The sequence below is a fragment of the Candidatus Hikarchaeum yamanae genome (genome assembly GCF_009889665.1).
Taxonomy (GTDB): Archaea; Halobacteriota; Halobacteria; order Halobacteriales; family Hikarchaeaceae; genus Hikarchaeum; species Hikarchaeum yamanae.
Genome location: NZ_WTZR01000007.1, coordinates 1 through 55,249, shown reverse-complemented (window position 1 = coordinate 55,249; position 55,249 = coordinate 1). Strand labels below are relative to the sequence as shown.

The window sequence follows — 55,249 nt, the reverse complement described above, 5'->3', positions numbered from 1 at the left end:
TGTGCTGATGCAAAAAATGATTTGTTCCAACACGCTTCGCAGATTCTTGAAGTTCCACCAGAAGACCTAGATACAAGTCACGGTAGAGTTCATCCGAAAGGAGATCCCGATGCAGGAATTGAAATAACAGACGTGTTCACTGCAGCTATTTATGAATCTGGATACTTCCTAAAACGGGGTGGAGAAATCATTGGAAAAGATACCTGGGTTATGGAGGCTGGAGACCCTAAACCCGGTAAACCAGGTCGTGTGAACTCGTTCTACTCTGAAGGGGCGATTGCGATACAATTGATGATTAATGAATTGACGGGGGAGGTAGTTATTTCAGACATGATAGCTATTTTTGATGTTGGAAAAGCGATTAACCCAAAACTGGTAAACGAACAGATTATTGGGGCAATTAGTATGGGGATTGCGGGAGCGCTGTATGAAAAAGTAATTTACGACGAAAAATCAGGAAGAACCATCAATGCAAATTATTCGGATTATAAAATCCCAACGATTCATGAACATCCACTGAACATTGAAGTAATAGTGTTAGAAGAGCCCGTGAAGGATGGGCCATATGGGGCAAAAGGTATCGGAGAAGTTCCCATAGTAGCAATTGCCCCAGCAATTGCAAATGCTATTCATGACGCGATAGGTAATAGGATTAGAACTATCCCAATGACACCAGAAGATATATGGAAATCTATGAGATCAAATGGGCAATAAAGAGATGATAAAAAATGAAACCACTTGAAAATATCCGAGTTATAAGTTTAGGACAATACATGAGTGCCCCATATTGCACCATGCTGCTAGCAGATATGGGAGCAGAAGTGATTAAAGTTGAAAGGCCAGGGAAAGGAGATCCAAGAAGGGGAATAGCCCCATATCCGGATACTGAAAAAGAGAATCCAATGGGCGGGGGGTTCATGGCATATAATCGGAATAAGAAAAGTATAGTGATTGATCTTCGAGCCGAAGAAGGAAAGGAGATATACAGAAGTCTCGTTGAGAAATCAGACGTGGTAGTAGAGAATATGCGACCGGGGGCAACGGATCGTCTTGGGATAGGATATGAGGATCTCAAACAAATTAATCCAGCTGTGGTTTATTCAGCCATATCAGGATTTGGTCAATTAGAAGGATATAGGGGGCCTAACACAGAGCGACCAACGTTTGACATAGTAGTAGAAGCCATGAGTGGAATAATGGCACAGGTGGGATTTGAAGATAGGGCCCCTCAGTGGACAGTATATGGATTGGCAGATTTATATTCGGGTTTGGTAGCAGCATATAGTATCATGTTGGCTTTGTTCATGCGAGAAAAAACAGGAGAGGGACAATTTGTGGATACTGCGATGTATGACTGCATGCTATCATTAAATGAGCGAATGGTCATGTTGCATTCATTCACAGGGGAAATGCAACCGAGAGGAAAGTTAAGACATCAAGGGCCAAGGGCAGCATTTCAAACATCTGATGGGTATGTCGCAGTGAATGTTCCCGACAATATCATATGGGGAAGATTATGCAAAGTTATAGGAAGGGAAGATTTGATCGAGGATGACAGGACGATAAATGGCCCACAAAGAGCCAAAAATGACTCACTAGTTCGGGAAGCTATGGAAACGTGGTTATCAGATAAAGAGCGAGATTCGGTGGTTAATTTGTTGAATGAAAGTGGAGTTCCTGCAGGTCCCGTTCAGAGGGCTTCAGATATATTTGAAGACCCACAGGTCGAGGCCAGAAAAATGTTGGTAGACATAGTTGACCCAGACTACGGCACCTATACGTTTGCTCGAACGCCAATGCGACTTTCTGGAGTTGATGAGATTGATAAAAATCCCGCTCCCAGACTAGGAGAGCATACAGTGGAATTGCTTCGGGAGATAGTGGGGATGGAAGAAGGAAAGATAGAGAAGTTAATAGAAGATGGAGTAATAGGTGGATAATATGGCACGAGTGGATCTTAAAAATCAAAAGGATTTACCAGAAGAATACCAGTATCTAATGGGAAAAGACGCATTGGGAGAACGAAATATATTTCGTGCAATGGGGAACAATCCTCCAATTCTAAAATCATATATGTTGTATGGAACTACACTATGGAAAGAATGTGGATTGTCGCCAAAGGATAGAGAATTGGTAATACTTGCAATAGCACGGGAACTGAATTCAGAATATGAGTGGCAGCAACATTATGATATTGGTCAAAAGGCAGGGGTGAGTATTGAAGAAATGAGAATTATTGGAGAAAATAAGTTGGAATTACTAGATGAAAAAATTAGTGTGGCATTGGAATATGCACAAGCGTTTGTTAAAGGAAAGGTAACAGGTGAAATTCACCAGAAATTGAGAGAGAACTATGATGATAGAGAGATAGTTGGGATTGCTATGTTATCAAGTCATTATTTGGCTACCGCCGAGATATTATTTGGACTGGAAGTACCATTAGAAGACGAATTTGTAGGATGGAATCCAGAGTAGAAAAGCTCGACTACCCCATTCCAGGCCAAGCGACAATTCTGCAGGGGCTAGACTCTACATCAATCATGCGCCATGGGAAACATCCAAGTAAAACACGTTGGTTCAATAACTGTTCAATATCCCCACCTATATTTTCGGCGTGGATCATGCCAGATGGGAATAGTTTGTTGTGCATGATGTGATAGGTTTCTTCAGGAAACAAGGCATCCAAATCACCTAGTTTCTTTTCTGCCAATCGTGCGATATCGGGACGGTGTTTTCTGATTGCCCCGTTCATGGGGTGGTCCATACTTCCATTATCAATTGCCAACCACTTGAATTCCATTTCGAGACACCAATCTGCAAACTCTAAATCGGGTCCAGGATGTTTGAGGAAGTATCGTTCTTCATCTCCATCGGGTTGGTTATATGCGAACTTATGATAACCAGTGTGTACAACTAGTGCATCTCCTTTTTTTATCTCTACGTCCTGTGCTAGTAGATCGTCTTTAGTATATACGGAAAAATCTTCAACTCGGTCGGATATATCAACAATCACTCCTTTAGTTACCAATTTATCTAGAGGTTCATCTCCTATTGCGATTCCATTGGTTACAAAATGTCTTTGTCCATCAAGATGGGTTCCACAGTGGTTAGGTATTTCTAACATCTGCGCGTTTACCTTATGGTCTTTGAGTCGTTTGATATAGTACGTTTTTGCATTAGGATATCCAGGCCAAGAGGGACAGTTGTCGTCCCAGGGTTGGGTGAGGTCATAAATCTGCATGATGATAGTGAATAAGTGATAAAGAACAGAGATAAACTCTGTGAAACGGCATAGGTGATTTTTTATATAGTGGGAAAAGTAAAAAACACGAGGGGTCGTGGCCTAGCCCGGAAAGGCGGCTGACTCCAGAGGAATACAATACCCAGTGACGAGAACCAGTGGACATTCTGAGTAGAAAATTGATCGTTTTCTATGATGACGACCCTCTGGAGAACTGAGGTAGTACCGGAGATATCAGCCGATCGGGGGTTCAAATCCCTCCGACCCCATAGCTAATTATCAGAAGAAGTGATTGCACTAGAAACAGCAGATATAATTTTTTCATACCCGGTGCATCGGCAAACATTTCCTTTAATTGCGGTTTTAATTTCGTCCCGGACAGGAGGGTTGGAAGGGGAAGAATCGAGATAATCTACAGTTGCCATAATAAACCCGGGCGTGCAATAACCACATTGCAAAGCGAAATTATCTTTGAATGCTTGCTGCACTGGGTGGAGTTCTCCATTACTGGCTAGTCCTTCAATTGTGACGATGGAACGTCCATTTACTTTAGGTGCCATGAGCAAGCAAGATTTCACTGCGCTGCCATCAAGAAGAACAGAACAAACACCGCACCGACCAGAGTGACAACCAACTTTTACGCCTGTTAAATCAAATTGAGATCTAAGGATATCTCGAAGGGGTTGGTGTGGTGAAACTTCTGCCGAAACGGATTTTCCATTTAGTTCAAAATCGATATTCATAGAGATCCTCCTGCACGGTTGATGGATTTAATCAAAACCCGTTGACATAAAACACCTGCGAGATGTGTTTTATATTCCGCAGATCCAGACAAATCATCAAGTGGATCGATATCCTGAGAGACTGCCTCAGAGGCTTCGGAGATAGAATCCATAGAGATATCAGAATCAACTAGGGATTGTTCTACACTGGGTGATCGAACCGCCGTATCTCCAACAGCTGCCAAAGCTAATCTAACATCAGAAATAATACCGAGATTATCATCGAGAACGACCTGTGCGGCTACGCCAACAGTTGGCCAACCACCTTCTACATTTGCTACTTTTTCATATGCCCCTCCATAAGGACCAACGGGTTGGTTAAAAGTGACCGAATGGATGAGTTCGTCGTGTGACAAATCTGACGTCATATACTCTTTATGGAAATCGGATAGGGGGACCGACCGGGTTGCATTGAGAGACTTCAGGACTACATTTGCATCTAGACAAAGGAGAGGAGGAACTATGTCTAGAGAAGGGTCTGCATGTCCAAGTGCACCTCCTATTGTTCCTAGATTTCTAATTTGAGGATCCGCAATAACATGTAGAGAATCGGTTAATACAGGATAATGTTGAATCTCGGGAGAAGTCTCAAGTGAGGAATAGGTAGTTGCTGCTCCGACATGTACTACGTCATCTGTAGTAGATATGGTAGAAAGCTCAGAGATGCAGCTAATATCTACAAATGTTTCAGAGGATAAGAATCCCTGGCGTAAGAGTAACATGATCGATTGCCCCCCTGCAACTATTTTTGCAGAGTCCCCATGTTTGGCTAGTAGAGTTAGTGCAGAGGTCAGATCCAGAGGTAGGTGATAAGAAGGGGGAGAGGAAGAATTCATGGAGAACCTCCTTTATTTTTTAGAAGTGCCATTGCGATGTGTTCTGATTCAACAGGTGCTTTGCTGAATCTGATTCCGGTTGCATCTCGAATGGCGTTGATGATAGCGGGTGCGATGGGTGGCATCGCAGGAGTCCCAATTCCTTTTGCCCCATATGGCCCGGACTCTTCGTTTGATTCGACAATTTCACAAATGAGATTTTTGGGCATTTCCCAAGGGGAAATGACAGAATAATCGGCTAAGTTTGGGTTTAAAGGGATTCCACGATCGAGTTTAACCTCAGATCGAAGGGCAAATTCAATTCCTTGGGAGATTGCACCTTCTAATTGGCCTTCTACCATTTTGGGGTTAATCGCAAATCCAACATCTTGGGCGGCTACATACGAGAGTATGTCTACGTGTCCCGTTAATGCATCAACTTCGACTTCGGCAAAATGTGCCCCATACGCAGGTGGATTGAGTTCCGATTCGGCGAATCCAGTAGAAATTAAAGATTCTTCGAAGAGATCCGAAAGGGGAATGTTATCAGATCCAAATGATACACAACTGTCAGCGATAGAAATTTCTGAATGCTGTTTTGGGTCATAGGGAGAAGGAAGAATGTCCGCGATAGCTGTAAGTAAATTTCTCCCTGCCTCCTGAACAGCTAAGCCAGTAATATAGGTACTTCGGGATGCGACAGAACCTAGATATGCATCTGCAGAATCAGTGTCTGCATAGTGACGTACGAGAATATTAGAAATATCAATTCCAGTTTCTTCACTTGCTATCTGCGTCATTACAGTATCAGTTCCCTGCCCGTGGTCTAATACCTCGACTTCAACTGTGAGAGATCCAGTGGGGGAGAGAATAAATTTAACTTCAGAAGAATCCATATCCACAGCCCCAAGTCCAGTGGTATGAGTTCCAGCTGCCATCCCCCATCCTCGTAATTTTTCAGGATCTTCGGAAGGACCGCTTTGGATTTTTTTGAAAGTTTCCAATCCCCGTTCTACGCACTCTACCAAACCACAGCTTTCAATTGGTCTTCCAGTATTTGGGCGAGCATATCCCTCTTCAACAAAGTTGAGGAGGCGGAAGGCAATTGGGTCTATGTTTGCCCTGCGTGCCATCTCATCCATGTGAGATTCGAGTGCATATCCTAATTGAGTAGAGCCAATACCGCGGAATTCTCCTGCTATGAGATTATTGGTAAAAGCAGATACCCCTTCAAATTCGTAGTGGGGTATTTTGTAGATTTCAAGGGGGCGACTGAGACCGTTTGACAAGACTATGTGTCCAACTCCATTTGGGTATGCACCAGTATCGGCAACTAGGTCTATTTTAGCAGCAGTGATGATGCCTTCGGAAGTTATCCCCATTTTGATATTGTAAAAAGTTTGATGGCGATGGTCAGTTGCTGTGAACTCTTCTTCCCTGTCGAACCATAATTTTACAGGGACCCCACCAGCTTCACGGGAGAGTGTCGCTGCGACGGGTTCGAATGATAATTGGGGGACGGATCGGGCTCCAAAGCTAGAACTGATCACAGGGGGCATTACAACTCGAACCTGTTCATGGGGGATGCCCATTAAATCTGCAATTTCGTCTCGAGATCTACTGGGAGCACCAAGAGTTTCTGTGAAAACGACGGTGTCACCATCCCATTCCGCAATGGTGCAATGTGTATCTAGGTTGCAAGGATTTACTCTTGGAGAAATATATTCATGTTCAAAAATGAAATCTGCTTCGAGGAACCCTTCTTCTACATCCCCGATACAAACGTAGTGATAGTCATCTATGTTTTGAACATACTCACTGTTTTCAACTACGAATTCATGTCGGCCATGCTGACCAAAATTGGGATTATTAACGTCGTGGACTTTAGGAGACCCAGATTGAATTGCTCTTTTTGGATCATGAATAGAGGGGAGAGGCTCCAGAGTGGAGGTGATAGATTCTGCAGCTTTTATAGCCACTTCGTGGGTGGTTGCGGCTACTGCTGCAATGACATCTCCGTAATAGCGGACTCGATTGTCAAATTGGCCCAATAGCTGATCTCGAGTTACTATTGCCCTTACACCTTCCATTGATTCTGCAGCAGAGATATCTACCGACTGAATAATTGCGTGGGCATGTCGGGACCGGACTACAGCGGCATGGAGAATACCATCGGGCTGAATATCAGATCCATATTTTGCTTTTCCAGTTATTTTATCGTCCATATCAACTTTGACGACATTATGGCCGACCGATTCTAGAGAAGATCTCTTTTGTTTGTTAAGATCAGTGGAGGAAACAGTTTTTGTAGACATTATTTTTTTGAAAAATCCATAGGAGGGGGCCTGAATTAATGGTTTGATGCTAAGATTTAGAAGAAATTAAACCCGTTGGTTGAAAGCAATTACTTCAATTTCAATTTTAGCACCAGGTGCTATTTCATTTATCCCAACAGCGCTCCTGGCAGGATAAGGTGTAGAAAAAATTTCCCGGTATGCTTCATCGAAAGACGGTTTGTCTTGTAGATCTGTGAAAAAGACAGTATTTCGAACTACGTCGTTGAGGGTGCATCCTGCGGCATTAAGAACGTTTGAAACGTTTTTAAAAATTTGTCTAGTTTGTTCACCGACATCTTCACTTACTATTTCACGGGTTTTGGGATCCCTTCCAGTTTGGCCTGAAATGAAAATAAAATTCCCGGCCCTTATGGCTTGAGAGATGGGAGCAGAAGGTGTCACACCTTTCTGCGTGCTGATCTGTTCAATCATATAACACAAAAGGGAAACTGAAAATAAAGATCCTCCTATATAAGATCTGAAGAAAAAAAGAAGAGATTAGTTAGACGCGTCGAACGTGAACCTAGATTGAACTGCGACAACAAGTAATAGGAATGCCATGATGATCAAAGATCCTGCTGCAATCATCGGTAATGCACTAGGTGCGTTGTTGTATAGGAACAATAACACAGTCATTAAAACGGAATTCCCCGCGGTGATAAGAAGTACAACTGCACTGACTTCTTTTACAGCATCTATGAACACAAATAAAAATGCATTCAAGATACCTCCTTTTAGTAGAGGGGTTACTATGCCACGGAATGTGGTAAACCAAGATGCACCACTGATTCTAGACGCTTCCTCTAACTCATCTGAGATAGTTATCAACGCAGAAGATATCATTCGAGTTCCATGGGGGATTTTGAGCAAAATCAGGGAAAGAATCATTGGCCACAAAGTACCATAAAGGTGTTTGAATGGGCCAATTAGGATGAGCCAGAAAATAGCTACACCATAAACAATTGGGGGTAATCCAAGAGGAATTGTAGCTATGTAATCTGCAGCCTGGTTCACTTTTTTTCCTCGGATGATAATATCCGATTTAAGTGCCGTGTAAGATATGAAAATACCAAGAAGAACGACACCAATTCCATCAGCAAAGGAAATTAAAAATGTGTTCCATGTTGCTTCAGCAATGCCGGCAGTGTTAATGAACTGGGTGAAGTTCCTAGTCGTCATCATATCAGGTTCGAACAACTCTGCAAGGTTTGGTGCGAATGCAAGAGCAAGTACACCGATCAAAGGTAGAATGAAAGCAGTGAATGCGAAGAAGAAACAAATGAAAGTTCCAAAGAATCGGAATTTTCCAAGGTCATGTTTTGTATGACGCTCGGACTTTCCGGTGACGGTTTGGAATCTGAAACTATCCTTCGTCAAACGGTGGTACAGCCAGATCATAAAGATAGCAATACCAGCGTATACAATCGAGTATATCGTTGCTAGGTCATATCTAGGGAAAATGTTGAAGAACACTGTTTTAAAGATAATAGTAGCGAATGTGTCGATTCCACCTTTTGAAGATCCGAATACGAAAGGATACTCAAAATTACCAAAGGAGTAGATGGAAGAAAGTAAGAAAACGGACATCATACCAGGGATTAACAGTGGTAAAGTGACTGTTAAAAACGTCGTTAGAATACTTGATCCAGTTGATCTTGCTGCCTCTTCTAAGCTAGAAGAAACAGATTGAATGGCAGGTTCCATTAAAAGATAGGAGAGTGAGAGGGAAGAGATCCCCATAACGAACACACAACCTTCCAAAGTATAGAGATCGAAAATTGGAGTGGTCCTTCCAAGGAGCTCCACTCCCATGACATTAAATATACCAATAGAGGGACTTAGAATTGCCACCCACCCTATGGATTTGACGAGCGCAGGCATAGTGAGCGGAATAATTGCCAAGATACGGAGGAGTTTCTTTCCAGGAGCGTTGGTTCGAACGAGAATCCACGCATATATGGTTCCAATGAAGGTCCCCATTGCTCCGGCGCCTATACCAATGACTAGGGTATTGTAAAATATAGTGACTCCCGCAAGTCCCCACAATATGTCTATGATCTTTTTAAAAGTAATTGCTTCATCCCTAGTAGGGGCGAAGTACGTACTTCCAAAAAACATCACTACAACAAGTGAAGTGAACATTATGAGAATCAGAATTGTCACGATCGCAGGAAGCCATTCCATGTTGAATCGTGATAACAAATTTTTCGAATTACCTGATTTCTTTAGGTTTGCAATAGATTTGCTAATCGCTGACATCTGATAACATTGATCTGTCTGCTCCATTAAAGGTATCGAATATCAACTCCAGTAGAAATGGAGGCATATAAGTCAAGATTTAAGACGAATAATGGTGAAATGACATCATGAAATCTGTAAGATTTAGAGATGATGGTGGTTATGCCAGAGAAGGAACGTGGGAGAATGGAACAATCAAATTTTGTGGTAAATCGTACGATGCGGATGGGGTAGAAATCCTTCCACCTTCAAATCCTAGTAAAATAATAGCCACAGGTTTTAACTATCAAGATTTAATCGATCGATTGGGTGTGAAGACTCCCAATCGTCCACGTTTGTTTTTTAAAACTCCGAACACAATCACGAGCCATAATAAAATTGCAGAGGTTCCTGCGGGATTATCTGCAGTTTATGAGGGAGAAATTGGAGTTATAATAGGAAAACAATGTAGAAATGTAAAGGTGGGAGAAGAGAGAGAATATATAGCAGGTTTCACTTGTGTGGATGATATATCAATTGCAGAAGAATTAGAGGACGATCCGGGTGCGGTTCGAAAAAGTGGATTTGATACGGCGACGCCGATTGGTCCAGTGATGGCTTCTATGGATTTAGTACCAGAATGTCCAGATATGGAGATTAGAATCAATGGGAAAGTGGAAAGATCTACAAATTTTTCAGGGCAATTATTTTCGATGGGGGAGATATTGGCAGAGATAACCAAATACATAACTTTAGAACCAGGAGACATATTCACAACGGGGACGCCGATAGAGCCAGGGTTGGTTTCTGATGGCGATATTGTGGAAATATACATAGAAGGAATCGAAACGCTACGCCATGGTATTCGATTGGCGAAGTAGAAAATATAGAACGTAGACAATCGATAAAGTAATACTCAAGAAGCAGATGCTTCACAATATGGGAAACGAAAAGAGATATAGAAAGGAAAGAAAAATAAGAGAAGTTGATGTAAAAGACCAAGAATGGGGATCTGATTTTATTGCCGATTTGGTCAAAGCGTACGGATTTGATTTTGTAACATTTAATCCAGGAGCTTCTTTTAGAGGGGTTGAAGAATCAATAGTCAACTATAATGATAACATTCCGAAAGTGATTACCACACCAAATGAGTCTCTGTCAGTTTCCATCGCTCATGGGTATGCCAAAGCAACAGGTGAACCCGCACTTTGTATTTTGCACAATGTAGTGGGAACATTAAATGGATCGATGGGGATTTATAATGCGTTTGCAGATAGAGTTCCAATTGTAATCCTTTCGGGGACAGGTCCTATGCGTAAATCGAAGCGAAGACCGTGGATAGATTGGATCCATACTGCTCAATGGCAAGGAAATTTGGTTCGAGGGTATACTAAATGGGATGACCAACCGGTTCACATAGATGGTGTTGCAGATTCAATAACACGTGCATATAGGATCGCAAATACACCTCCAAAGGGGCCAGTGTATGTAGTATTAGATCATGAAGTTCAAGAATGCAGTCTAGAGAGTCCCATAGAAATACCAAATTTAGACAAATTGATGGCGCCGTCTCGAATGGGGGCAGATCCCGATGCAATAGAAAGGGCGGCAGAGATCTTGGTGGATGCAGAATTACCAGTCATATTTGTTGATCAGGTGGGAGACTCAAGAGCTGCAGTTAATTCCCTCATAGAACTAGCGGAAACACTAGGCGCTCCGGTAGTAGATAAGCGAATGCGCCGTTATAATTTTCCAAATACACATCCTCTTGATCTATCAGGGACTGATGTTTACAAAAATGCTGATGTACTCCTCGCTATTGATGTGTGGGACGTCGACTATTGTACTAAGAAAGAGATTGGGATAACCCATACAATGACAGACCAAATTGAGGGAGAATATAAGATAATAACAATTGGAACTGATGATTTAGAATCATCTAGTTTGATTCCAGAGTATTATGCAATTAGAGAAACTGAAGTATCTATTCTAGCAGATAGTGAATTGGCAATTCCTGCGTTAAAAAATTCAATTGTAGATCGGATTGGAGATAGTAAAAGTATCAAGGAAAAAATACAGAAACGGGCGCAAAAAATGGGTAAAATTCATTCGAAACAAAGAGAGGAATGGAGTTTGTCTATTAAAGAAACATGGGATGAGAAGCCAATAGCACCTTCACGTTTAGCACAAGAAATCTGGGAAGTGGTACGAGATGATGATTGGATACTTGTAAATGGTAGATTGGCATATGGTGGTTGGCCGCATAAGCTCTGGGAGATCAACGAATTTGACCAATACTTTGGAGGAGATTCGGGTGGAGGGGGCGTAGGGTATGGAATTGGAGGTGCAATAGGAGGGGCTCTAGCTTATCTTGATAGTGGAAAATTGCCGATAAATCTTCAACAAGATGGGAGCTTACTGCAATTTCCAAGTGCACTGTGGATAATAGGACACTATAAGATACCCATATTCACAGTGGTGCATAACAATCATGCCCTCTTTAACTCTACAAATCATCGGATGAAATTGGCAGAAGTAAGAGGGAGAGATTCGAGCAGGGAGAGGGCACTTATTGGGACTGGTTTGGACGACCCAATAACTGATTTTGCAAAACTTGCCGAATCAATGGGAGTTTCAGGATATGGGCCAGTTACGGATCCAGAGGAACTAAAACCCACCCTTCAAAAGGCATGGGATGAAATGAAAACTGGAAAACCAGTTCTTGTGGACGTTATCTCACAAGATAGATGAAGATAAAATATCACCAATCGTTCAAATTGAACTTGTCAACCATTTCTTGTTTTAAAGAATTATCTACAGAGTTTGTTTGGGGGAACTGATCCTTCCAATGGTATGGTTTGCAGGCGTTGATTAACATAGTTGAAGTGGTCCTCACACCTTGCTTTTTGAGATCGGGAGGTATTCTTGGGTCGAGATGTGAATTTGGCATCCCCCTGACTATATCAATATCCTCATAAGGGTCACATCTAGTGGAAAATGCGAATAGAACGTCCTCCCAATCGGAGGGATCAATATCCTCATCCACGACAATAACTGCGCGACTTAAAGTTCCATTTGCCAAAGAACCAGCAATTGAAGTTGCAGTTTGTTTAGCGTGTCCATCGTATGTTTGTTTAATAGATACTGCAGTGATATGGGCACCTTGTTGGCATTGTTGGTATATTGCATACACACCTTGGATGTTTGGAATTTCATTTTCAATTGCATCCCACATTCGAGAACTGGTGAGTATTTCAGCCCCTAGTGCGTGTCGCATTGCGGACCCATGCATGGTTGGATTTCCCTGAAGAATTGGATTGTTTCGGTGCCATATTTCAGTTACATTTACCACAGGGTGGAGTCCACCGTGTGTGAAATACCCGGTACATTCCCCAAAAGGACCTTCATCTTCGGAATCTTCGTCCAAAGGAGGTACAAATCCAATGACAGCTATTTCTGCAGTTGCAGGAATGGGAAGTCCAGTTTCTTTGTGCGTAATTACTTCAATTGGTTTTCCCATTAATCCCCCTGCATATTCCAATTCGGGATATCCTGCAGGAAGGGGGGTACATGCGCCTGCATAGGTGTACGGATCTTGTCCGGCGACCATGACAATGGGGGCATGTTCTCCAGCTTCCCAGAAGGATTTGAGATGTTGTTTTCCATGGTGAGTTTCTGCAATTTCTATTGTCATTCTTTTGGGACCAAAAAGTTGAGCTCTATACGGGGCAGCATTCACCCATCCGCCCTCTGTATCAGTTGTGAAAGTTACATCACCAGTTCCGATATACCTTCCACCGTCAGGAGCACGCCATTGAGGAGCTGGAAATGAAAATAAATCAATATCGTCCCCTGTTAGAACATTTTCACGTATGGGACCATCATTGACTTCAAGAGGAGGAAGACGCTCTAATTTAGAAGTCCGAGATCGCCAATCTTTGACTAAGTCGACTCCGCTGACTCCAAGGGGCATTCCCAAAGCTAGCGCTTGGAGGTCACGTGAGACATGTAAATTGGTAGCCACCCTGAATCCAGGATTGTAATCTACGATTGAATCAAAAAGAAGAGCACGGGGTTTTCCAGAAAAGGCGACCTGTTCAGTTATTGCACCTATTTCTAAATCCCAGTGTGCGTTGTTGATGTGTTGTAACAGACCTGCAGATTCGATTGCATCTATGTGGTCTCTAAGGCTAGTGAAAGGTTCGGGCGGCATTATAAGGGTCTTTAAGCCATGCTAAGGGTTGACTCTTTTTAATTCGGCAATTATAAAAATAAAATAGAAAAAAAGAAATTAAGATTCTGCCCTATCTCGAATGTTGTCAAAGAATAGACCGATATCTGAATTTATTTTCCGTTTTACAATTCGAGCACCTAAGGTTGCAAGTCTACCTGTGAATTCGACATCGACATAGTATGTCAGAGTTGTGGACCCATCTCCGTTATCTTCCATGGTCATCTCTGCGGTTGCATCCATTCTACTGTTAGTTTTAGGGTCTTGTCCCTCTACTAATGCGACTAGATTTTCAGGGGGGTTTAGTTCAGTCATTTCGACCTCACCAACGAGGTTGATAGAAACCCCCGCAATCCCCCGTTCGATAACTCCACGATACTTGGTTTCGGAGAGTTGTTCTATTTCTTTTGCCCCAGGAACGCATGAGGCTAGAGCTTCAGGATCAGAAACTAGATCCCATAATTCTTCTCTCGGTAGTTGAATCTGTATTTCATCTTCAAATTCCATGGCTAATGTAATTCTTAAAGGAATAATGAGGTTTCGATATCGTTTTCTCAGAACGTGGCGATACAATCGAGTATGGCGGAAACCGGGAATAAGGTTCGAAGGTATGATCTTGATTGGCTCAGAGTTCTGGTATTTGGGTTGTTGATCATATTCCACATTGCTATTGGGTTTGATGAAGTGGGAATCGCAGTGTATGGGTACGGAAACAATCAGCTGGGTGGTACGTGGTTAAGCCTATTCATATTATTCACTCACGGGTGGAGATTGCCATTGTTATTTTTAATAGCAGGGATGGGGACGTGCTTTGCATTTGGGAATAGAACGACGGGGGAATTCTTAAATGAGCGTTCGTTTCGATTATTGATTCCACTAGTATTTGCAATGATATTTATTCTCATTTTTCCAAGATATGTTCAATTTTTGAGTAGTTCGGGAATGGAAATATCATTCATAGAATATGTCAAAGGGTGGTTTGGAAAATTAGGCTTTATTTCCCATCCACAACATCTGTGGTTTCTCGTGAATCTGTTCATATATTCTTTAGTTTGTGCACCGATATTTGCTAGTATTCGAAAGAATCCAAAGAGTAGGATTGGTGGCCTATTTAAATGGTGTTTCAAGATCCAAAACGGAATTGGATTATTACTATTAATACCATTACCATTGGTAGTTGTTGAATTTGTAATTAGACCAGTTTTACCAGGAGAGGTCGGACTTGGGTATGAATTTTTCTGGTACTTAATATTATATATTACGGGATATTTGTGCATAATAGCCAGAGAACAATTCTGGGAATCTCTTGAAAAAATACGAGTGAGTTCAATAGTACTAGGATGTGCACTTATGCTATCGTATATTGTTATTCTTGTGACAGTGGGGATTGAGGGCTCCGGCGATATATGGGGAAGGGAGGCAATCCGTTCACGGTATATTTTTGAAGGAGGTTGGATGTTAGCAGGTTTTGGATTTTGGGAAGTGCCGATGGGACATCTTGTTAGTATCATTCATTCATTGAATGCGTGGGTGTGGTGTATGGTGTGTTTTTCATGGGGGGCAAAATATCTTAATAAGCCTAGTAAACTTCTCACATATCTCAATCGAGGGGTGTATCCATTCTACATCGTCCACCTTCCTTTCACACTTGTTTCACTTTACTATCTAAAAGATGTGGAACTATATTGGGTATTCAAATTTATAATCATCACAGGAATAACAGGCATAGGGTGTTGGTTGGTATTTGAGATTGCTAAAAGAAATAAAATTCTTCGGATGGTATTTGGGATAAAATAGGACCTACTCGCAATAAGATCCATCGGGTAGTTCGGTGGGAAGGCCCCATTGAGGATCGGTTAGTAAATTATACAGCCCAGGGTCACGTTCTTGAACGAGCTCTTTTGTGTGTAATTTCCACTCGTGTTCGATTTCATCGGATCGATTTTCTTGTGCCCCAAGAATGGACGTTAAACCCCAGTAGATGTACTCAGTTATCATGCATTCGTAAGTGCATGTTTCATCGTCATAAGTATACCAAGCTCCTGCAGGGTATCTTGAAGGAACTGCACTGTTTCCAAGCCAAGGTAAATCTTCATTATAGGTTAAAGATTCTTCGAAATGCCCCCCTCTGGCATTGTCCATTAAATTGGCTAGAGTAGATCCAGAATGTTCCCCAAAGACGTTGGGGTAGGCATTATCATACCCAGCATCAGTGATAACGTGGAGTGTCTCTTCTAATGCCGCGTCGAATGCCCGACTAGGGTTGGTTTCATCTAGAAATTGTTCTTGAAATTGATCAGGAGATCCATATCCAATGTCATGATCCCATCGATCGAATACGCGCTCGGACTCATCGTCATTTACTGTCAAGATCATTCCTACATTTTTCTCCACTATCACTTTGGCCACGGTGGGATTGTCAGGAGTTCCGTCCTCATCGTTATCAATATATTTTGCAAGGACATTTGCGACGTGTTTTGTTTTTGGCTCAGTGAATCTTTTGGTTGCAAGTACAGGAATGCCAAAGACATCTACTTTTTTATCTATTGAGGGAGAGGGAGAATCGGAGATGTATTCAATTTCTAATGCAGTGCAAAATGTTGGTTCAGGTGGGTAGGGGAGTGGTTGAGGAGATGGTTTACTAGATGACTCCATAATAGGAGAGGGTGTGGTTCCATTATTTTTGGCTAGAGTTTGAGGTGTTGGTTCTTCATGGTGCAGAATATCTTCAGAGAGGAGTTGGGGTGAGGGAGTTGAAATTTCAGAGGAAGAAATGGGTTGAGAACACCCAGCTGTAGTAAGCATCAATATTAGAAGTAGTACAAGAAGTGAGTTATTCATTGGAATAGAGATCGAGAAGGGATTTCGCTACGTCGTCCCACGTCGTTGGTTGTGTGTAAGAGGGAGTGAGTGAAAAACACTCTTGAATGAGGTTTGATAGTATTTTTGGTTCTGTTTCATCAGTGCTGAGACAGCCTTGATGTCCAGCCCAATCGCCTAGAGCTCCACTTTTTCTGACAAGACACGGAGTTCCAGATAATAGAGATTCCCCGATAGTTAGGCCATATGATTCATGCGTGGAAAGTGCAACGTGGGCGGTTGCACCAGAATACATTTGTGCGAGTTTGGAAATGGAAAGGTTATTCATAAAAATGACCTGGTTTTGAACACCGGATCGGGTTGCCATATCAACGAGAGAAGACATATAGTTTCCAGAACCAACAATAACGAGATCGTGGTCAGGTAGGAATTGCATCGCTCGAATAACATGTTGAAATCCTTTGTAAGGTTCTAGTCGTCCAACACACAGGATGTAAGGACGGCCCTCATGCTCAAATGGTGGTTGTTGGAAGGGGGATGGATCTATTCCGTTGGGAATTAAAGTGGGTTGGATTTTAAATTCGTTTGAGAGAAGGTTTTTCTCCCAATCACTCACTGCAATTACAGATTTTGCTCGGGATAGACACCAGGATCCAAATGGTTTGTAAAGAGAGAGTAAAATATTTGTATATGTTGTAGAACCTACACCATGGTAATGAGAGGTTACAAAAAGGCGTTTATCCCCCTTAGAGATGGCAGAGAGAAGGGGGACGAGGGAATGGTAATTGTGGGCGTGGAGGATATCACTGGGTGTTTGGAGAATGGCATAGAGGAATTTGGGCAAATGGGAGTAGGAAAATCTACGAATTTCCACCCCGTTTTCGCGAGAGATTGCAGGTGTATTTTTGCGTTTGTCCAGTGTGAATATAGTTACTTCATGTCCTAGATTCACCATACGCTCACTGATAGATGCAACGTGGTGTTCGACGCCCCCAATATTGGGGGGAAATCGAGGTGAAACTTGAATTATTTTCATTGCATCATCTCTCGTAAGTTTGAGTCCACGTCCCACATTCCATCGGTATTCTTCTTGCTTAAAAGTAGTAAGTGGCTACGTAGGAGGGACACTTGTGTGTCAAACAATGAATAAAAAATTTGTAAAGGGCCAAGTGAATCTTTTTGGCCAAGCCACATAGTGGTCAAGAAGATTAATAGTGCCATCACAGCCATAGGAGGCGAAAATGAAAAAATGGCCATGATTGCAGATAATAGGCTCAAAAGGACAAACCAAGGAGATAGTATTAAAAACCACCAATTGAATGGCAACACAAATGAACCATACAGTCCATAATTATAGAGGAGATTTTTGTTCTGTAATAGAACTTTTACGAGACCCACTGCACGGCGATCTTTTTGCAATCTCCGTTTCCAAAAGGCAGAGTGTGCCGCTTCTTTAAATTTTATGTTTGGGTCAAACAATGCTTTGAAATTTTGTTTCCGGATATTCAGGGCAAGTTCTGTATCATCTGCTAAGGAATCTTCAGTTACAGGGACTATGCAATTTTTACGGAAAGCTGAGAATGGGCCGTGGAAAATAAAGGTCGAATCAAAATGAGATTCTAGGAGTTGTATGTAAGATTGTACGTTGCGGTAACCAGATTCGACCTTGCTCCCCCCTATGACTTCTGCATTTGTTCCGGTCACTGCCCCTACAGTTTCATCGGAGAAATGGGAAACTGCTTTTTTTAAACAAGAAGGGTCTAGTAGAGAATCGCAGTCGGTTTTAATTACAATATCGTGAGTGGCTGCAGAATATGCTTCATTTAGAGCAACCGCAAGCCCTCTCCTCTCCGATTCTTGGATTAAAGTCAACTGGATTGTTTTGATGTCTCTAAAGAAAGAAGATATGATAGCGGGGGTGTCGTCTGTGCTGGAATCGATCACAACCAATTCTAGTTTATCAAGAGGGTAGTCTAAAGAAAATAAATCATTGAGCTTCTTTTCTATGATGGAAGATTCATTGAAAGTGGGCAGAACGATACTTACAGAAGGCAAGGATTTTGGGGTATTCAGAGAGGGGGGATTGGGTTGAATTAGAAGATAAAGTAAAACATAGAATAGATAGGGAAAAAGAGTGGCCAGTAAGAATATCAAACTTAGAGTTACCAGCACGTTCATGGATACTGTAGGGGAATCGTTTATAAAATCTTTCTAGATTTTGTCACAGAGGTGATTTGAAGAGAATGGTGCGATGGTGCGGACTGCTACTAAATACATTTTTGCGGCAGATGTGGGAAGGTTTTTGCAGATTGCGAAATGAATGTTTGTAGATGGAAATCCAAGAAAAGACATGTGTGTTAATCCCCACATTGAATGAGATAGAAACAATTGAGATGGTCATCGATGGTTTTTATCAAAATGGGTTTACCAACATACTTGTTATTGACGGGGGTTCGGTAGATGGGACGCGAGAGAAAGCAAAAGAAAGGGGGGCAAAGGTAATAATCCAGTCAGGAGAGGGGAAAGGAAATGCAGTTAGGGAGGCCTTTCAGATGATTGAATCGGAAATAATTCTCATGATAGATGGTGATGGGACATATTTACCAAAAGATGGGTTGAACATGGTTAAACCATTAGAAAATGGGAAAAACCACACGATTGGGGATCGATTTCATGATATGAGCCCAGATGCGATGACCCTACTAAATCGAGTTGGGAATAAGCTAATCAACACATTGTTTTTTAAGATTTATAGGGAAAATTTCAAAGATGTACTAAGTGGGTATCATGCATTTAAGAGGGACTCAGTAGAAGATTTATTTTTGACGTCGGGGGGATTTGGAATAGAAGTTGAATTGGGAATACGATGCGCAAGTGAAGATATTTCCACGGAGGTAGTCCCAATTAGTTATAGGTCAAGAACGGGAGATTCGGTTGCTAAATTGAACCCCATCAGAGATGGCATAGTGATAGTAAAGACACTATACAAACTAGCTCAAACGAGTAATCCTTTATTTTATTTTGGGTCGGTTGGCCTAATTGGGCTGATAATAGGAGGCATCTTGGGTGGATATGCGATTTTTGAATGGTTGTCTCAGGGTAAAATCCACCAGGTGATCATAATTGGGGGGGTGTTTTTCCTACTGTTTGGTGCACAAATTATGATGCTGGGATTGTTCTCAGAAACTATTCTAGAATTGCATAGGGAAAAGAAGAATTCAATTAGAAATGGGTGAATTTAAGAGAGCCGGGTGTTGTCGACGGAAATGGTAGGTGGAGTGATGATTAGAAATCCTCTAAAATGGACTATTGAGCCTCCATTTTCTTTGATATAGGGGGCGATTTCCTGGATTAGGTCTTCCAGTTCTCCTTTTATTTGTAAAACTAGGATATTTTCAAGTTCTAATTCAATTATCCATTCAGATTCGGGAACAGAACCGTCGAGAAAACCTAAAACGATTTTTTGATCAGAGGGGAAATCTAATGCTTCTTCTACAGACTCTAGGTCGAGTTCATACGGATCCATATGCCTAATTGTACGGGGGAAAACAAAAAGACTCCATTTCCGACAGTTATATTAACTGGCCCAATCTTCGATTATTCACGATGAACTCAAATAAGGATATCTCTGCGCCAACGCAGGGCGATCGACTTCTTCCAGGGAACGTTAGCAGTTAAAGAACCAGAATTTACCGAAGTTCGAATTTTTGATACAACGTTGAGGGATGGAGAGCAATCTCCGCATGTTTCGTTTTCGTATAATGATAAAATAGAGATTGCCACATTACTTGACGAAATGGGAACTCATGTGATCGAAGCGGGTTTTCCTGTAAATTCGAAAGCAGAATTCGAAGCTGTGAGAGATATTTCAGAGGGGACCGAAACTACAGTTGCAGGTCTTGCCCGAGTAATAGAAGGGGATATTTTAGCTGCAATTGATTCGGGTGTTAATATGGTGCATGTTTTTGCGAGTACTTCTGATGTTCAAATAGAAGATTCAATGCATTCGACGAGGGAAGAAGTTGTAGAAAAGTCAATAGACTCTGTGAAACTTGTAAAAGATGCAGGGGTGGAATGTATGTTTTCTCCAATGGATGCTACGAGGACTGACTTGACATTCTTAGGAGAAGTCGTTGAAGCGGTGACAGAGGTTGGTGCGGATTGGATTAACATCCCAGATACATGCGGTGTTGCTACTCCAACGAGGTTTGGTGATTTAATTCGTTTTGTGAAAGAGCATACGGAGGCATACATAGATGTCCATACTCATGATGATTTTGGATTGGCAACTGCTAATGCATTGGCAGGATTTGAAGCGGGAGCACATCAAGCCCAGGTATCGGTGAATGGTATTGGAGAAAGGGCGGGGAATGCAGCATATGAAGAAGTGGTTATGGCAGCGATTGCGGTCTATAATGCAAATTTGGGAATAGACACGAGTAGGATTATGGAACTTTCATCGATAGTTGAAGATATAAGTGGAATAGCCAAACCTCCGAATAAGGCGATTGTAGGGGACAATGCATTTAGTCACGAGAGTGGAATTCATGCCGCAGGTGTCATAGAGAATTCGGATACTTTTGAGCCGGGTGTTATGACTCCAGAAATGGTGGGTGCTAGGCGCCAATTTGTCCTGGGGAAACATACAGGAACCCATGCGGTTAGAATGTATTTACGAGAGGCAGGATTCGATCCGACTGAAACTCAAGTTAGAGACATAACCCGCAGAGTGAAAGATTATGGAGCGGAAAAAAAGCGAGTGACAAAAAGAGAATTGATGAGATTTGCACGAGAGGGGAATGTATTTAGAGAGAAGGTTAAAGAATAGTAACGATATCGAAGATGCAAAAGGGTTATAAAGATCAAAAACAAGACGTAGCATAGATGAAAGCCGTTGTTCGAACTAAAGAAGAATTGTTCGTTAGCTGTGCGGCTGTACAAGTTTTTGTAGGGGCGTAACTCGCCATACTAACAACACAATTAATCAGAGTAAGTTCGAAACGCCTATGAGCAATAAGCTAGAAGCAAACAAAAACCGGTATAAAAAAAATAACCAATATGAGTAAATCAACGAACGCAGATCAAGAAAACACAGCAGAAAAATCCAATCCAAAAACGGGTGCACAAGCAGTTGTCGCTTCCCTTGAGGAGGCAGGAGTAAGGGTGATTTTTGGGGTCCAAGGAGGGGCCATAATGCCAGTGTATGATGCATTATACGATTCAAAATTAGAACATATTACGATGGGGCATGAACAGGGAGCGGCTCACGCCGCTGATGCATATGGAATAGTTTCGGGACAGCCTGGTGTGTGTATAGCCACCTCTGGTCCCGGTGCGACCAATCTTGTTACGGGTTTGGCTGATGCAAATATGGACTCAGTTCCTGTATTGGCTTTAACAGGGCAAGTCCCAACTAACTTTGTAGGAAATGATGCATTCCAAGAATGCGATACGATAGGAGTATCGAATCCAGTTACAAAGGCCAATTTCTTTGCAACGGAATCAGAAACAGTGGGTGATCTTGTTTCTCTGGCGTTTTTATTGGCTAGAGAAGGGAGGCAAGGTCCGACTTTAGTGGATTTACCAAAGGATGTCACTCTAGGAGAAGTTTCTAACTGGAAATACAAACCACCGAAATTGCCAGGCCATGTTGAGATTCCAGAGGGGGCAGATGTAAAAGTGATCGAATTGGCAGCAACTGCCCTTATTGATGCTAAAAAACCTGTAATCCTTGCGGGAGGAGGTGTCATTAAGGGGAGTGCTTGTGAGCAACTTTATAAATTCGCTACAGAATTTGAAATACCAGTGGTTACGACAATGCCAGGTATCGGGGCATTCCCAGAAGATCATGAACTATCCCTCAAACCAGCGGGGATGCACGGTACAGGATATGCCAATATGGCGCTGACTCATTGTGATGTTATGCTTGCAGTAGGAACCAGATTTGATGATCGTTTGACAGGCGGTGTAGATACGTTCGCCCCGACCGCAGAGATTATTCACATAGATATAGATCCTGCAGAAATATCAAAAAACATCCATGCAGATTACGAGTTAGTTGGGGATGCCGCAACCGTGCTTGGCCAATTGCATAAAGTGATGCAGGTAAAACCGGGTGCAGAGGGATGGTTGGAACAAATTAAAACTTGGAAACAAGAATATTCCATAGAATATGGAGAACGTGAGAGTAATGGAAAGCCACGGCCCCAGTATATAATAGAGCAACTTTGTGAAGCAACTGAAAGTAATACTATTGTCACAACTGGTGTTGGACAGCATCAGATGTGGGCAATGTTATATTGGACGTATAAAGAGCCGAGAACATGGGTTTCTTCCCATGGTTTGGGTACGATGGGGTACGGACTTCCAGCAGCGATAGGCGCACGTTTTGCTGCGAGTGACGACCAAAAGGTTGTGTGCATAGATGGGGACGGGTCGTTCCTAATGACATTACAGGAACTTTCTGTTGCTGTTCGAGAGGAATTGGACATTACAGTGGTAGTTCTAAATAACGCCGGGATAGGGATGGTGAGACAATGGCAAGATGCATTTTACGGCCATAGAAGAATGGCTTCGGAATATCCATGGGTCCCAGATTTCTCAAAAATTGCAGATGCGTTCGGGGCGAAAGGATTCCTTTTGGAAAATGTAGAGGACGTAGAATCAATTATAAGAGAGGCAATAGAATACAAGGGGCCTTCGGTTATTGACGCTAGGATAGATCCTGCAGAAAATGTATTCCCCATGGTCCCTAGCGGTGGGGCGAATGGTTTGTTTGCACTGACAGAAGAGCATTTGGAGGAACTATAAAATGGGTGAAAAATCAAAAGGTCTCAAGGGGCCAGGTCCTAGTGATAGGCCACATCCAAATGAGCGGAGGAATCCACAGGGGATACGAATTGATCCTGGCAGTTCGGGGGAGCTTCAGAATAGACTAGCAACATTTTCAGCGTTAGTTAAGCACGAGCCTGGAGTTCTAGCTAAAGTTTCGGGGTTGTTTTCACGTCGTCAATTTAATATTGAAAGCCTAACAGTAGGGCCTACAGAGGATGAAAATAGTGCTAGGATTACACTAGTGGTTGATGAAAATGATACCGGCATAATTCAAGTGAAAAGGCAATTGGCAAAGTTACTTCCAGTTATTTCGGTGAAAGAATTATCAGAAGATGCGATAGAAAGGGAGCTTTGTTTGATAAAGATTAGAAACCACTTTGAACAAGGAAGTTCACTTGAAGAACTTAAGAAACAGACAGATAAGGAGGGAGTAGAGATCTTGGATATTAGCGAAGGTATGGTGACAATTGAAGTTAGAGGGGGCCAAATGGATATTGACGGCATGATCGAAATGTTTGATGAGTTCGGGATCGAAGAGGTTGCACGTACAGGAACAGTAGCACTAGAAAAAGGTTCTAAGAAAACAACATGACTAACAAAAAATTCACTACAAACGTATACTACGAAAAAGACGCGGACAGAGCACATATAGATGATAAAACTGTGGCAGTAATAGGATATGGGAGCCAAGGGCATGCACATGCACGTAATCTTCATGATAGTGGTGTGAAGGTGATAGTGGGCCTGAGAGAAAGTTCGTCTTCATGGGAAACAGTTAAAAATGATGGATTAAACGTTGCAACCCCCATTGAGGCTACGAAAGAAGCAGACATAATTATGATGCTAGTTCCGGATACTGCTGCTTCGTCAGTTTATAAAGAAATAGAGTCAGCAATAGAAGAGGGGAATACGTTGATGTTCGCCCATGGGTTTAATATTCATTATAGTCAGGTGGAACCTCCAAGTAATATTGATGTGTCGATGATTGCACCCAAGAGTCCAGGTAATCTTGTTAGGAGGAATTACGTGAAAGATCAAGGTACTCCTGCACTTTTGGCAATATATCAAGATTATACAGGGGAGGCAAAAGAAGTAGCTTTAGCGTATGCAGAAGGTATTGGATGTGCCAGGGCGGGAGTGGTTGAAACGTCGTTCCAAGAAGAAGTGGAATCGGATTTATTTGGAGAGCAAGTTATATTATGCGGAGGGGTGACTAGTCTTATGAGGATGAGTTTTGAGACACTAGTAGAAAATGGATATTCCCCCGAGATGGCATATTTTGAATGTCTTAATGAGTTAAAATTAATTGTAGATTTGATATATGAAGGTGGTTTGATGAAGATGTGGACTGATGTTTCGGACACGGCAGAATATGGTGGTTTAACAAGAGGGCCTAGAGTTGTTGACGAGCGTGTGAAAGAGAATATGGCAGTAGTACTAAAAGAAATTCAAGATGGAACATTTGCCAAAGAGTGGATTGCAGAAGATAAAGCAGGAAGGCCGAAATACAACCAGATTAGGTTAGAAGAACAAAATCATCAAATAGAGGAGGTGGGAGTGAATCTACGCTCGCTCTTTTCGTGGTCAGAAGAAAATGAGTGAAGGTACATTATACGATAAAGTGTGGGATGGCCACAAAGTGAGAGAATTGCCTAATGGGCAGGATCAACTATTTGTGGGATTGCACCTGATACACGAAGTTACTAGTCCACAGGCATTTGGCATGATAAGGGAGAAGAGAATGGAAGTTGCATACCCTGAACTAACACATGCGACAGTGGACCACATAATACCTACAAAGGATCAATCGAGACCATTTAAAGATGATCAGGCAGAACGGATGATGGCGGAATTGGAATCTAATACGCTAGAGGCAAATATTAAATTTGCAGGTCCAGATAGTGGGGATCAGGGTATTGTCCATGTCGTTGGACCAGAGCGGGGATTAACCCAACCAGGGATGACTATTGTATGTGGGGACTCCCATACTTCTACTCATGGGGCTTTTGGATCCCTTGCTTTTGGGATTGGGACAACTCAGATTAGAGATGTACTAGCCACACAAACAATGGCTCTAGGTCGTCAGAAGGTTCGAAAAATAGAGGTCAAAGGAGAATTGGGAGAATACGTCACTGCCAAGGATATAATCCTAACAATAATTCGGCATTTGGGCACAGATGGTGGAGTAGGTCACGTGTATGAATATGGAGGCCCTGCGGTGTCAAAATTAAGTATGGAAGGTAGAATGTCAATATGCAATATGTCAATTGAAGGGGGCGCAAGGGCAGGGTATATAAATCCGGACGAGACCACATATGAGTGGCTTAAGAACACAGATACATTTGAAAAGGATCCAGACAAATTTGAAGAGTTATTACCATACTGGGAATCTATCAAGTCAGAGGAAGATGCAAAATATGATGATGTTTTTGAAATTGATTGTAACAAAATAGAACCAATGGTGACATGGGGAACCACTCCCGGCCAAGGTATTGGTATATCAGAAAAAATCCCAGATCCAAAGTCACTGGAAGAATCAAAACGTGAGAGTGCTACTAGGGCTCAAAATCATATGCGTGTTACACCAGGGGATAAAATGGAAGGATATAAAATTGACGTTGCTTTTATTGGATCTTGTACCAACTCTAGACTGTCAGATCTTCGAGAAGCATGTAAAATCGTCGAAGGGAAAACCGTAGCTTCGAATGTTCGGGCTTTGGTAGTTCCAGGGAGTCAACGAGTGAAGTTAGCAGCGGAAGAGGAAGGACTAGATAAAATTTTTGTAGAATCTGGTTTTGACTGGAGATTGGCAGGATGTTCTATGTGCTTGGCCATGAATGAAGATCAATTGATTGAAGATGAGGCCTGTGCATCTTCTTCGAATAGGAACTTCATTGGCAGGCAGGGATCGAAAGATGGTCGAACTATATTGATGAGTCCTGCAATGGTTGCTGCTGCGGCTATAAAGGGTGAAGTTACAGATGTGAGGAGGATATAAGAATGGGCGCTCCTGCAATAAAATCTGCCAGTGGGAAAGGAATATCCATAAGAGGTAGTGATATTGATACAGATCAGATTATTCCAGCTAGATACCTCAAGGCAATAACATTTGACGGGTTGGGGGAATTTTCATTTAGAGATTTAAGGTTCGATGGAGAGGGCCGAGAACTGGAACATCCATTTAATGACAAGGAGTATCAAGATGCATCCATATTAGTGGTCAATTCTAACTTTGGGTGTGGTTCATCTAGAGAGCATGCACCTCAGGCTTTAATGAGATGGGGAATTGAAGCAATAATTGGACATAGTTTTGCCGAGATTTTCGCAGGAAATTGCTTAGCTTTGGGAATACCAGTAGTTGAGATGGAAGCTGCACAGATAGAGATACTGCAAGAATGGGTAGAATCCAATCCAGGTACAGAAATTCATATAGATATTGTGGCACAAGAAATAAGATATAATGAACAAGATATACAAGTCAGTATCCCAAAATCGCATAGGAAAGCTCTTGTGGATGGGATATGGGATACAACGGCACTGTTGAAATCAAATCCAGAAGAAGTTAAACAGATATCAAGACGAATACCCTATATAAAATGAAAAAAATCTTAGTAATACCAGGAGATGGGATAGGATTGGAAGTAATTCCAGCTACGGTTAGTGTGATAGAGTCACTAGGATTAAAAATTGAGTTTATTAATTCAAATGCAGGGGATGAGATAAAAAAACAAACTGGAAATGCACTACCAGTAGAAGTACTTGAACTTGTGGAAGAAGTAGACTCCATACTGTTTGGAGCAGCGGGTGAATCTGCAGCAGATGTGATACTTCCACTTAGAAGGGAAATAGACTCATTTGTGAATGTGAGACCCGCAAAGGCATATCCAGGTGTAAACGCACTTCAGCCAAAGACAGATTTGGTAATACTTCGAGAGAATTCAGAAGGCGTTTACACAGGGATTGAATCCAGGGTATCAGAAGAAATGGCAACTCTAACGAGAGTGGTAACCAAAACCGCTTCTACTAGGTTGGCAGAATATTCTTGTGAATATGTGAAAGCACAAGGGTTGGATAAATTTACTATTGCCCACAAAGATAATGTGATGAGAATTACAGATGGACTCTTTAGAGAAACTGTAGAGTCAGTTGCGTCTAAAAGGGGTGTGAAAACAGAATCTGCAATAATGGATGCTCTTGCTATGTTGATGGTGATGCACCCAGAAAATTATCAGGTGATTGTTTGCCCTAATTTGGCAGGAGATATATTATCAGATTTGGCCGCAGGATTGGTAGGGGGCCTTGGTCTTCTACCTAGTTCGAACATTGGTCCTAAATGTGCTCTATTCGAACCGGTTCATGGGACGGCTCCAGACATAGCAGGGAGGGGGATCTCCAATCCAATAGCGTCTATACTGTCAGCATGTATGATGCTTGAATACATAGGATACGAGGAGGAAGCAAGACAAATTCGTTTGGCTGCAGAGCAAACTTTGATTGATGGTAAAACTACTCCAGATCTTGGTGGGAAGAAGAAAACAGTAGATGTCGCAGAAGAAATAATATCTAAGTTATAAACGGCGGTTATTGTAGAGATTGTAAATTTTTTGTTAGATCGAAGGGGACGTCTGCTTCTAAGATTACTGCTTGTGCATCCCCACCTATGGAGAGTACTTCCTCAGCGAAGACGGATGGATCTTGCTGTATAGGAGGGAATGTATCATAATGCATTGGGAATGCGAATTTAACACCCAACCAATTTGCAGCTATTGCGGCTTGAAATGGGCCCATAGTATAGTGGTCACCAATGGGCAACGCTGCTGCGTCTGGTTTTAAATAATGGCCAATTACATCCCTCATGTCGACAGACAATCCAGTATCCCCTGCATGGTAGAAAGATTCTCCATTTCCCATTGCTGCGTCTCGTGGAGGAGAGTCGCTGAGGAGGTATCCTGATGGCATATCACCTCCAGCAGAGTATGTGTTTGAATACCCATTTGTATGGTCTGCCCTTTGCATTGTGACGTAGCCAGATCCTACTTGGATGGTGCCACCAATGTTCATCGCAATTGTGGAATCGATCCCATAATCATCAGAGATATAACGAGTTAGTTCAGGAGTAGCCACGATGGTACTATCAGTGAAGGAACCAACATCGCCTATATGATCAGCATGACCATGAGTTAGTAAAACGTAGTCTGGAGGATCTATATCAGTAGGCTTCAGAGAAGTCTTCGGGTTAGTGAAAAAGGGATCTATTAAGAAAGTGGTGTCTTTGATACGCACGTACCAAGTGGAGTGTCCATGCCAAGTAAGTTGCATTGTGTGAATGTGTAGAACTCCACAGATATTTAAGGATCTTAGCTGGAAAATGCAGGTTGAGTGAGGTCGGAATACATATCAAGTAATAAAATCAAGTGAGAATCATGCAATACGTTAGATTTAGAGATCCAGCGGGCTCGATAAGGAATGGAATATTAGAAGGTAATTTGGTTAAATTTTCTAATGTTAGTTATCAACTAGACGAGATAGACCTACTAGCTCCAGTTGAACCAAGTAAAATAATTTGTGTGGGTAAAAATTATGCAGATCATGCAGCCGAAATGGATTCTGAAGTTCCGGACAGTTTGATGTTATTTATAAAAACCCCAAATACGATAGCAGATCCCAATACTACAGTTACAGTCTTAGGGGGGAAAGAGAGAATAGACCACGAAGGTGAATTGGCAATCGTGATAGGCCAACAGTGTAGGTTTGTATCTGAAGAAAATGCTATGGATGTAGTGGCAGGGTATACTGCTGCAAATGACCTATCCAATCGAGATGATCAATTTCAAGAGCAAAATTGGGTCCGGGGGAAAGCGTTCGATAGCTCCCTGCCTCTCGGTCCAGCAATGGTTGACAAAGAAGATGTTCCAGAAAATGCATCAGTGGTGGTCAGGGTTAATGGAGAGATTCGCCAAGAAGGATCGATCGATCAATTAATATATTCAATTCCAGTGATTATTGCAGAAATTACAGAATACATAACGCTTGAACAGGGAGATGTTATTATTACAGGGACTCCTGCAGGAGTAGGCCCACTTAACGATGGCGATGTGGTGGAAGTGGACATTGAAGGCATACCCACTCTAAAAAATACCATTCGAATTCCAGAATGAGCTAGGAGGGTGGGCTTAAGCCTATTCCTTGCATAACCTAATTTATGAAAACGCGCGACCTTTCAGAGCACAGGGAATATGCCCCAGGCAAAAGTACCGGGGAGGTTGCAATAGAAATTGGGAGGGATGAATCAGAGATCATCAATTTATCATCTAATGAAAATCCACTAGGGCCTAGTTTAAATGTGATAAAGACATTGAAGGAAAAATCAGAGGGAGTAAATAGATATCCGAAAGAAGCATCCAAGGACCTGATAAATAAAATAGCACAGAAATGGGGTATTGGGGAAAGCCAAGTTTGGCTTGCTAATGGAGCAGATGGTGCGATAGATTACATATCGAGGGCGATGATAGAACCTGGAGATCGAGTACTTGTTCCAAATCCAGGTTTTGCATATTATGGCATGAGTTCTAGGTTCCATCACGGTGGGGTAGAAGAATATGATATTGGAAAAAAAGAAGGATTTGAACTTTCTGCAGAAAATGTATTTAGAGGATACAAGGGGCAAAAAATAGTATATTTGACTAATCCGAACAACCCAACTGGAGGAATATTCCCCACCAAGGAGATTGAAAAAATAATAGAAGGTGTAGGGGAGGACTCACTGGTAGTTGTTGATGAGGCGTATGGAGAATATTCAGGAAAAAGAAGTTCAATTGAGTTATGTAAAAAATACCAGAATATAGCAGTGATTCGTACTTTTTCAAAGGCATATGGATTGGCTGGTTGTAGAATAGGATATGCAATAGTGCCAGAGGAAGGGTCAAAAGAATACTCCAGGGTCAATACCCCATTTGCAGCTGGTGAACTATCGTGTTATGCGGCTAGTGCGGCGTTGAGAGATGAAAAACACCTGGGTAAATCTATTGAGATGGCGAGATGGTCTAGAGAATACATGGAGAAAAATCTAGATATGAATGTTATGAAAAGTTATGCAAATTTTGTCCTAGTGGAGATAGGAAATGCTACGGAAAGTTTTGAACAATTGAAAAATAAAGGGATCATTGTTAGAGATTGTACTTCGTTCGGAATGCCAGAATACATCAGAGTAACGTGTGGGAATCAAGAACAGACAGAGAAGGTAGTAAAAGAAATAAACAACCTGCAAGAATGAGAATAGCAATTACAGGCACTCCGGGGACTGGGAAAACAACGTGTTCCAAAAATATAACACAGGGGTGTGAAATTTTACATCTGAATGACATAATAAAAGAAAAAAAATTATACCAAGGCTTTGATGAGAATCGTCAAACATTGATTGCAGATATTAAAGCAATAGAGAAGCACTTGGAGGGAAAAGATAACATAGTAATTGATTCCCATATTTCACATTTGTTAGAGGTAGACAAAGTGATAGTTCTACGGTGTCACCCTATAGAACTCAAGAAGAGATTGGAAGGGAGAGAATACAATGAAGAAATTGACATCGAAAAGTCAATTGAGGAGAATGTAAAGGCAGAGTCTCTTGATGTGATACTAGTGGAATCGGTGGAAATCCACGGAGAAAGTAGAGTATATGAGATAGATGGAACTGGAAAGGAACCAAGAGTAATTGTTCAAGAAATAGAAGCGGCGATAGCAGGAGATAGAGACCCAGAGGTAGGTTTGGTTTCTTTTATTGAATATATGTTTGAGGAAAGCGGATAGATTCATTAAAATAATGAAGAGTAGAAATGAAAGTAATAGATGACATTTCAACGATTGCGTCCTTGGAGTAAAAAGGTAATTTCACCACTAGTAGATATTCTAGAAAATAGTTTAATAACGCCTAACCAAATTAGTTTTTTGGGATTAATCATAGCATTTTTGGCAGGTTTTTCTTTTTATACAGGAGAAAGTGGATATGTAGCAGGGGTGGTTTTGATAGCAGTTAGTGGGATCTTAGATCTGCTTGATGGGGAATTGGCCCGAAGGAGGGGTGAGGATTCAAATAAGGGGGATCTTATAGATCATGTATTTGACCGATATGCAGATATAGTGATAATTGGGGGACTTGCAGCGGGAGTGGGGCAATATTTGATTGGTTTTATAGCAGTGACAGGAGTACTGATGACATCCTATGTGGGAACTCAGATCCAGGCGGTTGGTTTTTCAAGAGATTATACAGGTTTAATAGTGCGCGCGGATCGATTTGTGTTGATCATTTTAGCTGTTTTGATAGATATTTCAATAAAAGTCACAATAGGGCCTTTTGATGCAATAACATGGCTATTGATATTAGTCGCAGTGGGTGGCCACATGACTGCTATACAACGTTTCGGTAAAGCGTGGAGAGAAATGGAAAATTGAAGAATAATTGAAGAATTGATGAACGCTTCAGTTTTTATACAAAGAATGCGGAGAAATAGTAGTCATGGTTCAATGTGAAATGTGTGGGAAAGGAGTTGTTTCACCAAAAAGCATGAAAATAGAAGGGGCGATACTACAGGTTTGTCAGGCTTGCTCTAGATTTGGCGTTGAAATTGGGAATACAAAAAGTCAAAGTACAGGGTCAAAATATAAGATTGAACCACGGAAAGCAACTAATAGAAGAGGGGGATTGAAGAAACAGAAAGGACAAGGGTACCATCACATGAAAGAGGTAGACTTAGAATTTAACGAAAAAATTAGGCAGGGGAGAGAAGAGAAAGGGTTATCGCAGGTTGAACTTGCTAAAAATCTCAATGAGAGAGCTAGTTTGATCAAGAAATTGGAGAGGGGAGAAGTACTACCGACCGAAAAGGTTCGGAAGAAATTAGAAAAGCATCTAAAAATTAACTTATTGGAAGATGCAGAATGAAGCGCAAAGAATAACTGGTTAGGGGGTTGAATTGAGCCATGTTCATTCTTATCAATCTGAAAACGTACGTGTGTGATCCGATTGAAATTGCAAAGGCCGCAAATTCTATCTCAAATGAATTGGACGTTAGAATTGCAGTTGCACCTCAGGTGATTCACTTAAAGGAAGTGGTAGAAACAGGAGTAGAGACTTGGGCGCAACATATGGATAAAGAGGGGGAGAAAGTTAGAACAGGAACAGTTACCTCAGCGGGATTATCTGAGGCAGGAGTGAGGGGTAGTTTGTTGAATCATTCAGAACATAGGTTATTACTTGCAGAAATTGATGAAAGCATAAAGGAAGCGTCTGAAGCTAAATTAGAAACAGTTGTGTGTGCAAATAATCCATCCCAAATTGCTGCTGCAACGTCGTTGGATCCAACATTTGTTGCAGTGGAACCCCCAGAGTTAATCGGAAGTGGAATTCCAGTAAGCAAAGCTGCCCCGGATATTGTCAGGGATGCGGTCGAGTCTGCAGGAAAAGTTAACCCAAAAATTCCAGTTCTATGTGGAGCAGGCATATCGAATGGGGAGGATGTTTCTGCAGCGATAGAATTGGGTGCTGAGGGCATATTATTAGCTAGTGGTATAGCGAAATCGAAAAATCCACAGAAATCAATAGAAGATCTATTAAGTGGGATATAGAATAGAAGAATTGGTGTTTAGTCCCACTGATTTATTTTAGTTTGTTCCACCCCATGGAAACTTAAATTGGAAACCTTTACTCCCATTTTCCTAACTGAAATTTCATGGAAATCTTTGAGGAGATCCATGGCAGAAGTGGATATTAAATTTGGGTCGTTTGTGGCAGTTCCAAAAGAAATTTCACGGGTGTGGATTTTATAAGGGGGTTCTATTACTTTAATTCCAACTGTTCGAAAAAGGGCATTATTGGAAGTTGCAATTGAGCCAACATCTTGGGAAAGCTTTTCAATTAAAGCTTTTTTTTCATCGGAATTAACGGTGATGTGTTTAAATGAAGATTCTCTGGAAATACTCTTTTTAGGACCCATGGGAATTACTTTTTTAGAATCCTCTCCGCGGGAAAGTATAGAAAGTGAAATCCCCTTATTACCGTATTTATTTTTAAGATCCCCAGTGGGAATGGTAGCCAACTCCCCTATGAGTTTTATCCCATCGGAATGGAGAGATTTCGCAGTGACTGGCCCAATTCCAGGTAGATTTTCTATAGGCAAGTTGGAGAGGAATTCTTTGGTTTGTTCGGGTTTGACAACTACGATTCCCTTTGGTTTTTCAATCGAACTAGCCATTTTTGCGATACTCATAGAGGGGGCAACGCCAATACTTGAAGGAACACCTACTACAGACTCTATTTCATCTCTCAAAATTTGAGAAAAATTAGATGAAGAAGCCCAAGTTGTTTTACTTGTTACATCCAAATAGGCTTCATCTATACTAACATGTCGGGCGACATCTGAAAAATCTTCAAGGACGGTTCTTACACTTTGGGAAATTTCCCTGTAAAAGTTTTTGTCGGCAGTGCGGTAGTAGCAAGAAGGTTCAAATGAAGGATTAAGTTCCTTGTCAGGGAGGATAGAGAGAGCTTTGGAAATATTCATTGCGCTTTTGATGCCTAAATCCCTGGCCTCGTAACTCGCAGTCGCTACCGCACCTCTAGATTCGCCGGGAGTATAATTCATTCCTACTATAACAGGTTGACCAATCAGATCGGGTTCGCGTAAACGTTCGCAGGAGACATAGAAACAATCCATATCTATATGGATGACTATCTGATCAGAGATATATTTTTTTGGTGAAGAATTGAAGATATAGGAATGGTCCACAAACTTCAGAAGTCCCGCAGAAAATTATAGATTATGGAGTGGGGGGATGGAAAATTGGAGAAGTGGGTAATCGCCCTAGTAGAAATAGAAATAAAAGGGCAAATAAAAAGAAGAAATTGGGTTCAATGAAGCCTAAAAATCCTGAAAATCCAAGGAAACCTAGATAGCCCAATTTATTACAGGGTTTTGGGAGACGTCCTAAAAGAAACAGAAAAAACAAGGCAAATGCGAGGAAAAAATCTGTGTTAACGAATCCTAAAAATCCTGAAAATCCAAGGAAACCTAGATAGCCCAATATATTGAAGGATCGTGCTTCGTCTAAAAGTATCTCTTCAATAGAAATGGGCTCGTCCATGGTCCACTGTTGTTGTTACTAATTATTAAGAGTGTGGGATTTTGATTCTGCAGACATAGATTTGATTTCTAAAATTAAAATTCCATGCGTTTCGTCTTTTGCTTCTATAGTTCCGTCTATGGTTAATTTAGAAAGGGGGGTGGGGCCTATTCGGACTGAATCGTATTGTTTAAGATTTCGAGTTGGGCCAAGAACACGGACTTTTGCTCGGCAGAGATCGGGGTGATTCACACTAGTGAGTGTAATTTCAAGTGGCAATATGTCAGAACAGATTTCTTCGTTATGGTAAAAAAGAACTTCTGCAGGGGAATCTAATCGGGAAATGTCTAAAGCCTCATATGCAAATGCAGTAGGCCTATACCCCCCATGAGGTCCGGGGACTCCTTCCACCAAGCGCAGAGCTTTTAGACTCTGCATCTGATTTCGAATAGTACCAGGATTTTTTCCAGTTTCTTTTGCGATTGATTCCCCTTTAATTGATTTGTCAGTTGTAGAAAAGTCATAGACTGAGAAGAGATTGATGAGAGCGGTAAGAATTTGTTTTTGTACACTAGTTAATTCAACAGGGAGATAAAAAGTAGCCACGGTTGAGATGTAGAAAGGGGAAGAACATAAACTCAAGGATTGGTTTATCAGAAGTAGGGAGATAGTACCATATCTGAAAAAAGTTTTAGGCTTTTAAACCTCCCATTTTCACCGTTGACCCTGGCTACGATGGTAAAATTAGTTATTCCAGATTCGAAAAAGGAATGAAACCTTTCTGAACAGTATTCGGGAGTTCCGCAGAGTACGAATTGTTCGATGATGGAAAATGGGACTTCGTCGCGGAGTTCTTTTGTTGTTAAAGAATCCAAGTCAAGATTTGTCACGTGTTCTATTTCTTTTTGGGAAGCTCCGCCACGTTGTAAGGCTTCTAAATTAGCTTGATTTGAAACTCGAGTTGCAATATGCCGGGTCACTCCATCTAGAGCCACGTCGGCGTCTGATGCTATTGAGAGTGAAGCAAAACATCTTAGATCAAGGTTGGCTATATCTCTATTGACGGATTTTGCTCCAATGGAGATTCTATCACGGGCATAGTCCATCCCTTCAGAAGAAAGTAAACCACCTCCAATAAAAACCCCATCTGCGAATTTACCTGCTAGAGATAGAAGTGATGGCCCCCGCCCTCCAACGTAAATGGGAATGGGAGAAGGGGGAGTGTTGAACTCAAGTGATGCGTCATGGAGCTCGAATTCTTCGCGTATCATTGTTGTTTTTTCTCCAGAAAGTAAACTCCTTATCGCGATGATTGAATCTTTGCAGGCTCCTATAGATCTTGTCTGATCGTAACCAAATGGCCCGACTCCATGGCCCCCTAGTCCAATCCCAAGAACTGCCCTGCCATTAGAAATTTCATCGATAGTTGCTATTGATGCAGCGGTTAACCCGGGATTTCGGGAAAAGGGATTGGTTACTGCGGGACCAACCCATATATGATTGGTATTATGTGCAGCGAATGCAGACCATGCATATGTATTTCTACGTAAAGATTGATCGGCTACTGTTAAGCCATCATAATGTAAGTTCTCAATTTCATTCACTGTCGTGCGGAATTCGTCGAATGTGGTGCTAGCAGGATAATTCACGCTAACTTGAGGATATTTGTTTTTCATAATCACACAAAGGGTCTTGCTGAATGCCAACTGAGATTAGCTAGGTTAATGTTTAAGGAGATTGATAATGGAGTAGGTATGAAAGACTTGACCATTCTTGTCACGGGTGGGGCGGGGTTTATTGGATCAAATTTGGCAAATAGATTATCTGTTCAAAATGAAGTGATTGCGATTGATAATGAATATCTGGGGACTCCTGATAATTTGGATAAGTCGGTGGATTTTAGACGGGTCGACGTGTTAGATGAAGATCTACCGGCAGATGTTGATATTATTTTCCATCTCGCAGCATTATCATCGTACCAAATGCACAAAGAAGATCCAATTAAAGGGGCAAGGGTGAATGTGGAAGGGTTCATCAATACTGTAAAGCAAGGAGTGGAAAGTGGGTGTGAGAGGGTAGTTTATGCATCTACTTCTTCTATATATGGAAGTAGAAAAAAACCTACATCGGAGTCGATGGTGGTAGAAGCACATACAGGTTATGAAGCTTCTAAATTGGCTCGGGAGAGGTATGCAGAATATTTCCATAATGAGTATGGAATTCATATAGCAGGATTGCGTTTTTTTTCTGTTTACCAAGGGTATGGTGGTAACGAATCGCATAAGGGAAAATATGCAAATATCATTGCTCAATTTGCAGAAGAAATGGCTAATGGAATTGAACCAGAAGTTTATGGGGATGGGACTCAAACACGGGATTTCACACATATTGATGATATTACTAGGGCCACTCAGATGGTTGCAGAAAGAAAAATATCGGGTGCGTATAATGTAGGAACCGGACGGCCAGTTAGTTTTAATGAAATTGTCGATATGATCAATGTGGAATTGGGAACAGCTATAGAAGCAAAGTATATAAAAAATCCAATACCAGAATCAATTTATGTGCATGACACTTGTGCAGATTCAACAAAAATATCTGAAGCTACAGGGTGGGTTCCCGAGATAGGATTAGAAGAGGGTATTAGAAAGGTTTGTTCTGAATATAAATAGGAGAGGGTATTAATCAATAGAATCGGTGGACCCATCCACAGGAGATTCTACATCTTCGTCAGGAGAAGGTTCTGATTCAGATCCATTCACAGGAGATTCTACATCTTCGTCAGGGGAAGGTTCCATTTCGAAGTCGCCTACGCCGGAACTAGGTATTATATCAACACTAGCTAGTCGGTCGCCTTTGTCCACATCCATAATTGTAACCCCCATAGTATTTCTTCCAATTAGAGAAATTCCATCGACGATGGTCCTCATTATTTGTCCTTTTTCAGTGATGGCAATCAGATGATCCCCCTCTCTAACAGTTTTTATTGCGCAAACACCTCCATTTCTTTTGACAGTTTTGATATCGATGACACCTTTTCCATTTCTCGATTGGATGCGATATGCATCAAGTAGGGATCGCTTCCCATATCCATGTTCAGTTAGAGTTAAAATCCAACTTGAAGATTCTCCGACAGCTGCCACACCCGCGACAGAATCTCCACTATTTAGTCGGATTGCGCGTACTCCGCGGGCAGAACGTCCCATGGACCTAACCTGCGTGTCGGCGAATCTAATGCTTTTTCCATTATTAGTGGAGATGACTAGTTCCTGAGTACCATTTGTAAGAACCACATCTACTAATTCGTCTCCGTCCTCTAATTTGGTTGCCACGATACCAACAGTACGGATGTTTTGGAAAGATTCAACAGAGGTTCTTTTTATGTATCCATCTCGGGTTATCATTGTAAAATATTCGCCCGGTTCAAAGTCAGTGGTGGCTACAACTGCAGCTATTTCTTCGCCATCGCCTAGCTTCAAAACATTTACGGCGGATACACCCCGGGCCGTTCTACTTTTAGTAGGTACATCGTATACTTTTAATCGATATACACGCCCTAAATTGGTGAAACAAAGGAGATAATCGTGGGTGTTGGCAAAGAATACAGTTGCGACTTGGTCTTTATCCCTAAGTGCAGTTCCAATGATGCCTTTCCCGCCGCGGTGTTGGGCTTTGAAAGTGGAGATGGGCATTCTTTTAATATAGTCGGATTCGGTGACCACTATAACCACATTTTCTTGAGGTATGAGGTCATCCCTACTGACCTTTCCAGTGTCTGGTACTATTTCAGTTCGCCTCTCGCTAGAATATTTTTCACGGATTTTAAGGAGCTCTTCTTTGATTACTTTTAAGAGTTCAGATTCATCTGAAAGAATAGTTTCTAGCCGTTTAATTTGGTCGAGTAAATTGGCATGTTCTGACTGAATTTCAACAGATTCCATCTGAGTGAGGCTACCAAGTTGCATTCGGACTATATGTTCTGATTGAACTTCGGATAATCCAAAAAGATCACGTAATGCTTGTTTTGCGTCGGTTCGGTTCGATGCTCCACGGATTGTATTAACGACGTCATCGATCCTTTCGAGTGCGATTAATCTGCCTTCGAGGATATGTGCCCGCTCCTCGGATTCATAGAGATCAAATTCAGATCGTCTAGTGACGACTTCCTTTCTGTGGTCAATGAAATAGCATAGAGATTCTTTCAGATTCAAGATTTGGGGTTGGCCATCGACCAAAGCTAGATTGATCACTCCAAATGATGTTTCAAAAACCCTGCCAAGAAGTTGGTTTTGGACGACATCAGTATTTGCTGACCTAGATAATTCAACTACGACTCGTATACCATCTCTATTGGATTCATCACGCAGATCGGTAATGCCTTCGATGACACCATCATTGGCTAGATTGGCTATGTGAGTTACCATTCTAGATTTGTTTACTTGATAGGGAATCTCAGTTATAACTATTTTATCGCCGCTGTCAGATGGCTCGACTTCATAACTAGCTCGGATTCTGATGCGTCCACGGCCAGTGGTATAGGCATCGTGAATCCCTTCCCTACCAACTATTGCACCTCCAGTTGGAAAATCAGGTCCAACAACAGGTCCAGGGTTATCGGGTAAATCTATAAGATCGGTGACATCGCAATCGGGTTGGTCAATTATGTGAACGGTTGCGTCAATTAATTCTCCGAGATTATGTGGAGGAATGTTAGTACTCATCCCGACAGCAATTCCAGAAGACCCATTTAATAATAATCCAGGAATTTGAGTGGGCAGAACAGTGGGCTCTGATAGGCGATCGTCATAGTTTGGTTGGAAATCGACAGTGTCGCGGTCAATATCTGAAAGATATTCTTCAGTTATTTTTTCCATTCGGGCTTCGGTATACCGCATTGCTGCAGCGTGATCACCGTCAACAGATCCAAAATTCCCTTGGCCTTCTATGAGAGGATATCGCATGGAGAATGGTTGCGCCATGCGGACGAGAGCATCGTAAATTGCAGAATCGCCATGGGGATGGAAATCCCCCATGGTTTGGCCAACGATGGAAGATGCTTTTCGAGGACTAGAGCTGCTTGTGACTCCTATTTGATGCATGGCATATAGAATTCGCCTGTGGACAGGTTTGAGTCCATCCCGAACATCGGGAAGTGCCCTTCCAGCGATAACACTCATGGCATAATCAATATAAGATTGCTCCATTTCTTCTTCGATCCGAACACGGAGAATTCTATCTTCGTTTGTCGGATTTGTAGGTTGGTTTTCAGAACTCATGATGTAATTAGAGATAAAGTATTATTGTTAATTTAGTATTATATATCGACCCATGCGGCATCTGTAGCGTGGTCTCGAATAAACTGTTTTCGGGGTTCGACTTCATCGCCCATTAAGATTGAAAACATTCGATCCGCATCTGCTGCATCTTCGATCGTCATTTGTTTTAAGTAGCGTGTGGAGGGGGACATCGTAGTCACCCAAAGTTGTTCAGGGTTCATTTCTCCTAGTCCTTTAAATCGTTGAATTCCAGCAGGGGACCCTTTGCATATTGTGTCTATTATATTATCACGTTCCGCATCAGTCATTGCGTCATATGTTGTATTTTTATAGCGGATTCGGTATAGTGGGGGCTGGGCTGCATATACAAACCCACTTTCTATCAAAGGCTGCATGTGACGATATAAAAAGGTCAACAACAACGTTCGGATATGGGCTCCATCGACATCCGCATCAGTCATTAGTATAATCTTGTGATATCTTATTTTGCTTAGGTCAAACTCCTCTCCGATCCCAGTTCCAATGGCGGTGATCAGAGATCGTATTTCTTCATTCTCAAGTATGCGGTCGAGACGGTGTTTTTCTACGTTGATGATTTTGCCACGGAGGGGGAGAATTGCTTGAAATGCCCTGTCACGGGCTTGTTTCGCAGAACCACCTGCAGAATCCCCTTCTACTATGAAGATCTCAGACTTAACAGGATCTCGAGATTGGCAATCTGCCAATTTTCCAGGTAGAGAAGTAGAAGAAAGGGCATTTTTTCTTCGGGTTAGATCAGCAGCTTTTTTTGCAGCACGGCGTGCTTTGGCTGCTTGTAAAGATTTTTGTACGATGAGGGTCGCTGTTTTTGGGTTTTCTTCGAAATAGGTTGATAGACCCTTATGGACAGAACTTTCTACGATTCCCCGGACTTCGGAATTTCCAAGTTTGGTTTTTGTTTGACCTTCGAATTGGGGATCGGGGTGTTTAACTGAGATGACAACGGTCAACCCTTCTCGAATATCGTCTCCTTTAAGAAATTCATCTATTTCTTTAAGCATTCCTCGTTTGTCTGCATAATCATTTACACATCGTGTTAGTGCTGTTTTAAATCCGGTTAGGTGAGTTCCTCCTTCACGTGTGTTAATATTGTTTGCAAAGGTGTGAATCGAAGATTGGAGATTTTCTGTAGACTGTAAGGCGACTTCTACTACAACCATGTCCACTTCATTTTGCATAAATATTACATCTTCATGAAGTGCAGTCTTAGTTTCGTTTAGGTATAATACCAACTCTTTAATTCCACCATCATATTTGAAACTTTGGCTCTCACCAGTGCGTTCGTCAGATAGGACAATAGTTGCGTCAGGATTCAAAAAGGCTAGTTCGCGTAGGCGAGAAGACAAAGTAGAAAAATTAAAATCTAAATTTTCGAATATATCAGAATCGGGCCAGAATCGAATTGTAGTCCCTGTGCTGCTAGTGGTACGATCTAGTTTTTCGAGTTCTGTTGTTGGCGATCCAACGCCATATGATTGCGACCACACACACCCTTCTCTCTGGACTTCCACATCTAGTCTGGAAGATAGTGCATTCACCACAGAAATTCCAACTCCATGAAGACCACCGGAGACTTGATAGGATTTATTATCGAATTTCCCACCTGCGTGGAGGGTGGTCATGATGACCTCTAAGGCTGGAATTTTATATTCGGGATGTATGCCTACAGGGATACCCCGACCGTTATCAGAAATGCTTGCAGAGTTATCCTTATGGAGAGTTACTTCGATTAAATCACAATGGCCAGCTAGAGTTTCATCCACGGAATTATCCACCGTTTCATAGATGAGATGGTGAAGTCCGCGCTCGTCGGTAGAGCCAATATACATGGCAGGTCGTTTTCGGACTGCTTCTAAACCTTCTAGCACTTGAATATGTTCAGCACCGTATGCATTTTCACCTGACATTAGAACCTTAATAAATATAGGCGTTCCAGGGGTTTAAAGGCGTGGATGGCGTTCGATTTAGATATATTGAGGGTTATAAAATGAGATATAGTATTAAATTGCCCACAAATGGGAGACGAAGTGGCCTAATTTTAACACGTAAGTGTGGGAAACGTTAATCGAATTGTTTTAACCCATCCCAAATATATGGCGGATTGAGAAATGGATTCATCCCAGTTGAAACTAGGGGAAAATGACATAGCAGAGAAATTGGCAGCGAGCCAGCGGCAGATTTCAATAGCCGAATTTTTTGAAAAAAATAAACATATGCTGGGATTTGATTCCAGATCCAGGGCATTGGTAACTGCGATTAAAGAAGCAGTTGACAATGCGCTAGATGCTACGGAAGAGGCAGGATATTTACCAGACATATATGTTGAGATTCAGGAATCTGGAAAGTACTATACGGTCATCGTTGAAGATAATGGACCGGGGATTACAGAAAAGCAAATTCCAAAGGTGTTTGCCAAGTTACTCTATGGGTCTAGATTCCATAGAAGAGAACAGTCTAGAGGACAGCAGGGCATAGGTATTTCATCAGTAGTACTTTATTCCCAATTGACTTCGGGAGAGCCAGTTAAAATAACTAGTAGGACATCTAGTAAGAGCGAGGCCCATTATTTTGAATTGTTCATAAATACTGAAAAAAATGAACCAGAAATACGCACTCATAAGACGAAAGATTGGGATCGCCCCCATGGAACGAGAATTTCCTTTACACTAGAGGCAGATATGAGATCCAGAGTTCAATTGCATGAATACATTAGATATACTGCTATAGCAAACCCCCATGCTCGCGTGGAGTTAGTTGAGCCAAGAGAGCATTTTAAATTTGAAAGAAGTACAGAAGAAAAACCGGCGGTGACTGAATCAATTCGTCCGCATCCCCATGGTATTGAGGTGGGGTATTTAATCAAAATGTGCGGAGATTCAGAGACAGAAGCCATGTTGAAGTTTTTACAGGAAAAATTTTCTAGTGTTGGGCAGAAAACTGCCAAGGAGATAATAGGTAAATTTAGAGATATGCACTACGGTAGAGAAATGAAATGGGAAATTCCAGAATTAAAGGGGATAAAAAATGAACTTGAATTGGGATTTTCTTCGAAAGGGTTGTCTAATCTAGAAATACCAACAAAAGCCATTAATCGGATGAAAAATAGATTGGAAGAAAAAGACCAAATCACATATATAGAATTTGAAGAGGCAATAGCAGAAAGTCTGAATTCGGTTGAAGATTCTCCAAGAGATAGACTAGATGGGAAATCCCAAAAAGTAGTTAGGGATATTATTTGGAATAGATTTAAAGAGACTCAGATTTTGTATCTCATGGGATTGATAAACACTGTGACAGATTCTAGAAAAGAAGAAGAATTGGTGCGAAGAGTTTCAAGTAAAATTGTACGTATTTTACAGAGAAAAACATATAGAGGTAGAATAACAAAAAATGAATTAGAGCAATGTATTTTAGAAACAAATAATAGAAATGATGGGCGGGTTGGCGGATCTATTGGAGAGGTCTCAAGAGAGAAAATAGTTAACGGTATTTGGGATGAATTGAAAATAATTGAGGACCCAATTCCGAAAATTTCTGTACTTAAGAAGAACAAAAATGCTATGTCGAATTTAGTTACTGCAATGCAATTGACAGATGTGAGAGCACCTCCAACTAATTGTCTTTCTCCCATTGGAATAGACAATATAGAATCGGGAATGCGTAAAGAAGTGGATGCAGAATTCTTTTCATCAAATAGTCGCGAGGCGATAGCGTATGGAGGAGATCCAATCGTGATTGAAGCGGGTTTGGCCTACGGGGGGAATTTAGAAAAAGAAAGTTCAATTGAGCTAGTTCGATTTGCGAATAGAGTGCCACTAGTTTACCAACAAGGGGGGTGTGCAATCACAGAGGTAGTAAGGAATATTGATTGGAGAAATTATGGGTTGGATCAATCAAAGGGGAAAGGGATTCCAAGGGGACCCATGAGCCTAGTAGTCCATATCGCTTCGACAAATGTTCCGTTTACAAGTGAATCAAAAGATGCAATAGCAAGAATTCCGGTGATGGAAGTTGAAATTGAAAAGGCGATAAGGGATGTATCTAGAAAGCTCAAGAAATATTTACAGAAAAGGGATGCATTCCAGAAACAAAAACTGAAACAGGATGCACTTTCACAAATTCTTCCTAAAATTGCAGAAAGAGTGGCAAAAATAACAGAAAGGGAAATGCCACCAGTTGATCTAGTTCTTGCCAAAATAATAGGGAATGTGACTATTTCCCGGGTTCGGAAAGGTGACAAAATGGAATTGACTATTACCAACTATACTGGTGGGAATTTGGAATTGGAGATAACAGAAATCACATCTAGAACACCAACTAAAATTTCAGAAGGATTGGTGGTAGATATAGGGGAAGAATGGTTTATAAAATGGTCCCCTAAAATTAAGAAAAATGAATCCAAGATGTTGTCATATAGTGTAGATGAAGATGCAAAATTTGATATAGATATTAAAGGGATTGAAAAGGAGAAAATGGTGCTAGATATATGAATTCCAAAGGGCACAAAAAGCTTATTGAAATTGCGGAGAAATTTTATGACCAATTTATGGAAGGAAATGTTCCTTCAATGCAATTGCCAACTAGAAATAAATCAAATATTGTATATGATGAAGACTTAAAAGTGTGGGTCTATGGAGAAAAAAATACAACTAGAATTGCAAATAATATAGGAGGTGCAACGAAATTATTAAAGGCTTCATTTACGATTGAATTTTTAACTAAACAACTTAATGAAAATAGATCTTCAACGCTGAGAGAGTTATACTATATATCAGAAAGTTGGAGAGAAAAAGAGGCAAAATTTACCGCTCAGGAAGAATCTAATCAGCTAATTGAAGATCTAGAAATAGTATCAGGGGTGAGACGGGAAGATTTTCATATGCGTCCTGAAGAATCGGGTGCTACGGTGATCGGCCCTCTTAAAATTGAAGAAAAAACACGAAGAGGGGAGCGTGAAATTCACTGTCAAGAGGATGTTGGAGAAGGGGGTTATCAAATTCCAGCAAACACAGATAGGATTAAATTTATTGATCACTCTGCAGATTTTGTCATGGCGGTTGAGACAGGGGGTATGCGGGATCGCCTAGTTGAAAATGGATTTGACGAAGATTATAATTCCATTATTGTTCATTTGAAGGGACAACCTGCTCGGGCGACTAGGAGGTTGATAAAGAGGTTAAATGAAGAGCTTGGCCTTCCAGTGTTAGTTTTCACAGACGGGGATCCATGGAGTTACAGAATTTTTGGATCTGTGGCATATGGATCTGTTAAAAGTGCACATTTGAGTCCAGAGCTTGCCACCCCTGCTGCACAATTTGTGGGGATTCAACCAGTAGACATCATAGAATATGACCTCCCCTCAGATCAATTGGCTGATGCAGACATAAACGCTTTAAAAAGTGAACTTCAAGATCCAAGGTTTCAGGGCGAATATTGGACCAAACAAATAGAACTGCAACTCGAATTGGGTAAAAAGGCAGAACAACAAGCACTAGCTTCTAGGGGTTTGGACTTCGTTACTGAAGAGTACTTACCAAAGAGGCTTTCGGAAATGGGAATTATATAAATAATTAATTATAGGCAAATAAAGAGGTGTTCACACCAGATGTACCGCAATAAGTACATCCAAAGGTCCCTATGATATATCCTTGTTTACAGTTGGGGCAAGTTGATTTTCTTGAGATCATGATCTTTTATGAATATTCTTCTGCTCAAGATTATATATATCTCAGCCTAGAGCGTGGTGAAAGTGAAAATGGACATACAGAGATGTGATGATAGTATGACTCAATCCCTTGAATGGGCGGATCGTTTTCTCCCGGTGCGTTTATCCATATCCACTGGGTACACGATCCAATGGAACTCATACAGTTTGCAAATCGTCTGAGAGAAATCGAAGACGAACCATCAGATCTCTCGATTCGCGAACTGATAGTAGACCTGTTCAACGACGAGAATTCCGACGTGAAAATTGTTGTCAGATTTCTCTTGGGACGTGTTTTTCCTGCATGGGATGATCAAAAAATGGATATCGGACCTAGTCTTTGTTATAATGCGATAGCTTCTGCGGCGGGTTCGGATGTTACAATCGAAGATATTGAAAATGATTTAGCAAGTCTTGGCGAAATAGGAGTTGTTGCTGAAAAATATAATTCTGGTTCTCAGCGGGGGTTGTTTTCATTTGGATCGGAAGAAACAGCCGCCATGACCATATCTGAATTATATTCAGATCTATATACCATAGCTTCTATTCAGGGAACGGGGAGTTTGGAAAAAAAGCGCCGTGTTCTCTCAAATTTATTCAATTTATGTGGACCTATAGAAGCTAGATATCTCGCGAGATTGGTTTTATCAGAAATGCGTATTGGCGTGGGTGAAGGGGCAATTAGAGATGCCATATCAGCAGCTTTTGACATACCAATAGCAGATGTTGAAAGGGCCCTTCAAGTTTCAAACGATTTTGGTTTTGTAGCAGAAGTAGCCCGGGATGAAGGACTTGAAGGGGTGCACAAAATTAAATTAAAAATTGGAAGGCCCATTAGCTCAATGTTGGCTCAATCTAGTACTATTGAAGACGCACTTTCTACCTGGAAACGAATATCGGTAGAACCAAAATATGATGGTGCTCGAATTCAAGCGCACTATAATGGAGATTCAATTCGTCTTTATTCTAGGAATATGGAAGATGTAACTAATCCACTTCCAGAAGTAGTTGAATTCCTCCAAGAAAATCTTTCTAAGCCTGCTATTCTTGATGGAGAAGTCGTTGCTGCAGATTCTGATGGAAATTCACTACCATTCCAAGAAGTTCTTCGGAGATTTAGACGCAAACATAATATTGAAAAAGCCCGAAAGGAAGTTCGACTCAGACCTTATTTTTTTGATTGCATTCATGCGGATGGGATTGACCTGTTAGATTCCCCATTGTCCTTGCGCAGGGGGCACCTTGATTCTATTTTAAAAAAGGGGAGTTCCCCCCTTGTTCTCACCGATGATTCAGAGCAAATAAAGAAAATGGAATTAGAATTTTTGGAAAGTGGGTTTGAAGGGATTATGTTGAAAAATCCAGATTCATTATATGCACCGGGGAAGAGAGGGAAAAATTGGTTAAAATGCAAACCGAGTGTTGATACCCTTGATTGTGTAATCACGGGAGCAGAGTGGGGGAAGGGTCGTCGGGCGAATTTTTTGGGAGCGTTTGAACTCGCGGTTATTTCGTCGGCGGATGATTCAGGTATAGTGTATAAAAATGTTGGTAGAGTGGGGACGGGGATTACAGATGCAGAGTTAGAATCGATGACCGAATTGTTACGTCCATATATAGAAAACCAAACTGGAAAAATGGTAACATTAACACCAAGAATTGTCCTGGAAGTGGGATACGAAGAAATCCAGCGTTCTTCTAATTATTCTTCGGGATATGCACTTAGATTTCCGCGAGTAGTCGCAGTCCGTGGCGATAAAAAATCAAGTGAAGCAGATACCTTAAAGAAAATTGAACAGTTATTTAAGTCATAGGCAGGGGCTATACTGGATGGCAGGTGTTGGAGAAACTATCAGAGAAAAGGTTTGATTAAACAGAAGTATCAGTGCCGAGGTATGCAGCTACATCTGCTTGGGTTATGATTCCAACAGTAGTCCCAGAGTCCATAACAACAATGGCTTTGTAATGGTACAATAAACTAGAAATTTCATCTAGGGTGGAATTTTTACTGACAGTTGGGAAACTCTCCCCCATGATTTCGCTCACAGATAAATCACCTATTTCTGCATATTTTGCATGGGACTGAATGACGTCAGAATCGCTAATAGAACCGACAGAAGATCCATCCTGAATTACAGGTAATTGAGAATAGCCAGTGTCCTGCATGCGCTTAACGGTGGCCTGTACTGTGTCTGCAGGAGATACGCTGATAACATCCTGGTGCATTAAAACCTCTGCACGAACCAGAGATCCAGATTTCTCATCCATAGCGTTCACGATCCTACGGAGTGTTGATAATCGGGGGTCGACATCCCCTCCTTCTATTCTGGCTATCAAGGGTTGAGACACTCCTGCTCGCATCCCAAGTTCATTTTGAGTTAATCCAAGCTCGATTCTTCGATTTTTGAGAGATTGGGGGGTAGGCAACTCCATAAAAATAATAACCAGGAGTAATACATAAGTGTTTCTTGAGGAGATTAGGAGGATGGCATAGCAATACTCTGTGTCCGAAGCGTTGAGGCTTTATGTATAGAGGCAAGTAACATGGGATGATGACTACTACCTCTGATACGGATTCTCGAATAAGTACAAGAAGAAAATTATTTTCAAATCCATATGGACCCGAGTTGGGGAACGTGCCTCAGCAAAAAATGGGTCGAGAGGAAATGGAAGAAATTGTAAAGACGGGGACGACAACAATTGGGTTGTCTACCGCAGAAGGTGTGGTATTGGCAACGGACATGAGAGCTAGTTTGGGAGGCAGATTTATTGCAAGTAAAGATGTTCAAAAAGTAGAACAAGTACATCCAAATGCTGCAGTGACCATGTGTGGATCGGTAGGGGGAGCTCAGGCTTTTATTCGTTCGCTAAAGGCAGAAACCAATCTATATGGAATGAGGAGAGGCAAGGAAATGAGTATCAAAGCACTTGCTACATTGGCTGGAAATTTCCTTAGAAGCAACTGGACTGTATTTTTAATATCTCCAATATTGGGAGGAGTGGATAAAGAAGGGAATCAAGTATACAGTTTGGACATAGGGGGAGCAGTTATGCTAGATAATTATGTTGCTACAGGTAGTGGAATGCAGTTGGCGTATGGGGTACTTGAAGACAAGTATGAAGAGGGAATGACCAACAAAGAGGCTTCTTCTGTTGCAGCACAAGCGATTAAAAGTGCTAGCCAAAGAGATGCGGCTAGTGGGGATGGAATTTATTTATCAGTGATTACAGAAGAAGGTGTAGATATCCAAGGTTTCAAAGACTTTAAAGGATTGATATAAGGATATCAAGAATATTCTCCACCCCTTGTAAAAGTGCGTCGAACAGGGCGGATATGCCGCCAATATCAGGGGCGATGAGGGGGATAATTATAAAGGGAAATAGAAAACTAGCGATAATACTTCCTATATTAGTCATTGCGACTATCATAATCAATTTGAATAAGGGTACATCATATAAACTAGACAAAAGAGATGAAGTTGATGCGTCTTTATTGTCAAATAGGTCATTTAGTTTTTCAAGGTCTGATGTTGAAATTGAAAGGTATTTTAGTTCAATATATCCCGCGAACCACCCAGGGGCCAATAAAGGGTTGAGACTAGTTGCCCAAGCGACTAGTCCACCAACGGCTGCACTAGACCAGTGCGCACCAGCAAGTTTGGCGAAGGTGAAAGCGAAAATGGCATTAAACAAAACCCAGGAAAAGAAGAGTCGGAGTAGAAACATATTTTGTACCCCTGCCATGACCAGTAAAATGAAAAAGGAAATGAATGCCAACGCTATGAGATATCCGATGAGTTTGAAAATGGGAAAACGGGTTTTATGTGAAAGTTGAGTTAAAGAATCAAGAGGCGGGAGATTCTCAGGATGCGAAAGATACTGTTCAATTCCAGAAACATGACCAGCCCCCACTACTGCCACTATATTCGTCTCTACAGAGGCTATTTTTAGTAGTTGATGGGCAATATATGCATCTCGTTCGTCGATGAGTGCCTGTGCTCCGCGGGGGGAAAATTTACGGAATTCAGCTATCATGGCAGTTACTATATCAGTATCTTCCGCAGTAGAGGGGTCATACTCATTTGAAGTAAGGAAAGAATTGAAACTCGTGATGCTAAATATGAGTTCCCAAACTAATTTTATTTTTTGTAATGGAGAAATGCTATTCCAGAATCGATTTATCGTTATTTGGATATCTCGATCCACCAGGGCCAAATTAATTTGATTCTCTCTCGCCACATCTATTGCCGCCTTCATGTCCGCACCGGGGGTAACGCCGAAATGTTTTGCTATTTTTTTCTGGATTGTGGAGAGTAACCAATATGCTAAAAATTGGAAAACTGCTTTGTTATTTAGGAATTTGTTTGGGGCTAATTCATCGGGGAAATCATCGCAAAGTTGCTTGTATCTAAGAGTATCTAATTCAACTGCGACTACATCGGGGAGATCAGTTTCAATCGTGTGAGTAACTAGATCCACACTATCTTTTGAAACATGAGAAGTTCCAAGAAGTTTAATAGAACCTATAGGGGTTCCAGAAGTCATAGGGTTGATTGTACGTTCGCTGGGTTACATGTATCGAATTTGTAGATCTATTTAAATACTACAGAGATCAACGTGAAAGAGTATGTCCGAGGAGGTTCGTTTATGTCCACCAACAGATCGCAAATGTATTTTATGCGAGAGGGTGGAGGAATGGGATGGGGAGACTAGTAATTGGGAAATTAGAGAGATAAATGGCAAAGAGATGGTAGGCGAGAAGTTCTGTATGCATGAATGGGACATAACAGGAACTCACAAATCAATCATAGAAGTAGTATAATGCCGACGGGGTATGTAACAGTTCCAAGAGGATTATCTGAAGAAATAGCATATAAAATTGTTGAGTTGCGCCTCGCTGCTTGTGTGAATATAATAGAATGCAGTTCGATATATGAGTGGGATGGCGAAATTCAAAATGAAGAGGAATCCATACTTATAATTAAAACTTCAGATGAAATGTTTGAAGAAATGATTTCAAGAATAAAGAGCCTGATTCCTTATGAAATTCCATGTATTGAGAGATTTGAAGAAGATTGGACCGATGAAATGTTTAAAAAGTGGAGAGATGAGTTTGTGAACGAAAGAGAAAAAGAAATTTAATCGTTTGTTAAAGAAGAGAGAACTTCTAACAATCCCGATGCAGATGGTAAAGTGGTCACATTATTTGCCATCTTTTGGACAGATAGAGGAGCATTTGAAACTGCATATGAATTTCCGGTTGCAAGGAATAAAGGGATGTCATTTTCAGAATCTCCGATGGAAACGAAATCCATTGGATCAAGTCCAATTCGTTTGGAAATGGCGCGTAACCCTGCCCCTTTATCCACACCAGATGGGCTAATGTGATAGGCGTAATTGCTATCTACTACATTCAGGTCGAATTGGCTAGCATATCTTTTGAGAAGGTCTAAAGAGACGCTGTGTGAGGCTGCTATTTCTGTTTGTCTCCATCGATTTACCAGATCAGATCCTGGCCAACCATAGTCGTGTCCATCCCCACGGAAAGCTTTATCAAACTTATGGAGTGCGGAGAGATCATAAGTAGGAATGAGATCATCGTTGTGAACTATGATTCCTCCATTCTCTGCAACAACCAATATATCTATGCCTATGTAGTCACAGAGTGCGATTGGGTAGGGTACTGCTTTTCCTGTTGCGACTACAATAGTTCCATTCCAACTTCTCAGAGCGTCAAAAATACGGCCCTCAATGGAACGGTCTTCTCGAGACATTGTGCCATCTATATCGATGGCAAGAGGGGGGTTCATTGATTGAGACTGACAATACAAAAAAATGAGCCTATCGATTGGAAAGTCTCGAGAAAAATCTAATCAAGTAGAAGAATTATATACTCGGGATAATGTATAAGGTACAAATATCCCCACTAAAAAAGAAAATAAAATCAGGAGAATTGAGCTGAAGTTTGAGGATGGAATGTTGTTGACTATTTCAGAAATTGGAAATCTAAAAGAGCCCACCATTAATGCAATTAGAACAGACATGGTCGTTGCTCGATCTCGAGTTAAGGCAAGTTTTACAAATTTTGCAGAGTTGATCAGTCCGATAAAGAATCCAAAACCAAACACAAAAAGAATCAATGATGATTTTAAGATAGTGTGATAATCTCCATCAAATAATGCGGGTAAGGAAAATAAGAACTCATTTAGAGTTGTAAGCAAGAACTCATAAAATCCGATAATGTAAAGTAGAGCCGCTCCGGAAATTCCAGGTAGTAGCATGGCGAGACTGACCAACACACCAGAGATAAAAATATAAAAAAGTCCAGGGGAAGTTTGGATGGCAGAAATGTTTCCAGATAAGAAAAAGGAAATAGAAAATGCAAGTATTGTTGATACAATCCTAAAAATGGAATCCAATCTAACTTCATTATAAAGTAGGATTAGTGACATGACCAAAATGCCTATGAAAAATGAATTTGCAGAAGCACGAAAATGTACAAATACAAATGAAATGAGATTGGAAAGGATCACTATAGCAGTTACTATCCCAATTGATAAAGGTGCTAAAAAGAATAGGTCCAGTTCGCGGATGGAGTTCTGAAAATTGGATTTTGAAGAAGGATTTCTTGAATGGATTAAGTTAGATAAAAGGGATAGGTTGAATGCAGAGATACTAGATAAAAGACGATCGTATATACCGATTATAAGTGCAATTGTCCCTCCAGATAGTCCGGGGACTATATTTGCAGTTCCCATGAAAATTCCTTTCACGTAGATATGAAGTGCTTCTTTTAGTGATTCTTTCATGGTGTATTTTCCTTAGGCTTGATTATACCAATAGAATCGTCCCAGACGCAATTGCATAGTTCCCAGAAATTTTCTTTCAAATCGATAGTGAGTTCGGGCCCGAGGCCATTTACAGAGGAATCGGGTACATGAATAGTGCCTTCATGGGTTTGGAATTCAGTGGTGATATAATAAGGGCCCGCAGCGCGTACATCGACATTGGTATAACCATTTTCGGGCCCAAGTTCATCATATCCTATCGTGGAATATGGAACGGTCATCGTGAATTTTCCAGAAGAATCAGAGGTAGTATGTTGGGCATAATGAAACGTGGAATTTGTTGTAGGAACGTGCATGGCCACTATTGCAGAAATGGAAGTGTTAGGTGGCGCGGTCCCAGTAATGGTTGCACCAGGAACGCGCTCGAAAATTTTAACCCAGGAAGAGGGAGTATGCACATAATAAGGTGAAATCTGAACCACATTTGGTGTGGCATAAACTAGCCTGTAGTGCTCAAGTGCGGGGACAGATTCTGTTGAAAATGTTCCAATTCCACCTAGCTGGGAAGTGGGATTTTCTTGAGTGAAACTCTGAGCCTCTTCGATTGTTTCGAAAACTAGGAACATATCAGGATCCCCAGGCCGGGTTTGGGACAGTTTATAGTATTCAGGGTCAAGTCCGGGTACGATATCCCAATCAATGACAAGAGGTGTTGGAGCTATGGAACTTCCATGGTAGTGGTAAAGCCGAACCATTTGGGAGTTGTAATAAGAAGAGGGGTGAAGAATATGACGTAGCTGATACCCACCTCCAGAACTTACAGGGACCTCTTCAAATAGATAGTTTTGGTAATCTCGAACGGAGACTCCTTCTTTGAAGGTAGCGGGTCCATGCAGTTTTACTCCAGAAGATACCATTTGCCAATCTAAAGCGATATAGCGAACTCCAGATCCCTCATCAAGGTCGGAAAGGACATCCTCAGATTCGGATTCGCTTTGGGAGAGTAGATAGTTTGCTGAAACTACCGCACCCTCTTGGAAGGGGTTGGAAACAGGAATCCGCTCGGCCCTTAAGGTTATCCAATGTCCATAGTCCCACCAGGACATTACACCATAGGTTCCATCGGGATATGCAAAATCGCCTGCGGCATTGTCCCCCAGACGATTAGATTCCACAGTTCCATAATAGTCAAGGGGATTGTTTGAACCACCATAGTTTCCCACAATTGGTGTTTCAGTTCTCATCCATTGAAGTGCAGGGTCCCAATTTGATACTTCATTGAGAGGGATGGTCTCAGTGATGTCGAAAACCGTGTAAGTATTGATTGGCGTGGTGCCATCAGTTCCTACTTGAATGGGGATTGCCAAGGGGAAAAGTACCACAAGAAAAACTACGAGAATGACTCCAAATTGATACGGCCTTATGGACCGAAGTTTGCCTATATTGAATTGTTGGAAGATGCATTTCAATACATATGCGTTTAACACTACAACAGGGATTGCTAGATAATAATTGAACCTACCTTGAGTGAAAGCTGCAGCCCCAATCAGAATGGACCAAATGATCAAAAGTAAAATGCCGGATTCGTATTTTTTCTCACTTAAATAATTCTTCACGATGAAGAATGGAGCAAGAAATGCCATGAAAAAGGCATAACCATATTCTTGACGGATTACGTCGATCCAACTAATACCGAGAGTGGCATCGGCGAGTGATAAAAACGACATGGCTTCGGAGATCGTTCTGGTTCCTGCAGAAATATTAAACCCGAAAGTTCGGATTAGATTTCTTCTTAAGATTCCAAATACATCGGGGAAAATTAGATAGAGAATAAGAGTTGTAAATGACAATATGACAAGAAGGAGAATCGGATATCCCCATCGAGGGAGGTTATTGTTGGAGAAAAATCTAGATAACCATGCAAGAAATGCACACCCTATCGCTATGGAGAGGGCAATTAGAGGGTGTAAAAGGGAGATGCTAGTGACTCGGAAATTTAATCCCGAACTAAGTTCTGCAGGGTAGGGTACATCTACAAAAAGGAGGAGTAATAAACCTACAAAAGCCATACTAATCACGCCGAGGAATGCTATATACTCTGGACTATTTCCAGAGAGGTGGTCTATATTTGATCTGATGAAGAAAAATATGGCGAAAATTCCCAGTAAAAGTAATCCAGGAGGCCATACCAAAAGATAAAGTAAAGTTGTCAGTCCAACCAATCCGCCCCAGGTTAAAGATTTCTTTAAGTTGGGAAAGTCTTTTGCCCCCACCAATTCCCACACGGGTTTTTCTTCGAGAAAAATGGCGATTGCAAATAACAAAGTCAATATTGCAATAGTTTGGAAAAATACCTCTGCGATGTGATGGTCTGAAAAGCCTGCTATTCCCCGTTGGAAAAATACTCCGGGTAATAACGCCAATAACAGCGCGGCGAAAATTCCCCCACTTTTTCCTCCAAAATGTTTGGCTATAAAGTAGGTAGGGAATATGGTCAAAGAGCCAATAAGTGCAGGAGTGACAATGAGTATTTTCATGATTAGCTCGGCAGATGGGCTTCCCGCTCCAATAATTAATGCAAATGTTGCCACAATTTGGTCATATAAAGTTCCAAATTGGCCGACTTGAGTTCCATAAGGGAAATTTGTCCAAGGGTCGAAAGGCATGGTAAATGGCCAATGGTGGATAGTGTAGGTTACCGTTCGAAGGTGATACCAGGGGTCGTTTCCAGCTAGATATATCTGATCATTGAAAAAATAAGAAGGATATGCCCTCATTCGAGTCCAAAACATAAATAGAAATATGAGAATAAGGGAGATTTCGGCACACCATTTTTCAATGAAATGTGTAAATGGAGTTTGGGAGAGGCTAGATGCGAGGTTATTTTTCATTAGTCTAGAAATTTGATTACGTCGGAAGAGCTTTGGCGGATAGGTAAAAAGTTATTACGATTATGTGGCGAGTGTGCATGGTTTATCAGGGAGAAATGCCCCACTACGCTCATAAGGTGTTTGGAGACTCCGTAAATTGCGAGTATGAGCACTTTGAAGG

The 55,249-nt window shown here is 41.4% G+C and carries 51 protein-coding genes and 1 tRNA gene; 28 read left to right on the top strand and 24 right to left on the bottom strand.

The window, feature by feature from the left end:
• The 3 genes from ACM9H2_RS04105 to ACM9H2_RS04095 form a co-directional block, all read left to right on the top strand.
• Positions 1-714: molybdopterin cofactor-binding domain-containing protein (locus ACM9H2_RS04105; RefSeq protein WP_415488508.1), on the top strand; the 714-nt coding region annotated here is incomplete at its 5' end.
• A 14-nt stretch (positions 715-728) separates the two neighbouring features.
• Positions 729-1,940 (top strand): CaiB/BaiF CoA transferase family protein, encoded by a 1,212-nt coding sequence (locus tag ACM9H2_RS04100; protein ID WP_415488506.1) that lies wholly within the window; start codon positions 729-731, stop codon positions 1,938-1,940.
• A 1-nt stretch (position 1,941) separates the two neighbouring features.
• Positions 1,942-2,475 carry a carboxymuconolactone decarboxylase family protein gene (locus ACM9H2_RS04095; RefSeq protein ID WP_415488504.1) on the top strand — a complete coding sequence of 178 codons (534 nt, stop codon included), beginning with the start codon at positions 1,942-1,944 and terminating at the stop codon, positions 2,473-2,475.
• Between the two features lie 10 nt (positions 2,476-2,485).
• Here ACM9H2_RS04095 and ACM9H2_RS04090 read toward each other — a convergent pair whose 3' ends face one another.
• A complete protein-coding gene (locus ACM9H2_RS04090) occupies positions 2,486-3,241 on the bottom strand; it encodes a cyclase family protein (RefSeq protein WP_415488502.1) in 756 nt (251 codons plus the stop codon).
• A 91-nt stretch (positions 3,242-3,332) separates the two neighbouring features.
• Here ACM9H2_RS04090 and ACM9H2_RS04085 point away from each other — a divergent pair.
• Positions 3,333-3,510, top strand: a tRNA-Trp gene (locus tag ACM9H2_RS04085).
• Positions 3,511-3,513: 3 nt separating this feature from the next.
• Here the strand turns inward: ACM9H2_RS04085 and ACM9H2_RS04080 are convergent.
• The 5 genes from ACM9H2_RS04080 to ACM9H2_RS04060 form a co-directional block, all read right to left on the bottom strand.
• Positions 3,514-3,984, bottom strand: a complete 471-nt coding sequence (locus tag ACM9H2_RS04080) for a (2Fe-2S)-binding protein (protein ID WP_415488500.1) — start codon at positions 3,982-3,984, stop codon at positions 3,514-3,516.
• The gene (locus tag ACM9H2_RS04075) at positions 3,981-4,859 is read right to left on the bottom strand and encodes an FAD binding domain-containing protein (protein ID WP_415488498.1); all 879 of its coding nucleotides are present in this window, start codon (positions 4,857-4,859) and stop codon (positions 3,981-3,983) included. The genes ACM9H2_RS04080 and ACM9H2_RS04075 overlap by 4 nt, the downstream gene beginning before the upstream one ends.
• On the bottom strand, positions 4,856-7,153 hold the full coding sequence (locus tag ACM9H2_RS04070; protein ID WP_415488496.1) for a xanthine dehydrogenase family protein molybdopterin-binding subunit: 2,298 nt from the start codon (positions 7,151-7,153) through the stop codon (positions 4,856-4,858). Before ACM9H2_RS04070 ends, ACM9H2_RS04075 begins: the two co-directional genes overlap by 4 nt.
• Positions 7,154-7,219: 66 nt before the next feature.
• Positions 7,220-7,606 (bottom strand): RidA family protein, encoded by a 387-nt coding sequence (locus tag ACM9H2_RS04065; RefSeq protein ID WP_415488494.1) that lies wholly within the window; start codon positions 7,604-7,606, stop codon positions 7,220-7,222.
• Positions 7,607-7,672: 66 nt separating this feature from the next.
• Entirely contained in the window at positions 7,673-9,433 is a 1,761-nt protein-coding gene (locus tag ACM9H2_RS04060) for an ABC transporter permease (protein ID WP_415488492.1), read from the bottom strand.
• A gap of 107 nt (positions 9,434-9,540) precedes the next feature.
• On the opposite strand from ACM9H2_RS04060, the gene ACM9H2_RS04055 reads away from it, so the two are divergent.
• Positions 9,541-10,272: a fumarylacetoacetate hydrolase family protein gene (locus tag ACM9H2_RS04055; protein ID WP_415488490.1), complete on the top strand. Its 732-nt coding sequence runs from the start codon at positions 9,541-9,543 to the stop codon at positions 10,270-10,272.
• 58 nt (positions 10,273-10,330) lie between these two features.
• Positions 10,331-12,142 (top strand): thiamine pyrophosphate-binding protein, encoded by a 1,812-nt coding sequence (locus ACM9H2_RS04050; protein ID WP_415488488.1) that lies wholly within the window; start codon positions 10,331-10,333, stop codon positions 12,140-12,142.
• Between the two features lie 10 nt (positions 12,143-12,152).
• On the opposite strand, the gene ACM9H2_RS04045 is transcribed toward ACM9H2_RS04050, so the two are convergent.
• Together ACM9H2_RS04045 and ACM9H2_RS04040 are read right to left on the bottom strand one after the other, a co-directional pair.
• Positions 12,153-13,604, bottom strand: a complete 1,452-nt coding sequence (locus ACM9H2_RS04045) for a UbiD family decarboxylase (protein WP_415488486.1) — start codon at positions 13,602-13,604, stop codon at positions 12,153-12,155.
• 78 nt (positions 13,605-13,682) lie between these two features.
• A complete protein-coding gene (locus ACM9H2_RS04040) occupies positions 13,683-14,129 on the bottom strand; it encodes a CoxG family protein (RefSeq protein WP_415488484.1) in 447 nt (148 codons plus the stop codon).
• Between the two features lie 72 nt (positions 14,130-14,201).
• Here ACM9H2_RS04040 and ACM9H2_RS04035 point away from each other — a divergent pair, with 72 nt between their 5' ends.
• On the top strand, positions 14,202-15,419 hold the full coding sequence (locus ACM9H2_RS04035; RefSeq protein ID WP_415488482.1) for an acyltransferase family protein: 1,218 nt from the start codon (positions 14,202-14,204) through the stop codon (positions 15,417-15,419).
• 3 nt (positions 15,420-15,422) lie between these two features.
• Here the strand turns inward: ACM9H2_RS04035 and ACM9H2_RS04030 are convergent, their stop codons facing one another.
• The 3 genes from ACM9H2_RS04030 to ACM9H2_RS04020 are packed head-to-tail and all read right to left on the bottom strand — an operon-like array spanning position 15,423 to position 18,620.
• Positions 15,423-16,463: a hypothetical protein gene (locus ACM9H2_RS04030; protein ID WP_415488480.1), complete on the bottom strand. Its 1,041-nt coding sequence runs from the start codon at positions 16,461-16,463 to the stop codon at positions 15,423-15,425.
• Positions 16,456-17,478 carry a glycosyltransferase family 4 protein gene (locus tag ACM9H2_RS04025; protein WP_415488478.1) on the bottom strand — a complete coding sequence of 341 codons (1,023 nt, stop codon included), beginning with the start codon at positions 17,476-17,478 and terminating at the stop codon, positions 16,456-16,458. Before ACM9H2_RS04025 ends, ACM9H2_RS04030 begins: the two co-directional genes overlap by 8 nt.
• Entirely contained in the window at positions 17,475-18,620 is a 1,146-nt protein-coding gene (locus ACM9H2_RS04020; protein ID WP_415488476.1) for a glycosyltransferase, read from the bottom strand. Before ACM9H2_RS04020 ends, ACM9H2_RS04025 begins: the two co-directional genes overlap by 4 nt.
• A 152-nt stretch (positions 18,621-18,772) precedes the next feature.
• Between ACM9H2_RS04020 and aglJ the strand changes: the two genes are divergently transcribed.
• Positions 18,773-19,678: an S-layer glycoprotein N-glycosyltransferase AglJ gene (gene aglJ / locus ACM9H2_RS04015; RefSeq protein ID WP_415488474.1), complete on the top strand. Its 906-nt coding sequence runs from the start codon at positions 18,773-18,775 to the stop codon at positions 19,676-19,678.
• 2 nt (positions 19,679-19,680) lie between these two features.
• Here aglJ and ACM9H2_RS04010 read toward each other — a convergent pair whose 3' ends face one another.
• Complete coding sequence (locus ACM9H2_RS04010) at positions 19,681-19,968, bottom strand: DUF5779 family protein (RefSeq protein WP_415488472.1); 288 nt, start codon at positions 19,966-19,968, stop codon at positions 19,681-19,683.
• A gap of 90 nt (positions 19,969-20,058) precedes the next feature.
• On the opposite strand from ACM9H2_RS04010, the gene ACM9H2_RS04005 reads away from it, so the two are divergent.
• From ACM9H2_RS04005 to ACM9H2_RS03975, 7 genes are all read left to right on the top strand, one after another.
• Complete coding sequence (locus ACM9H2_RS04005; protein ID WP_415488510.1) at positions 20,059-21,270, top strand: LeuA family protein; 1,212 nt, start codon at positions 20,059-20,061, stop codon at positions 21,268-21,270.
• 230 nt (positions 21,271-21,500) lie between these two features.
• On the top strand, positions 21,501-23,252 hold the full coding sequence (gene ilvB, locus ACM9H2_RS04000; protein ID WP_415488470.1) for a biosynthetic-type acetolactate synthase large subunit: 1,752 nt from the start codon (positions 21,501-21,503) through the stop codon (positions 23,250-23,252).
• Between the two features lies 1 nt (position 23,253).
• A complete protein-coding gene (ilvN, locus tag ACM9H2_RS03995; RefSeq protein ID WP_415488468.1) occupies positions 23,254-23,868 on the top strand; it encodes an acetolactate synthase small subunit in 615 nt (204 codons plus the stop codon).
• On the top strand, positions 23,865-24,878 hold the full coding sequence (ilvC, locus tag ACM9H2_RS03990; protein WP_415488466.1) for a ketol-acid reductoisomerase: 1,014 nt from the start codon (positions 23,865-23,867) through the stop codon (positions 24,876-24,878). The genes ilvN and ilvC overlap by 4 nt, the downstream gene beginning before the upstream one ends.
• Positions 24,871-26,274, top strand: coding sequence for a 3-isopropylmalate dehydratase large subunit (leuC, locus tag ACM9H2_RS03985; RefSeq protein ID WP_415488464.1), 1,404 nt, complete (start codon positions 24,871-24,873; stop codon positions 26,272-26,274). Before ilvC ends, leuC begins: the two co-directional genes overlap by 8 nt.
• 2 nt (positions 26,275-26,276) lie before the next feature.
• Positions 26,277-26,876 carry a 3-isopropylmalate dehydratase small subunit gene (gene leuD, locus ACM9H2_RS03980; protein WP_415488462.1) on the top strand — a complete coding sequence of 200 codons (600 nt, stop codon included), beginning with the start codon at positions 26,277-26,279 and terminating at the stop codon, positions 26,874-26,876.
• Positions 26,873-27,850 (top strand): isocitrate/isopropylmalate family dehydrogenase, encoded by a 978-nt coding sequence (locus tag ACM9H2_RS03975; protein ID WP_415488460.1) that lies wholly within the window; start codon positions 26,873-26,875, stop codon positions 27,848-27,850. The genes leuD and ACM9H2_RS03975 overlap by 4 nt, the downstream gene beginning before the upstream one ends.
• A 7-nt stretch (positions 27,851-27,857) precedes the next feature.
• Here the strand turns inward: ACM9H2_RS03975 and ACM9H2_RS03970 are convergent, their stop codons facing one another.
• Entirely contained in the window at positions 27,858-28,595 is a 738-nt protein-coding gene (locus ACM9H2_RS03970; RefSeq protein WP_415488458.1) for a metal-dependent hydrolase, read from the bottom strand.
• 104 nt (positions 28,596-28,699) lie between these two features.
• On the opposite strand from ACM9H2_RS03970, the gene ACM9H2_RS03965 reads away from it, so the two are divergent.
• From ACM9H2_RS03965 to tpiA, 6 genes are all read left to right on the top strand, one after another.
• Positions 28,700-29,434 (top strand): fumarylacetoacetate hydrolase family protein, encoded by a 735-nt coding sequence (locus tag ACM9H2_RS03965; protein ID WP_415488456.1) that lies wholly within the window; start codon positions 28,700-28,702, stop codon positions 29,432-29,434.
• Between the two features lie 44 nt (positions 29,435-29,478).
• Entirely contained in the window at positions 29,479-30,549 is a 1,071-nt protein-coding gene (gene hisC, locus ACM9H2_RS03960; RefSeq protein WP_415488454.1) for a histidinol-phosphate transaminase, read from the top strand.
• Complete coding sequence (locus ACM9H2_RS03955; protein WP_415488452.1) at positions 30,546-31,082, top strand: adenylate kinase family protein; 537 nt, start codon at positions 30,546-30,548, stop codon at positions 31,080-31,082. Before hisC ends, ACM9H2_RS03955 begins: the two co-directional genes overlap by 4 nt.
• 39 nt (positions 31,083-31,121) lie before the next feature.
• Entirely contained in the window at positions 31,122-31,724 is a 603-nt protein-coding gene (locus tag ACM9H2_RS03950) for a CDP-alcohol phosphatidyltransferase family protein (protein ID WP_415488450.1), read from the top strand.
• 64 nt (positions 31,725-31,788) lie between these two features.
• Entirely contained in the window at positions 31,789-32,214 is a 426-nt protein-coding gene (locus ACM9H2_RS03945; protein ID WP_415488448.1) for a multiprotein bridging factor aMBF1, read from the top strand.
• Positions 32,215-32,252: 38 nt separating this feature from the next.
• Positions 32,253-32,897, top strand: coding sequence for a triose-phosphate isomerase (tpiA, locus tag ACM9H2_RS03940; RefSeq protein WP_415488446.1), 645 nt, complete (start codon positions 32,253-32,255; stop codon positions 32,895-32,897).
• Positions 32,898-32,914: 17 nt separating this feature from the next.
• Here tpiA and ACM9H2_RS03935 read toward each other — a convergent pair whose 3' ends face one another.
• The 4 genes from ACM9H2_RS03935 to ACM9H2_RS03920 all read right to left on the bottom strand — a co-directional run bounded on the left by ACM9H2_RS03935 (position 32,915) and on the right by ACM9H2_RS03920 (position 36,067).
• On the bottom strand, positions 32,915-33,985 hold the full coding sequence (locus tag ACM9H2_RS03935; protein WP_415488444.1) for a DNA polymerase Y family protein: 1,071 nt from the start codon (positions 33,983-33,985) through the stop codon (positions 32,915-32,917).
• Positions 33,986-34,088: 103 nt separating this feature from the next.
• Positions 34,089-34,412, bottom strand: a complete 324-nt coding sequence (locus ACM9H2_RS03930) for a hypothetical protein (RefSeq protein ID WP_415488442.1) — start codon at positions 34,410-34,412, stop codon at positions 34,089-34,091.
• Positions 34,413-34,430: 18 nt separating this feature from the next.
• Positions 34,431-34,997: a TrmB family transcriptional regulator gene (locus ACM9H2_RS03925; RefSeq protein ID WP_415488440.1), complete on the bottom strand. Its 567-nt coding sequence runs from the start codon at positions 34,995-34,997 to the stop codon at positions 34,431-34,433.
• Positions 34,998-35,044: 47 nt separating this feature from the next.
• On the bottom strand, positions 35,045-36,067 hold the full coding sequence (locus tag ACM9H2_RS03920; RefSeq protein ID WP_415488438.1) for an LLM class flavin-dependent oxidoreductase: 1,023 nt from the start codon (positions 36,065-36,067) through the stop codon (positions 35,045-35,047).
• A 78-nt stretch (positions 36,068-36,145) separates the two neighbouring features.
• On the opposite strand from ACM9H2_RS03920, the gene ACM9H2_RS03915 reads away from it, so the two are divergent.
• On the top strand, positions 36,146-37,063 hold the full coding sequence (locus tag ACM9H2_RS03915) for an NAD-dependent epimerase/dehydratase family protein (protein ID WP_415488436.1): 918 nt from the start codon (positions 36,146-36,148) through the stop codon (positions 37,061-37,063).
• A 9-nt stretch (positions 37,064-37,072) separates the two neighbouring features.
• Here ACM9H2_RS03915 and gyrA read toward each other — a convergent pair whose 3' ends face one another.
• Complete coding sequence (gyrA, locus tag ACM9H2_RS03910; RefSeq protein ID WP_415488434.1) at positions 37,073-39,667, bottom strand: DNA gyrase subunit A; 2,595 nt, start codon at positions 39,665-39,667, stop codon at positions 37,073-37,075.
• Between the two features lie 38 nt (positions 39,668-39,705).
• The gene (gene gyrB / locus ACM9H2_RS03905) at positions 39,706-41,613 is read right to left on the bottom strand and encodes a DNA topoisomerase (ATP-hydrolyzing) subunit B (protein WP_415488432.1); all 1,908 of its coding nucleotides are present in this window, start codon (positions 41,611-41,613) and stop codon (positions 39,706-39,708) included.
• 201 nt (positions 41,614-41,814) lie between these two features.
• On the opposite strand from gyrB, the gene ACM9H2_RS03900 reads away from it, so the two are divergent.
• The 3 genes from ACM9H2_RS03900 (at position 41,815) to ACM9H2_RS03890 (ending at position 47,224) form a co-directional block, all read left to right on the top strand.
• On the top strand, positions 41,815-44,196 hold the full coding sequence (locus ACM9H2_RS03900) for a DNA topoisomerase VI subunit B (RefSeq protein ID WP_415488430.1): 2,382 nt from the start codon (positions 41,815-41,817) through the stop codon (positions 44,194-44,196).
• Positions 44,193-45,272, top strand: a complete 1,080-nt coding sequence (locus ACM9H2_RS03895) for a DNA topoisomerase IV subunit A (RefSeq protein WP_415488428.1) — start codon at positions 44,193-44,195, stop codon at positions 45,270-45,272. Before ACM9H2_RS03900 ends, ACM9H2_RS03895 begins: the two co-directional genes overlap by 4 nt.
• Before the next feature lie 290 nt (positions 45,273-45,562).
• Positions 45,563-47,224, top strand: coding sequence for an ATP-dependent DNA ligase (locus ACM9H2_RS03890; RefSeq protein ID WP_415488426.1), 1,662 nt, complete (start codon positions 45,563-45,565; stop codon positions 47,222-47,224).
• Between the two features lie 55 nt (positions 47,225-47,279).
• Here ACM9H2_RS03890 and ACM9H2_RS03885 read toward each other — a convergent pair whose 3' ends face one another.
• Entirely contained in the window at positions 47,280-47,843 is a 564-nt protein-coding gene (locus ACM9H2_RS03885) for a CBS domain-containing protein (RefSeq protein WP_415488424.1), read from the bottom strand.
• Between the two features lie 116 nt (positions 47,844-47,959).
• On the opposite strand from ACM9H2_RS03885, the gene psmB reads away from it, so the two are divergent.
• Positions 47,960-48,691, top strand: coding sequence for an archaeal proteasome endopeptidase complex subunit beta (psmB, locus tag ACM9H2_RS03880; protein WP_415488422.1), 732 nt, complete (start codon positions 47,960-47,962; stop codon positions 48,689-48,691).
• Here the strand turns inward: psmB and ACM9H2_RS03875 are convergent.
• Positions 48,675-49,955, bottom strand: a complete 1,281-nt coding sequence (locus ACM9H2_RS03875; RefSeq protein ID WP_415488420.1) for a TraB/GumN family protein — start codon at positions 49,953-49,955, stop codon at positions 48,675-48,677. The genes psmB and ACM9H2_RS03875 overlap by 17 nt on opposite strands.
• A gap of 82 nt (positions 49,956-50,037) precedes the next feature.
• Here ACM9H2_RS03875 and ACM9H2_RS03870 point away from each other — a divergent pair, with 82 nt between their 5' ends.
• Together ACM9H2_RS03870 and cutA are read left to right on the top strand one after the other, a co-directional pair.
• Positions 50,038-50,232, top strand: a complete 195-nt coding sequence (locus ACM9H2_RS03870) for an HEWD family protein (protein ID WP_415488418.1) — start codon at positions 50,038-50,040, stop codon at positions 50,230-50,232.
• Complete coding sequence (gene cutA / locus ACM9H2_RS03865) at positions 50,232-50,552, top strand: divalent-cation tolerance protein CutA (RefSeq protein ID WP_415488416.1); 321 nt, start codon at positions 50,232-50,234, stop codon at positions 50,550-50,552. The genes ACM9H2_RS03870 and cutA overlap by 1 nt, the downstream gene beginning before the upstream one ends.
• Here the strand turns inward: cutA and ACM9H2_RS03860 are convergent.
• The 3 genes from ACM9H2_RS03860 to ACM9H2_RS03850 all read right to left on the bottom strand — a co-directional run bounded on the left by ACM9H2_RS03860 (position 50,549) and on the right by ACM9H2_RS03850 (position 55,089).
• Positions 50,549-51,220 (bottom strand): phosphoglycolate phosphatase, encoded by a 672-nt coding sequence (locus ACM9H2_RS03860; protein ID WP_415488414.1) that lies wholly within the window; start codon positions 51,218-51,220, stop codon positions 50,549-50,551. The genes cutA and ACM9H2_RS03860 overlap by 4 nt on opposite strands.
• Positions 51,221-51,283: 63 nt before the next feature.
• Complete coding sequence (locus tag ACM9H2_RS03855; protein WP_415488412.1) at positions 51,284-52,219, bottom strand: DUF368 domain-containing protein; 936 nt, start codon at positions 52,217-52,219, stop codon at positions 51,284-51,286.
• Positions 52,216-55,089, bottom strand: coding sequence for an oligosaccharyl transferase, archaeosortase A system-associated (locus tag ACM9H2_RS03850; protein WP_415488410.1), 2,874 nt, complete (start codon positions 55,087-55,089; stop codon positions 52,216-52,218). Before ACM9H2_RS03850 ends, ACM9H2_RS03855 begins: the two co-directional genes overlap by 4 nt.
• Between the last annotated feature and the right edge of the window lie 160 nt (positions 55,090-55,249).

Coding starts and splice junctions, on each gene's coding strand:
- ACM9H2_RS03860 (WP_415488414.1), bottom strand. CDS start 51,220: ATGAACCCCCCTCTTGCCATCGATATAGATGGCACAATGTCTCGAGAA.
- tpiA (WP_415488446.1), top strand. CDS start 32,253: ATGTTCATTCTTATCAATCTGAAAACGTACGTGTGTGATCCGATTGAA.
- ACM9H2_RS04070 (WP_415488496.1), bottom strand. CDS start 7,153: ATGTCTACAAAAACTGTTTCCTCCACTGATCTTAACAAACAAAAGAGA.
- gyrB (WP_415488432.1), bottom strand. CDS start 41,613: ATGTCAGGTGAAAATGCATACGGTGCTGAACATATTCAAGTGCTAGAA.
- ACM9H2_RS03900 (WP_415488430.1), top strand. CDS start 41,815: ATGGATTCATCCCAGTTGAAACTAGGGGAAAATGACATAGCAGAGAAA.
- ACM9H2_RS04050 (WP_415488488.1), top strand. CDS start 10,331: ATGGGAAACGAAAAGAGATATAGAAAGGAAAGAAAAATAAGAGAAGTT.
- ACM9H2_RS04080 (WP_415488500.1), bottom strand. CDS start 3,984: ATGAATATCGATTTTGAACTAAATGGAAAATCCGTTTCGGCAGAAGTT.
- ACM9H2_RS04095 (WP_415488504.1), top strand. CDS start 1,942: ATGGCACGAGTGGATCTTAAAAATCAAAAGGATTTACCAGAAGAATAC.
- psmB (WP_415488422.1), top strand. CDS start 47,960: ATGATGACTACTACCTCTGATACGGATTCTCGAATAAGTACAAGAAGA.
- ilvN (WP_415488468.1), top strand. CDS start 23,254: ATGGGTGAAAAATCAAAAGGTCTCAAGGGGCCAGGTCCTAGTGATAGG.
- ACM9H2_RS04035 (WP_415488482.1), top strand. CDS start 14,202: ATGGCGGAAACCGGGAATAAGGTTCGAAGGTATGATCTTGATTGGCTC.
- hisC (WP_415488454.1), top strand. CDS start 29,479: ATGAAAACGCGCGACCTTTCAGAGCACAGGGAATATGCCCCAGGCAAA.
- ACM9H2_RS03850 (WP_415488410.1), bottom strand. CDS start 55,089: ATGAAAAATAACCTCGCATCTAGCCTCTCCCAAACTCCATTTACACAT.
- ACM9H2_RS04030 (WP_415488480.1), bottom strand. CDS start 16,463: ATGAATAACTCACTTCTTGTACTACTTCTAATATTGATGCTTACTACA.
- ACM9H2_RS03945 (WP_415488448.1), top strand. CDS start 31,789: ATGGTTCAATGTGAAATGTGTGGGAAAGGAGTTGTTTCACCAAAAAGC.
- aglJ (WP_415488474.1), top strand. CDS start 18,773: ATGGAAATCCAAGAAAAGACATGTGTGTTAATCCCCACATTGAATGAG.
- leuC (WP_415488464.1), top strand. CDS start 24,871: ATGAGTGAAGGTACATTATACGATAAAGTGTGGGATGGCCACAAAGTG.
- ACM9H2_RS04100 (WP_415488506.1), top strand. CDS start 729: ATGAAACCACTTGAAAATATCCGAGTTATAAGTTTAGGACAATACATG.
- ACM9H2_RS03975 (WP_415488460.1), top strand. CDS start 26,873: ATGAAAAAAATCTTAGTAATACCAGGAGATGGGATAGGATTGGAAGTA.
- leuD (WP_415488462.1), top strand. CDS start 26,277: ATGGGCGCTCCTGCAATAAAATCTGCCAGTGGGAAAGGAATATCCATA.
- ACM9H2_RS04065 (WP_415488494.1), bottom strand. CDS start 7,606: ATGATTGAACAGATCAGCACGCAGAAAGGTGTGACACCTTCTGCTCCC.
- ACM9H2_RS03870 (WP_415488418.1), top strand. CDS start 50,038: ATGTCCGAGGAGGTTCGTTTATGTCCACCAACAGATCGCAAATGTATT.
- ACM9H2_RS03920 (WP_415488438.1), bottom strand. CDS start 36,067: ATGAAAAACAAATATCCTCAAGTTAGCGTGAATTATCCTGCTAGCACC.
- ACM9H2_RS03915 (WP_415488436.1), top strand. CDS start 36,146: ATGAAAGACTTGACCATTCTTGTCACGGGTGGGGCGGGGTTTATTGGA.
- ACM9H2_RS03875 (WP_415488420.1), bottom strand. CDS start 49,955: ATGACTTCTGGAACCCCTATAGGTTCTATTAAACTTCTTGGAACTTCT.
- ACM9H2_RS04040 (WP_415488484.1), bottom strand. CDS start 14,129: ATGGAATTTGAAGATGAAATACAGATTCAACTACCGAGAGAAGAATTA.
- ACM9H2_RS03855 (WP_415488412.1), bottom strand. CDS start 52,219: ATGAAAGAATCACTAAAAGAAGCACTTCATATCTACGTGAAAGGAATT.
- ACM9H2_RS03890 (WP_415488426.1), top strand. CDS start 45,563: ATGGAACTCATACAGTTTGCAAATCGTCTGAGAGAAATCGAAGACGAA.
- ilvB (WP_415488470.1), top strand. CDS start 21,501: ATGAGTAAATCAACGAACGCAGATCAAGAAAACACAGCAGAAAAATCC.
- ACM9H2_RS04055 (WP_415488490.1), top strand. CDS start 9,541: ATGAAATCTGTAAGATTTAGAGATGATGGTGGTTATGCCAGAGAAGGA.
- ACM9H2_RS03930 (WP_415488442.1), bottom strand. CDS start 34,412: ATGGACGAGCCCATTTCTATTGAAGAGATACTTTTAGACGAAGCACGA.
- ACM9H2_RS03965 (WP_415488456.1), top strand. CDS start 28,700: ATGCAATACGTTAGATTTAGAGATCCAGCGGGCTCGATAAGGAATGGA.
- ACM9H2_RS03970 (WP_415488458.1), bottom strand. CDS start 28,595: ATGCAACTTACTTGGCATGGACACTCCACTTGGTACGTGCGTATCAAA.
- ACM9H2_RS04075 (WP_415488498.1), bottom strand. CDS start 4,859: ATGAATTCTTCCTCTCCCCCTTCTTATCACCTACCTCTGGATCTGACC.
- ACM9H2_RS04020 (WP_415488476.1), bottom strand. CDS start 18,620: ATGAACGTGCTGGTAACTCTAAGTTTGATATTCTTACTGGCCACTCTT.
- ilvC (WP_415488466.1), top strand. CDS start 23,865: ATGACTAACAAAAAATTCACTACAAACGTATACTACGAAAAAGACGCG.
- ACM9H2_RS04060 (WP_415488492.1), bottom strand. CDS start 9,433: ATGTCAGCGATTAGCAAATCTATTGCAAACCTAAAGAAATCAGGTAAT.
- ACM9H2_RS03950 (WP_415488450.1), top strand. CDS start 31,122: ATGACATTTCAACGATTGCGTCCTTGGAGTAAAAAGGTAATTTCACCA.
- ACM9H2_RS03895 (WP_415488428.1), top strand. CDS start 44,193: ATGAATTCCAAAGGGCACAAAAAGCTTATTGAAATTGCGGAGAAATTT.
- ACM9H2_RS04025 (WP_415488478.1), bottom strand. CDS start 17,478: ATGAAAATAATTCAAGTTTCACCTCGATTTCCCCCCAATATTGGGGGC.
- ACM9H2_RS03885 (WP_415488424.1), bottom strand. CDS start 47,843: ATGGAGTTGCCTACCCCCCAATCTCTCAAAAATCGAAGAATCGAGCTT.
- ACM9H2_RS04045 (WP_415488486.1), bottom strand. CDS start 13,604: ATGCCGCCCGAACCTTTCACTAGCCTTAGAGACCACATAGATGCAATC.
- gyrA (WP_415488434.1), bottom strand. CDS start 39,667: ATGAGTTCTGAAAACCAACCTACAAATCCGACAAACGAAGATAGAATT.
- ACM9H2_RS03955 (WP_415488452.1), top strand. CDS start 30,546: ATGAGAATAGCAATTACAGGCACTCCGGGGACTGGGAAAACAACGTGT.
- ACM9H2_RS04010 (WP_415488472.1), bottom strand. CDS start 19,968: ATGGATCCGTATGAACTCGACCTAGAGTCTGTAGAAGAAGCATTAGAT.
- ACM9H2_RS03935 (WP_415488444.1), bottom strand. CDS start 33,985: ATGGATTGTTTCTATGTCTCCTGCGAACGTTTACGCGAACCCGATCTG.
- cutA (WP_415488416.1), top strand. CDS start 50,232: ATGCCGACGGGGTATGTAACAGTTCCAAGAGGATTATCTGAAGAAATA.
- ACM9H2_RS04090 (WP_415488502.1), bottom strand. CDS start 3,241: ATGCAGATTTATGACCTCACCCAACCCTGGGACGACAACTGTCCCTCT.